Raw genomic sequence first — 50238 nt, forward strand, 5'->3', positions numbered from 1 at the left:
CTAGACATAGAGTTCTCCTGTTTTCTTTAGTGTAGAACACTTTATAAATTCTGTCTAGTTTAGTGTAACCGATTCACGTTAACCGTTTGACTTTCAATGTAAGTGTTGGTTACAGCGTTAGTTATTCCAAGATAGTTTCCTTGAACTGAGTTTATTTGCCTAAAAGATCCTCTTTTGTAGAGTTCAACTTGTATATCAAGCTGTAAAGTTGTTCTAGCTACTGTAAATGTTCGGCGTAGAGTGTGTGAGAATTTGTCTCTAGTGGCGTTTCTAAAGGGGCTTCTTGGTAGAATATTAGGTATAAGTTCGATTGTTTCCACGACTTCGCCTGTGTCTAAATCAGTCACGGTAGCAACCTCAATGTTTCCGTTATTGGAGTAGGAAACATCAATATTATCGTGCATATAGTCGTTAACTGTAAATTCTAATTTTTCAAATGACACAACTAGTTCTTCGCCAGTATTAGCACTAGCGACAGTTTGTAAATTAAACAGGGTTAAAAGAGCGACTATCGAAAGTATCAATTTTTTCATTTGAGCTATTCCTTTCTCACGTGAAGCAACTTTTGAGGTCATCATCTTTGAAAAAACGGATTAATGATACCCTTAAAATTAGTGCTGTAGCCACTTTTCTTTCTCCTCCTTTCCAGAGAAAAGTGGCAACAAACAACAGGAAAACGTTTTCTTCGTCTTTGTTCTATCACTTTATAAAATGATTGTCAAAGATTTATGTGCTGTTTTAAAAGATATGAAAAATAATTCTGTGTTATACTTAAAACAAGACTTCCCCATCCTCAACCAGCTGGTCAACGATGAGCCACTGGTCTATCTGGACAGTGCGGCGACCAGCCAGAAGCCGCGGCAGGTCATCGAAGCCGTTCAAGCTTACTACGAAGCAGATAATGCCAATGTCCACCGAGGTGTGCATACGCTGGGCAATCGAGCCACGACTGCCTATGAGGCAGCGCGTGAGACTGTTGCCCGCTTTCTCAATGCGAGCTCTAGCCGAGACATTATCTTTACCAAGGGAACGACAGATAGTCTCAACCTAGTGGCTGGGCTGGCTGGTCAGGTTTTGACCGCAGATGATGAGGTCATTATTTCCATTATGGAGCACCATGCCAACCTCATTCCGTGGCAGCAGGTTTGCCAGCGGACAGGAGCAAAGCTGGTTTATGTGGGGCTGGCAGATGGTGGCTTAGACATGGCGGACTTGCGGGCAAAATTATCGCCTAAGACCAAGTTTGTCAGTCTCTGCCATGTGTCAAATGTGCTAGGGGTGATCAATCCTATCGCAGAGATCGCTCAGTTGGTGCACGACGTGGGGGCTTACTTGGTGGTGGACGCTGCCCAGTCTGCTCCCCATCTGCCCCTTGATGTGCAGGCGCTGGGCTGTGACTTCCTCGCTTTTTCGGGGCATAAGATGTTGGCTCCTATGGGGATTGGTGTTCTGTATGGTAAGGCAGATTTGCTCAACCAATTTGAACCCACGACCTTTGGTGGGGAGATGATTGATTTTGTTTATGAGCAGAGCGCAACTTGGAAAGAAAGCCCTTGGCGGTTTGAGGCAGGAACGCCCAATGTGGCTGGGGCTATCGGCCTTGCGGCGGCTATCGACTATCTGACTCAGCTAGGGGGAGATGCGGTGCACCGCCATTGCCAAGAGCTTCTCGACTATACGCTAGCGGGGCTAAAGAGCATGGACGGTGTGACCATCTATGGGCGGCCGCAGTCTGGACTGGTGTCCTTTAACCTAGAGGGGCTCCACCCCCATGATGTGGCGACGGCGCTGGATTATGAGGGGGTAGCCGTGCGTGCGGGTCACCACTGTGCCCAGCCCCTCAATCGTTACCTAGGCGTGAGCGCAACGGTGCGTGCCAGCTTTTATCTTTATAACACGCTGGCGGACTGTGACAAACTGCTGTTAGCCCTGCAAGCAACCAAGGAGTATTTTGATGGCACTTTCTAAGCTAGACAGCCTCTACAAGGCGGTGGTCACAGATCACACAAAAACCCCTCACCACCGAGGGCTTCTCCCTGAACAGGCTCCCCACACCCTCCACAACCCAACCTGTGGCGACGTCCTTTCTCTCAGCCTTGAGCTGGTGGATGACCGTATCGCTGCGATTGGCTGGGATGGAGATGGCTGTAGCATTTCGCTAGCGTCTGCCTCCATGATGGCGGATAGTGTGTTGGGGCTCAGCGTCACAGACGCTCTCGCCATGGCAGAGCTCTTCTCCCAGATGGTACAGGGAGCCAGTGACCCCAGACAAAAAGAGCTGGGAGATGCCCAGTTCCTCTCAGGGGTGTCTAAGTTCCCCCAACGGATCAAGTGTGCAACCTTAGCGTGGAAGGGGTTGGAAAAGGCGTTGAGCGATATAGAAGACAGATAGTATAGAAGTTACCGTAGGAAAAAGAAAGGACACTTATGTCAGAAACAACGGAAATCATTGAGCCCACACCGATTGACTTGGGCGAGTACAAGTTTGGCTTTCATGATGAGGGCATCGATTTGGTGGCTTCGACCGGCAAGGGGCTGAGTGAGGTGGTCATTCGTGAGCTGTCGCAGGTCAAGGGGGAGCCAGATTGGATGCTGGACTACCGCCTCAAAGCCTATCAAGCCTTTCAAAAGATACCCATGCAGGACTGGGGGGCAGATTTGTCGGAGCTGGATTTTGATGACATCGTTTATTATCAGAAGGCTTCGGACAAACCAGCGCGTTCTTGGGACGATGTGCCAGACAAGATTAAGGAGACCTTCGAGCGGATTGGGATTCCAGAAGCTGAGCGAGCCTATTTGGCTGGTGCGGCTGCCCAGTACGAGTCCGAGGTGGTCTACCACAACATGAAAGAGGAGTTTGAAAAGTTAGGGATCGTCTTCACCGATACCGATACCGCTCTTAAAGAGTACCCTGACCTTTTCAAAAGATATTTTGGCAAGCTCGTTCCGCCAACAGACAATAAGCTAGCTGCCCTTAATGCGGCAGTTTGGTCAGGAGGCACCTTTATCTATGTCCCTAAAGGGGTCAAGTGTGATATTCCCTTGCAGACCTATTTTCGGATTAACAATGAAGGGACAGGGCAGTTTGAGCGGACGCTAATCATCGTTGATGAGGGAGCCAGTGTTCACTATGTGGAGGGCTGTACGGCTCCGACCTATTCGACCAATAGTCTCCATGCTGCCATCGTGGAAATTATCGCCCACGAGGGAGCCTACATGCGCTACACCACCATCCAAAACTGGTCAGACAATGTCTATAATCTGGTGACCAAGCGGGCACGTGCCGAAAAAAATGCCACGGTGGAGTGGATTGATGGCAATCTGGGCGCTAAGACGACCATGAAGTACCCGTCTGTCTACCTTGAGGGTGAGGGAGCGCGTGGCACCATGCTGTCCATTGCCTTTGCCAATAAGGGGCAGGTGCAAGATACGGGGGCCAAGATGATTCACAATGCCCCTCATACTAGCTCGTCGATCGTTTCCAAATCCATCGCCAAAGGCGGCGGTGCAGTCAACTACCGCGGTCAGGTGATCTTTAATAAGAATTCCAAAAAATCGGTTAGCCACATCGAGTGTGATACCATTATCATGGATGATTTGTCCAAATCGGACACCATTCCCTTCAATGAAATCCACAACTCCCAAGTTGCTTTGGAGCACGAAGCCAAGGTGTCTAAGATTTCCGAAGAGCAGCTCTATTATCTCATGAGCCGAGGCCTGTCTGAACAAGAAGCCACCGAGATGATTGTCATGGGCTTTGTCGAACCCTTCACCAAGGAACTACCGATGGAATACGCCGTTGAACTCAACAGACTGATTGCATATGAGATGGAGGGCTCGGTTGGTTAGTGGTCTCAGCGGCTGAATAGCCTAATGGCTACTCAGCTCGAGACCACTCCAACCGAGGTGGCAGATGAGGAAAGCCGTTAGGCTTTCTACTGTGCTCGCTGAAACTCGAAGAGTTTCAGGTGTTTCAATAAGGAATGTCATAGAAACTCTCATAATAGACCATGATGCCCTGGGCTACACGAGCCATAGGGCTCGTTTACACCGAAAGTCTTCCGACAGAAGTGAGTAGTTACTGGTGACCAGTTGAGGCTGGGACAAAAGTCCTAACCTCTCAAGTGATTTTTAATTTTCAAGCAAGGCGCATTGGGTGAGTGGGCTCTAATTCGCTGATTTTATCAGCTTTCACAGCCCTACTCAACTGTGAGGAGGTGGGGCGACTCATCGGATTCTGACGAATGACCGATTTTTGCCCCACTCTCAACACCACCGTTCTGTCGACTGAGGTGATAGGTAGGGATAAGCGAGATTAGGTATAGATTGTTAAAGAAATTGAGCCTACGATTGCTTATTGTTGGTTTTAGACCGTTTATGAGGCGGTAGAAGGGTTTGTTTTATAACTCATGCTAAAACTTTTCAACCTTGTGTAAAAAATAGGGCAATAATCTCTAAAGCTCTGCTATTGTCCAAAAAACGAACCTGCTCCAGTTGATCGGGGTTTGTGATATAATAAGGTTAAGTGAGGTGACTATGGATTTAGGACGTTTAGCGGTTGAGATGCGAGAGATTATAGAGGAGATTATTGAGCGAAGTGGCATTAAGCGAGGGCAGGTTTTTGTCCTTGGTTTGTCGTCTAGCGAGGTGAATGGTGGGGTTATCGGCAAAAATTCCAGTCAGGAGATTGGCGAGGTTATTGTCAAAACAGTGTTAGAGAGCTTGACTCGTCGTGGGGTTTATTTGGCAGTTCAGGGCTGTGAGCATTTGAACCGTGCCTTGGTTGTTGAGCGTGAGTTGTCCGAAAAGCTAGGTCTTGATGAGGTGTCGGTCTTGCCGACCTTGCAGGCTGGTGGCTCAGGGCAGGTGGCAGCGTTCAAGTACATGACTGATCCAGTTGTGGTTGAGTTTATTAAGGCCTTTGCGGGTCTGGATATCGGTGACACGGCGATTGGGATGCATGTTAAACACGTGCAAGTGCCCCTGCGCCCCAGTCGGCGTGAGCTAGGTGGTGCTCATGTGACGGCTCTTGCAAGTCGTCCTAAGCTAATCGGCGGTGCTCGAGCTAGTTATGCGACGGATGCGATGAGAAAGGCGTGAGTGATGTATCAACTAATTGCTTTTGACATGGATGGTACCTTATTGCGGAGTGACCATACGATTGATCCGGAAACAGTTGCAGCGCTTGGTCGGGCGGATGAGGCTGGCAAAACAGTGGTCCTTGCGACAGGACGGTCGGCATCAGAGTTACAGGATTATTTGCCAGTTCTGCCGATGGTTCGTTATGGTGTACTTGCTAGCGGTGGTTTGATTTATGATTTTTCTACGGAGACAGTTTTGGAAAAAAAATCCTTATCAACTGAGGTTGTTGCGACGGTCTGTGATTTATTGGATAGGGAAGATGTTTTTGTCGTGGTGATGGCTGACGGGCAAGGTTATGTGCAGTCCAGTCAATTTAATCGGATAGAGGCCTTTTATATGGAGCAGTTTAGACAGCTCTATCTGGATACGGCAGTCTTTGTATCTGATTTAAACCAACTCTTAGCAGAGAAAGCCTGTGAGAAAATCAACATCTACTTTAAAACACCCGAGTTGAGAGAAGCCTATGCGGATCAGTTGGCTAGCTCGGCTATTACCCTTGTAAAAGCCGAACGAACAGGTCTTGAGTTGACCGCCCAAGGCGCAGATAAGGGGGCAGGCTTACAGCTGCTCTGTCAGCGATTGGGTTTTGGGATGGCGGAGGTTATCGGTGTTGGCGATAGTGATAATGACCGTACCATGTTGCAAGAAGCAGGTATGGGGCTGGCGATGGGCAACGCCAAACCCAGTATCAAGGCTCTGGCTAACCATGTTGTGCCAACAAACGATGAGGGTGGCTGCGTGGAAGCTATTGAGCGTTACTTGCTAAGATCGTGATGCTCGATTGAAAAACAGAAAAATAAGAATCGGTAGCCTGGGTGAGCTACCGATTGTTTTAGTTTTCTAACGTTTTGCTGTGATGCCAGCCTCTTGCAAGGTTTTTTGAAATAGTTGATAGAAGGTGTAGTAGACACTTTCTTGCTTGCCATTTTCAACCAGCAGTTCCACACGGTAAATGGTCGACTGGTCTAGGGCTTTTCGAGCGCCTAGATAGGTGGGGCTGTCCAGAACATGTGGGTGGTTAGCAGCGGCTTGATTGCCGACCTCTGTTAACAAGCTGTTAACGTGATCAAAATTAGTATCAAAAGGCAGTGGCAGGTCAATCTGGACACGGCGATTGCCCCGTGAGTAGTTTGAAACGTAGGTAATGTGACGGTTTGGGATGATATGAATGGTACCGTCACTGCTTTTGAGCTGAGTGGTTCGGATGCCTAGGTTAGTGACTTTACCTGCGATATTTTGGATAACCACCTGATCGCCCACATCGTATTGGCGTTCAATTAAGATAAAGGCACCATTGATTAAATCTGTTAAAAAGCCCTGTGCCCCCAGTCCAATGGCTAAACCAGCGATACCAGCGCCAGCAATAAGGCTGGACACAGGTACACCGATAACAGCCAGAATCCCATAGCCTGTTAAAAAGAAAATGGTGTAGTCAGAAAGGCTCAAAAAGAGCTTGACCAAGGTTTGCTGACGGGCAAGGTCTTGGGCAGTGAAGGGTGGGGTTTTAGAGCTCAGCCATTTGACCAGAAAATGGGCGAGGCGCCTAGCGAGCCAAGACAGTAGGAGAATCAGAAGAGTGTAGGCCGTTTTTGCACCGAGTGAGGTCAAGAGTTGGTCCCAGTCAAGGGTCAGCACATCGTTAATCAGAGTTTTCATAGCCCTAGTCTAGCAAAAAAAGGCTGACTTGTCACCTGTTGGGAGATGACCAAGAAAATTGTCGAGGTTGGCTATAACTTGTTTAGAATGGTTCTTATTTGAGGATACCTGTTATACTTAGTATAACAGGTATTGATTTAACAATCAATACCTTAACCCCAATGGTCAAACAAGAAGGAGGAGACCGTGATTCTATTACAAGATATTTTACAGTTTTCAGAGGAAGAATTGCCACGGGTACGAGTGAAGTTCAATAATTGGACAGGTGAAAATCCCTTGCAGAATTATTTAGCCGATCCTGAAACAGTTGATAATTTTAATCTTTTTTGGAGAAATAAAAATCGGAATTATTCTGTTGGCGATATTGCAGTAAATCTCGTCCAAATGGGGCATGATAAATGGTTGTTGACGACCATCAAGCGGGTAACGAAAGAGCTAGGCGTTACTTTTGGACAAAATTATGAGGGTCAGGTAGTGGAGAAGTATTTACCTTATTTTGCTAGGGTTATTCTACATTGCAAACGTCCGGGTCGAGCTCCTGTCTTTGGGTTTCAGACAGTAGCTGACTCTTTAGAGGTTTATGAGATTTTACCAGAGATTTATGGAGGTGAAGCCTTTCCGGGGTATGACAACCTTTGTCTTTCTTATCAACAGTTAGAACTGATTTTACGCTTGGGTAAAAAAGATTGGCTTACCGCTTTGACCAATCAAAAAGCTGTTTACCTCATTACGGACCGTCACACTGGAAAGCTCTATGTTGGCTCGGCAACGAGTGACGCGGGCATGCTCTTGCAACGCTGGCAGTCCTATATTGCCAATGGACATGGTGGTAACAAGGGATTGAAAAAGGTCATTGACAGTGAAGGATTCGACTATGTTAAGGAACATTTTCAATACAGTCTACTAGAAAATTACAATGCTAAGGTTGATGATACCTATATATTAAAACGTGAAAGTTATTGGAAAGAAGTTCTGCAAAGTAGAGCATTCGGCTATAATGAGAATTAGGAGGGAATATGAAAATCGTTGAGGTGAAGCACCAGTCGTCCGAACGCCATGCTGCACAAGGGAAATTACGTGATATCTTAAGAGAAGCCAAGCCGAGAGGTTATTCAGTTACAGAGTTGGGAGGTGGACATGGGAACTGGCTAGTTTACCGTAAAGCAGCTCTATTGGTTGTTGTAGAAGAAGATGGGGAGCATATTGAAATGAATGTGACTTCTCATGTCAAAAAACTATATGGCCGACAAAAGCTAACAAAGAAATTAGTAGAAACCTTTCGTTCAGATATAGCTACAGGAAAAATTGGTGTGGATGACTTGTAACCTGACAGGAAAGGAGGTGAGTGCGATGCAAAAATGGTTGGTTGTAGACCAATTTGGAAACAAATTGGGCGAATTTTATGATAAGTTTTCCGCAGAACAATATGCGCAAAACATCCCAGGAGCCAGCGTTATCCCTGGCTAAAGGGAGATAGAAAGGGAGAAGAGAATTATCTCTCCCTTTTTTAATCGCCTGTTTTATGCTAAAATAGGGGTATGCAACACACAGATATAGTCTACGGCGTACATGCCGTGATGGAAAGTTTACAAGCTAACACTGGCAACAAGCTCTATATTCAGGATGACCTGCGAGGCAAGAATGTCGACAAGGTCAAGGCACTTGCGGCGGAGAAAAAGGTCTCTATTTCATGGACGCCGAAAAAGACCCTGTCAGAGATGGCGGACGGAGCGGTGCATCAGGGTTTTGTCCTGCGCGTGTCGGAATTTGCGTATACGGACTTGTCGGTCATTTTGGACATGGCAGAGCAGGTAGATAATCCCCTTATCCTCATCCTTGATGGGCTCAATGACCCGCATAACTTTGGCTCAATCCTGCGGACAGCTGACGCTACAAATGTGACAGGGATTATTATCCCCAAACACCGTGCAGTTGGTGTGACGCCTGTTGTCGCTAAAACCTCAACAGGGGCAGTTGAGCATGTTCCTATCGCTCGCGTGACCAACCTCAGCCAAACCTTGGATAAGCTCAAAGCGGCTGGTTTTTGGATTTTTGGGACAGACATGGACGGGACACCATCTACCAAATGGAACACCGCAGGCAAGGTTGCCCTTATCATCGGCAATGAAGGCAAAGGCATTTCAGCTAATATTAAAAAACAAGTCGATGAGATGGTGACCATTCCCATGAGTGGGCATGTCCAAAGCCTCAATGCCAGTGTCGCGGCAGCCGTACTCATGTACGAAGTCTATCGGAATCGATTGAGTTAATGAGACAGACAATCTATAGCATTATTTCTGTTGAGGGACGGGCAAGCATCTGGGCAAAATGTTATGATGGCATGATGATTGGGGTCATTTTGCTTAGTTTGTTGCCCCTGATGAGCAAGGGAACAAGCCCCATCATGACAGGTATCGAGCAAATTGTTGCCATTATTTTTGCCTTTGACTACTTACTCAGGCTAGCGACCGCTGATTTCTACCTCAAAAAAGGCTCCTTGTCCTTTTGGCTCTACCCCCTAACCTTTCTAGCCCTTATTGATGCCATTAGCTTTTTGGCTGCTTTGCCCTTGGTTAACAATAGTTTCCGCCTGCTCAAGGTCTTTCGTCTCATTCAATCACTCAGGGTCTTCAAAATTTTTCGTTATTCTAAAAATATTCAACTTATTGTAACGGTCCTTAGAAAGCAAAGCGAGTCATTGTTGTTGGTGGCTGTCTTTGCTTTAGCTTATATCTTTATTTCCGCTCTGGTCATGTTTAATCTTGAACCCCGTCAGTTTCATCAATTTTTAGACGCTCTTTATTGGGCAACAGTGACGTTGACTACTATTGGCTATGGTGATCTTGTTCCACAGACAGATTGGGGCAAATTGCTGACCATCTTCAGCTCTATTATTGGCATTGGTGTGGTTGCCTTGCCTGCAGGGATTATCACAGCGGGATATTTGGAGGAAATAACAGCACGTGAAAAATAAAAAAACAGCGTTTTCAATCGCTGTTTTTTAGTGTATAATAGACCTATAATATACAAGGAGAATCTAATGAAACGTTTAATTTCTTGCTATGCGAGCGACATCGAGAACATCACCAAAGATGAACTCAAACAGGCTATTTTGACCAGTGAAGGTCGGACGATTTTGGGGGAGACTGTGGTGACAGCTGCTCCCCTGATTGAAGGGGTTACTAACGCAGAGATGATGGCGACGTTTGGTTGTGACCTCTTGGTGCTTAATGAGTTTGACGTGTTTGACAAGAGCATCGTCGGCTTTTACACTTGTGACAATCCTATCGCTGAAATCAAGCGCCTGACAGGTCGTCCCATTGGAATCAACTTAGAACCTGTCGACAAGACCCAAACCGTCCTTGATGAGCAGGTACACATTTCCCTCGGTCGTCAGGTCAATGAGCAGAGCCTCAGAGCAGCTCGTGAGTCGGGTGTTGATTTCATCATGCTGACAGGGAACCCATCAACTGGAGTGTCTCTGGCTGCCATCAAAGAAGCTATCATTTTGGCTAAAGAACACTTTGGTGGCCTCATTTTCGCAGGGAAAATGCATGGGGCAGGGCTGGGAGAACCGGTGGTCAACCCTGAAGCCCTCAGAGACTTTATTGCACTTGGTGCTGATGGGGTTCTCGTACCAGCTGTAGGGACAGTACCTGGCGTACGTGAGGAGGGGCTTGCTGATATCGTTGCTGACCTCAAAGCCCAAGGTGCCTTAGTCATGTCGACTATCGGCACTAGTCAGGAAAGTGCAGACCTCCAAACCATCAGAGACTTTGGTCTCAGCAATAAACGTGTTGGCACAGATATTCACCACATTGGTGATGGGGGTTATGGACGCATGCCTGACCCAGAGAACATCATGGCATTAAGTATTGCTGTTCGAGGCAAGCGGCATACCTATTTCCGCATGGGACAATCTGTCCGCCGTTAAATCAAGCAAAGGAGATTAGATGACCTGTATTTTTTGTGACCTCATCACCCCAGAGCAAATTCTTTTAGAAAGTGATCAGTTCAAGCTTGTTTTTGATATTGATCCTATTCAAACAGGTCATTTGCTATTGATCAGCAAGCGTCATGTCTTGAGCATGGCAGACCTCTCGTTATCAGAGCGTCATGAGTTGGTTGACTTAGAAGCTAGGCTAATCGCCCTGTTGGAAGCCCATCTACCGATTGATGGGGTCACTCTGGCAAGCAACGACAAGGGGTTGATTGACGAAGGAACGCATTTTCATGTTCATCTGATTCCGCGATGCACTGGAGATGGTTTTTGGGATAAGATTGACCTTGAAACTTGTCAGTGGGAGTTGGAGACATTTTTGAAAGCCCTCTAAGTTGACAGGATAAGCAGAGGACAAGACAGTGTGGTCGCATTCCTATCCTGACCTTTAGGTATAATCAATTGGAGTGTGGGACAAAAAGCGGTCATTCGTCAGAATTCGATGAGTCGTTAGCTCACTCAACCACTGCGCCTTGCTTGAAAATTAAACATCACTTGAGAGGTTAGGACTTTTGTCCCGGCCTCCTTTTTTAGTCATAAAACAAGTAAAAAGTTAATAATAAAAATCTTTTTGTAAAATATACTTGACAAAATTCATCTAAAGGAGTAGACTGAAGGTAACTTAAACATACAGGAGGGTTGCGATGTTTTCCAAACAAGACCTTGTTAAGAACCAGTGGTTAGCCATTGCTCTGACCAGCGCCGTAGATGGGCTAGCCTTACTGGTTGCGTTGACAGCTGAGGATAACTTTCTCATCAAGCTAGCATGGGCGGTAGTCGTTTTGACAACACTTTTTTTGCTGGGACTAGTCATGGGGTTAAGGACGGCTAAACTGCTCCAGCATAAGATTGATACAGGCGATTTGTCTGATTCTCGCTTGCGCCGACTCAACACTAGACCTGTCTATGACGAACGGCAGCAGAGTTTCCTACTTAGGAGCTATGCTGTTGGTTTTTGGTATGCCATGGCGGTGTTTGTTTTGTCCATCTTCGTCGGTCGGTTTTGGTCTGATGTCATCTCACTTGACTTCATGGTGGCGCTAGGGCTCTATGGCGGCGTGGGATTGACCATGACCTTGGCCAATCTCAAGGGCGTCTCCCCCTTCGTTGACGACCGTTTCGGCAGACAGGGTCAGCTGATGGGCTGGGTTGCCACGCTTTTTGGGCTGCTCATCACCCTATCCTCTCTTTTAGGGACAATAGCAGAGCAGGAGATGTTAAGCACCTTCTTTATCAGAGGGGGGTCAGGTTCGCTCTTCGTTTTAGGGCTTTGCCTCTTTAGCATGGGGGCTAGCATCCTCTATCGCCGTTATCAGGACAAGAAAGAGGAGGACGAGTAGATGGTGATGTTACTGCTGGTGTTGGTGTATGTGGTCTTTCTAGTTAAGCTAAATCAGTCTAAGAGACTAACTACCAAGCAGGGAGCGGCTTTCTTATGGCTTTATCTGGTGGCTAACCTTATGTGGTCAACCTCTCAAAAGCCTTTGAACTGGGGAGCTGGCCTAGTGGTCTTAGGGGTCGCCTTGCTTGCTCAGATTTTGAGCAGTTGGTTCAAGCAAGGAAAGTAGGTGAGAGATGAAAAATCTTCGTTTAAAGGCTGCTCGGGCTGGGAAAGATCTCTCCCAGCAAGCCTTAGCAGAGCTGGTTGGTGTCTCGCGCCAGACTATTTCTGCCATCGAAAAAGGAGACTATAACCCAACCATCAACCTCTGTATCGCGATTTGCAAGGTTTTAGATAGGACCTTGGATGACCTGTTTTGGGAAGGATGAGTATAGGAAATGCAGGCAGAAACGTCTGTTGACCATCTGTGTTCGTTTAGTCATCAGATTTTTACCAAGAAATGGTAGTAGCACTTTACTGATGGAGTGCATCATTCGTCAAGCATTCCCATTATGGCTAAAGAGTTTTGGTAAGGGAGGACTACAATCGGTTGTTCGGTGGCAGTCGATATTCCTTGATCTGTCAACTATCTAGGGGCGGCTTCAACATTTAGGGGAGTGACTGTTGAAGGGCGAGCCTTGAGACAAGAAAGCGAGCAGCAGTCAGGGAAAAGCTTTTTTTGGGGTTGATCGAGGAGACGATTTCGAGCGTCAATCCTATCTTTCAGACGGTTTTTAAGACCTTCTTAAAGAATAAAGACAAGATTGTCAACGCCTTGGAACTGCCTTACTCAAACGCTAAACTAGAGGCGACAAACAACCTTATCAAGGTCATTAAACGGAATGCCTTTGGGTTTCCGAAATTTTGAANAGGCGACAAACAACCTTATCAAGGTCATTAAACGGAATGCCTTTGGGTTTCCGAAATTTTGAAAACTTCAAAACTCGCATTTTCATTGCACTGAGCATAAAACGAGAGAAGACAAACTTTGTCCTCTCTCGGTGTTAAATTGGTCAACCCACTACAGTTGACAAAGAGCCAAGAAAACCCGCATCTGGTCAATTGACCAGATGCGGGTTAACAGAGTGTGATTAGTCCTCACGTTTTCTCAGGCTAGTCAATCCTAGAGCCGCAACAAGGGCTGCACCGTCAAGAAGAGCTAGGCTAGAGCTTGCCTCACCGGTATTTGGCAAGGTTGGTTTGCTAGCAGCAGGTGCACTGCCAGCTGGGGTTGGCGCTGAGCCAGTCGGCTGCGTTACTGGTACATCAGTTGATGTTCCAGGGATTGACACTACTGTAGCTGGTTTGTAAACAATACCATACTCACTGAAATGCTCTGCCGTGAAAATCACGACTTTCTGAGTTTGACCAGAAACAGTTGTCACCTCAGCAGTGCGGAATGGCAGGCTGTCTGCCTTGTCACTGTTTGGCAGGTAAACCACTGTGGCGACTTCCTTACCCGCATCCACAGGCAGGATAACTTCGGCACGACCAGCCATCTTGATGATCTTACCATGCTTGTCAACCAATTCGATGTCAAAGAGGTCGTAGTCCGCACCCTTCAGAACTGATGGGGTCGCCACATGACCAGTTTCCTTAGCCACAATCCGAAGAGCAACAATATTAGCATCCTCTCCCTCAGACAAGAGCACCTGAATACCTGTCGCCTTATCTTCCAAGATACGGGCTGGTGTCACAGCTGGTTGAGTTGGATCAGCTGGTGGGGTCACAAGCTTAGTACCAACCCTCTCACGCTTAGGCTTAGCAGGCTTAACAGGGATGGTCTCCACAACCTCTGTACCAGATTCCGTCAACTCATCATCAACATAAGTATCTAGATAAACATGAATTTCCTCACCTGCTTCCCCATCTTCAATTAGGATTCGACCTTGTTCTAAGCTGTCATCATTGACGCGAACTGTATCGACTGGGATAGGGATAACCACTGATACACGGCGTTCTTTCTGGCTAACTACCTTGCGTTCCAATCCTGCGATGGCTGCTTTAAGCGCTGTATTGGCTGCATCAATAGCCTCCTGATTATCAGCCGCAGTGTAGGCTGCAATGGCATCACGAACGGCTTGATCGAAGGCAGCAAGTCCAGCTGCTCTATACTCGTCGCGAGCAATCTCTCCTGCTTGATAGAGGGTATTGCGCAAGTAAGACAGGGTAACTGGAACTTCTGTCGATGGGGTTACCGTTACCACAGGGGTCAATTCTGCTACCGCAACAACCTTGTTCACACGTGCAGGACTCCAGTGATGGGTTTCAAGGGCTGTGAAGCGGAAGAATTTGGCTGTCACAGGCGTGAAGTCCATCGGAGTTGACGCAATACCGTCAACCATGTTAATGGTGTTGTCCGCATTGCCATTGGTAAAGGTCACGCGGTTAAAGGTCTGACCGTCTGTGCTGTATTCCAGGAAGGCTTTTTTAACATTACCAACCGCATTGGCAATCTGACGTGGAGTATAAAGGACACGACCGACTTCCTGAGCTTCAGCTAATTCAATGGTCAAGCGCTGTGGTTCAACCGTGTTGTCCTTATTGGGGTTGCTTGCCCAGTAAGTTGTTGGGTTCTTATCTGTGGCAGAGCCTGCTGGACGTTCACCACCATCGTTGGGGTCAAAGCTGGTTGCTGTTGGCGCACCCAATTCGGTTGCAACTTCATGCGGACGAGGGGATACTTGATCAAAGAGTGCTGGGGCTGACTGGAAGTCTCTAGCCTTGTCTTCTAAGATAAAGCGGCTGATGCTGCCATCAAAGTCTGGCGATGCCACACGGAGAGTTGATTTTTCCAGAAAGTCATTGACCTTGGTCTTATCATGAGCAGTATTATGAAGCTGACCATCAATAAAGAGCTTGAGACTACCATTTTTCTCACGGACAGCGGTGATAACGGCTTCCTGACCTGGTTGAATGAGGACATCCGCGGTACCACGGTCAGCTGCTTTGAGGGTGCTAAATGGTGCCGAAGTCACCTGCAAGCCCTTGACATCAAAGATGACACGACCAGCCTCGTCAACAGACAGGCGCCATTGACCATCTTGTTCAGCGATGGTTTGGTTGAGGCTGTTGAGGGTGACTTTTGCTGTCACAGAGAAGGGACCACGACCCTCGATGCCCTCTTTGAGCAGAGGCGTCGCCTTGTCCACAGCTGTGATGTCTTCAATCACGCCCTGATTGTAGGCTGTCACGAACAAGGTGCCTGTCGCCTTGTTTGGTCTTGGGGCATTGTCTGCGACATCGGTGTAGGTCACTTCTGCCACTTGGCGATCGTTCAGAGGGGTGCCCAGGGTCAGAACAGCTGTTCTCAGGTCTTTGTTGTAGGTAACTGCTGTCACCGTATTTCCTGCGACAGCAAAGCTGGCTCCTGTCGGCAAGATCCGCTCATCAAACTCAATGCTGATGATGTTATCAGCGATAGCTTTTGCCACCAAAACCTCAGGCGCCTTGGTGTCCGCCGTTTTCGAAAACTGGAAGATGACGGTTTCATAAGGTTTGAGGGTCAGGCTGATTTGGTCGCCATAGTTGGTCAAAGCGGTGCTATCATGGCGCTTGTCGCCGTGAACAGTGGTTCGGTGCATGCCAGTCATGCCCTCACGCACCCCGACCAGGCGATCCAGGGTAATGGTGTAGGTCTGCTCGCTGTTAATCGGGTTCCGAATGGAGAGGATACCAGTCTCCTCATCCCAGGCAGAGTAGCCGTAAACCTCACCGTGACCTGGCTTGCCGCCGTGAAACTTGGCGTGTTTTAGGGTCTCGTAGTTGGCTTCAATCCAGTTGACCACCTCACCGTTGACCTGCCACTTCTCATCATCCATCATGTTGTAGCTGTAGTAGAACTCCCAGAAGCCTGTGCCACGGGTTCCCAGCATGAAGAGATAGGTTCTCAGGTCTTCAGCAGAGAAGTTGATTTTTGGTCGTTGACCTTGGGCGTTTGGCTCCAACTTCTTACCAGAATTGGCGGTATTTCCGTAAACTGGATCATGGTTGTAGATGTTAGCAAATGGCAACTGCCACTTGCGGAGGTTGACCAGTTCCTCGTAACGGTCGTCACGATAGGTAATGGCTTCCGCAGCATCATTACCGAAGTCCAGATGGGCGTATTGATCCTTCTTAACATGGTCTTGGTAGTCCACGTCAGCCGCATTTTGCATCCAGATGGAGTTGACCCATTGCAGGAACCATGGTGATGGTGGAATGTAAGAGGTCAGGTTAATCCACATCTTATCAGGGTCAGTTGACTCCCGACGAATGGTTTCATAGAGACCAATCCAGCGTTCATGAGCCTCGGTCATGGAGTACATGTTTCGGTGACCACCACCGATGAAGTTGTCGTTTGGATCGGTATCGGAGCGTGGATTGAGCAGGAGACCATCTAGCTTCCAATAGTTGATGTCAAATTCCTTGTCGTAGTTGGCAAAGAGATTGTCCATGCCCTCAACATAACGTTTGTCACCAATGTAAACCACACCAGCATGCTTAGACGCCTTGCCTTGGCGAACCAGGTTGTCCGCCAGTCGACCAGGCTCAGAATAACCGCCCTGAGGGCCGACCCAAAGACCGAAGTCTGAGCCGAAACGTTTAACCTGCTTACTGGAATCGTAGAGCTTATTAGGGAATTTCTGGTTGAAATCCCATAGAGTCGTCATGTCTTGCCAGCCATCATCCACAACGTAGGAATGAAGTGGCGATACTCCGCCATTGACAAAGCCACGCTCAATCTCATTGAAGCTGGACTGGATGTTGTCAGCCGTGATATTGAGCATGTGGTCGAACCAAGAGTTGTACTGCTTACGGAAATAGGTATCCTGACCAATTTTGGAAATGTAATCGTAGAAATCCTGCTGGATAACCTGATAGTCATCTGAACGGGCGACACCGACAACCGTGTTCCAGGTTCGAGTGTTGCCTGACGCATCCACTCCCAGTTGAGCCAAGGTTTTACCAGAATAGTAGCGAGAAATCATCTGGTTCTTGCCAGCCTCAACGGTATTGAGGGCAACAGGGAATTCTGAACCCGTGTAGAAGCTCTTGATGTAGACTGGCTGACCAAGACCCGCATAGAAGCCGTTAAAGCCTGCCATCTCAGCAATGGCTGCCTGGTTTGAGAAATCATGGACACGATCCGTCGCCTTAATCTTAAAGGACTGAAGGTCGATAGTGTCAATGGTTAAACGTTCACGATTAGCCTCAGGCACTGATAAAAGCAAATGAGCCTGACTAAACTTGCTGTCCTTGGCTAAATCAACCACGTATTTAACGGTAACGGGAACGTTTTGGTAAACATGCGGTTTGAAAGTGAAGGTCAGTTTTTCCCCTTCGTTTGAACGCTCACGCTGAATGCCATTTTCAGCCAGAATCAGCTTGTCTAGGCTGATTTGGTATTGATCAAGGTGAGCTTCCATACGGGCAGTGTAGTCAGCGACTTTTTGAGCCTGCTCTGCGATGAGCGTAGTTGCTGAACGGTCAGAGACGTCGAATTCAGCCGCTGCTGCAAATGGTTGACCATTTTGGGCTGACAGGGCTTCAAACTTAATGGTTTTGACATTGGTCAAGCGACGTCCCAGGTCAATAAACTGAATCTGACTTGGGTTGTCAGTGATGGTGCCAGCTTTAATTTCTTCATAATCGACAGCACCATCTGCCTTGGCATAAATCTTGTAATCCTTAATCAGACCATTCTGCCCACCATCTTGACGAGGCACATAGATAAAGGTTTCAAGGTCTCTAGGGGTTGGTAAGGTGATTTCAACATGGGCAGGCAGGGTGTTTGGGGTGCCGATACCATTGTTGTAGTTGCTGTGCCAAATGGTGCCCAAATTATTGTCCTGAGCTAGGGCAACAGCACCCTCACGCGCCCCTGCATTGGCGGCCGAGTTGGTCGTCACCGTCCAACTGGCCTTATCCTGGGCATAAGGTTCGTAGCTCGGCGGGGTTGGACGGGTGCTTGGATCAGTCTCTTTGAACCGGATCACAAACTCCTTAGACCCCTCTTGGAATTCCAAACGATCGCTACCATCGGCTAATTTATTTTCAATGCTGGTGGTGCGAAGCTTGCCATCCTGAACCTCAAAATGCCTAGCGATAGCCTCATTTTCCAAGGTAATGCTTTGGTTGGTCACCGCAATCGTGGTCACTTCTGGGGCTGGACTATTGGCGACGAGATTGGCTTCTTCCGCTGTTGAAACCCCTGTCTCAGCTGTCGGGGTTGCTCCCTGACCAGTTGGGGCTGGGCTTGTACCTTCAGTATCAGCCTTAACCTCCACGCCTGATAAAAAGCTCATCCCAATGATGACCGAGCAGATGCCGACGGTCAATTTACGGATGCTAAACTGACTTTTCTTGGTGAACAAGTGCTTGTTCATAGAAATCCCTCCTTTTTGTAATCGTTTACTAACTCTTTGATTATAGTATAACTAGCCTAGAAAATCAAGTGTTTTTGTGCGAACTTGTTTTATTTTTGAAAAATATAAACAATTGATAACAAAGGAAAACGTGGCAACTAGAGCAAACAAGCTACCAGCTCTGCTATTTTCCCAAAAATGTGCTATAATAAAAAGGACATCAATTTTTTGGAGAAAGACGTGAGTATAGAAGACTATATACCGACCTTTGTGGTCGAAGCGGTTTATGATTTGCGACCTGATGCCTTGCGTGCGCAAGGGATTAAGGCTGTTTTGGTGGATTTGGACAATACCCTGATTGCCTGGAATAATCCTGATGGGACGCCGGAATTGCGGGGCTGGTTGGATGAGATGACAGAGGCTGGTCTGCCTGTGGTGGTCGTGTCCAACAACAAGCAGTCGCGGGTAGAGCGTGCGGTGGAGCGGTTCGGTGTTGATTTTGTTAGCCGTGCCATGAAACCTTTTGCTTACGGTATTAACAAGGCGATTGCCCGTTATGGCTTTGGCCGCGATGAGGTAGTTATGGTCGGCGATCAGCTGATGACCGACATTCGAGCAGCTCATCGGGCGGGTATCCGCTCCATTCTGGTTCGTCCCTTGGTGACCACCGATGCTTGGAACACCAAAATCAACCGCTTTAGAGAGCGTCGGGTCTTGCAGAAAATCGAAGACAAGTATGGTCAGCTCACCTATCAACGGCAATTATCGGAGGTAACTTATGACGTTTCTCGTGAAATTACTGATTAGTCTAGTGGCTTTTGTCATCAGTTTTGGTGTGATTTTTGGCCTCTTTCGTCTATCCTATACTTTTTTGCCCTATCTCAGTGCGATTTTTCTCGGCACCTTGCTGGCAAATCTGGGTAGACGGCTTTATACACATCACTTAGAAAGTAAAAAGAAATGAACGACACCTTACACTGTATCGGCTGTGGCGTTGCCATTCAGACAACCGATAAGGCTGGTTTGGGCTTTACGCCTCAGTCAGCACTCGATAAGGGCTTAGAAACAGGAGAGCTCTACTGTCAGCGTTGTTTCAGGCTCCGCCATTACAACGACATCACGGATGTCTCGAATTCTGATGATGAGTTTTTGAGACTGCTCCACGAGGTTGGCGACAGCGACGCCTTGGTGGTTAATGTGGTGGACATCTTTGACTTCAATGGTTCCATTATCCCGGGGCTCCCGCGCTTTGTGTCAGGCAATGATGTCCTCTTGGTCGGCAATAAAAAAGACATTTTGCCCAAGTCTGTCAAGGATGGCAAGGTGACCCAGTGGCTGACCGAGCGATCGCATGAAGAGGGCATTCGTCCTGTTGATGTCCTATTGACTTCTGCTCAAAACAACTATGCCATTAAAGAGTTGATCGCAAAGATTGACCACTACCGCAAGGGCAGGGATGTCTATGTGGTTGGCGTGACTAATGTCGGTAAGTCCACCCTGATCAATACCATCATTCAGGAAATCACGGGCGACAAGGACGTGATCACGACCTCTCGCTTTCCTGGGACGACCTTGGACAAGATTGAGATTCCCTTGGACGATGGCAGCTATATCTATGATACACCGGGTATTATCCATCGCCATCAGATGGCGCATTACCTGTCCGACAAGGCCCTCAAACTAGTCACTCCTAAAAAGGAAATCAAGCCCAAAACCTACCAGCTCAATCCTGGACAGACCCTTTTTCTCGGCGGTCTGGCACGGTTTGACTATCTTTCTGGGGAAAAGCAGGGCTTTACAGCTTATTTGGACAATAACCTGCAGCTCCATCGTACCAAGCTAGCTGGGGCAGATGCCTTCTATGACAAGCATGTCGGAGGTCTCTTGACCCCGCCTGCTAGCAAGGAAGCGGCTGAGTTTCCAAAGTTGGTCAAGCATGACTTTACCATCAATGAAAAGAGCGACATCGTTTTTTCAGGACTGGGCTGGATTCGGGTTGGCAGTGCTGGCAAGGTCTCCGCTTGGGCACCAGAAGGTGTCGCTGTGCTCAAGAGAAAGGCGATTATCTGATGAAGAAAGTTGTGATAGTGCTACTTGGTTTGTTGCTGGCTGGGCTTGTCTATTGGCAGGGGCCTGGGTCAGCACCTAGCTTACCAGAAGCAGGAGAGATGAGTGCGATTACGCTTTCGACAGAAAAAGACACAGCGTTTTGGTCTCACCTGATACGCCTCTTCGGATAGAAGACGAGGAGACAATCGCGTCTTTTCTTGAGACCCTTTCTCAGTCCCACAAGACCCGTCAAAAATCGGTCAATGATGTCCCTTATGCTGAGCGTTATGCCAGAGTTGAAATGATATTCAAGCCCGGGCAGAATTATGCCATTGCTTATCTCTATCCAGAGGGAAGGACGACCTATTTAGAACGGTCTTATACCGGCATCTACAAACTCAACATACCTATCGACAAGTGGCTCGAGACGGTCAACTAGACTGCTCTGCCATTTTCCTAAAAAAGAAAGAAGAAATCATGACATTAACTTCAAAACAGCGGGCTTTTCTCAATAGCCAAGCCCACAGCCTCAAGCCGATTGTGCAGATTGGTAAAAACGGTTTGACTGATGAAATCAAGACCTCTATCCGTCGGGCTTTGGACGCTCGTGAGCTGATTAAAGTCACCCTCTTGCAGAACACGGACGAAAACATCCACGAGGTGGCAGAAATCCTCGAAGACGAAATCGGTCTGGATACCGTTCAAAAAATCGGTCGGATTTTGATTTTGTTTAAGCCATCTGCTAAGAAAGAAAACCGTAAATTATCTATAGAAGTACGAGAGATTTAGGAGGAAGGCCTATGCCGATTGAACTCTTAACCCCCTTTACCAAGGTTGAGTTAGAAACAACAGAAAAAACGACCAACCGCCGTCAGGTTGGGATTTTGGGTGGCAATTTTAACCCTGTACATAACGCCCATCTGGTTGTGGCGGATCAGGTTCGCCAGCAACTGGGTCTGGATGCGGTCTATCTCATGCCTGAGTATAAACCGCCCCATGTTGATAAAAAAGAGACTATTGATGAAAACCATCGGCTAGAGATGCTCAAGCGCGCCATTGCTGGCGTTGAAGGGCTAGGTATCGAAACCATTGAGCTGGAGCGTCAGGGCATTTCCTATACCTACGACACCATGAAACTCTTAACCGAGAAAAACCCTGAAACCGATTATTACTTTATCATTGGTGGCGACATGGTCGAGTACCTGCCCAAGTGGCACCGCATTGATGAACTGGTCAATCTCGTTCAGTTTGTCGGCGTTCAGCGTCCTCGCTACAAGGCAGGAACGTCCTATCCTGTCATTTGGGTCGATGTTCCTCTCATGGACATCTCCTCCAGTATGGTGCGTGACTTCATCAAAAAGGGGCGCACGCCCAACTACCTCCTTCCCCACGAGGTGCTGGATTATATTGAGGAAGAGGGGCTCTACCGATGATCTACGAACCCTACATTTCCCTCTCACGCGAGGCGCTTTTAAGGGTCATAGCAGAGCAGATGAGTGAGAAACGTTTCCGCCATGTCTTAGGCGTGGAGAGGATTGCCTTGGAGCTCGCCGATCGCTACGCTTGCGACCCTGTTAAGGCCAGTCTTGCGGCACTCCTGCATGACTACGCCAAGGAGCAACCAGATAGCGTTTTTCTTGACCTCATTGACCGTTACCAGTTGAACCCAACCCTCAAAACTTGGGGCAATAACGTCTGGCACGGTCTGGTCGGACGTTACCTCATTACAGAGCAGTTTGGGCTGACAGATGAGGAGATCTTGACCGCCATCGCCCGTCACACCGTAGGGGCAAGTGACATGACACTCCTTGACAAGGTTATCTACGTCGCTGACTATATCGAACCAGGCAGAGATTTTCCAGGTGTGGAGACTGCTCGCCAGCTGGCAGCAGAAGACCTTGATAAAGCCGTTGCCTACGAAACAGCAAGAACTATTGAACACTTGACTTACAAGGGACTGCCGATTTATCCCCAGACCCTGGAGACCTATAATGCTTATGTGAGGTATCTATGATTGCCTTGAAACCTGTTGATGAGACCAGCTTTTATCAGGTCTTACAACTAACGGTGCGTGAGGAGCAAAGACACTGGGTCGCCGATAATGCGACGTCTCTTGCTGAGTGCTGGATCTATCGTGACAATGGCGATGTCTTTCCTAATGCTGTCTGGGCAGGAGATGAGGTGGTCGGTGGTCGGATTTGTCCTGCTGGATATTGATGCAGAAGAGAATCAGTACATGATTTGGCGGCTGATGATTGACCAAACGCATCAAGGCAAAGGCTACGGTCGTGCGGCAGTGGAAGCGGTCATTGCGCTCGCAACAGCTGACCCCGTCTGTGACCATGTACGGGCGGATTATGTCAAGGGGAATGTTCAGATGGCTGGCTTGCTCACTCGCTTGGGCTTTGAAGTCTTTGACCAAGACGAGCGTGAATTTTATACAAAACGAAAAATAAGGAAAACCAATGACGAAAGAAAGATTAGTAGAAGTGATTGTGAAAGCCGCTGATGAAAAGCGAGCAGAGGATATTGTGGTGTTGGACTTGGCAGGTTTGACCAGCATGACGGACTATTTTGTCATTATGACAGCGACCAATTCTCGCCAGCTGGAAGCCCTAGCGGATAATATTCGTGAAAAAGTCAAGGAAGCTGGACATGATGCCAGCCACATCGAAGGCGACAGCAAGGGGGGCTGGGTGCTCCTAGACCTCAATGACGTCATCGTCCACATCTTTAGCGATGATGACCGTGCCCACTATAACCTCGAAAAACTCTGGCATGAAGCCCCAATGGTCGATGTGGCAGAATTTATTGCATAGCAATGAACCCTTGTCAGCTGGCAAGGGTTTTGTGCCCTTGTCCCTAGTCCTTGAAAAAGCATCACACATGTGATACAATGTGTAAAGCGATGATGAAAGCAGAAAGGAAATAACGATGGGACAAGTAGCAGAGAAAACAAAAATTGTGAACTTTCGGGTAGAGCCATCTCTAGTTGAGGAGGCGAGAGCGGTTGTCGAAGGACAAGGCAGCAGTTTGGGCAAAGTCTTAAAGTTGTTTTTGAAAAATATCGCTGTCACAGGTCAGGTGGACTTGCTCTCTGAAGAAGAGTTGGAAAGGGAACGCTTGTTTAGAGAATTGCAGGAAGAAGTACAGAAAAATGTAGCTGACATGTCAGCTGGCAACTACCTGACCTTGGATGAACTAGAGGAGCAGCTTTTTGGATAACTATCAGGTTCAAGTGCCCAATCAAATTTATAAGCAGCTAAGAGAAATCAGACAATACATCAGTCATAGCTTATCCAATCCATCGGCTGGAGAGAAACTTGTACGAGAGCTGATTAGGGGCTTAAGAAGTTTAGAAATTTTTCCAGAGCGAGGGTTTAATGCTGATGAACGATTTGGAAAGGCTTTGACCCCTGGTCATGTGACTAGAGGGCTCCCCTTGAAAAAGGGATATATCGTCTTGTATGATGTTGATACGGATGAGAAAATTGTTCAGGTGCGGTATCTGCTATCCACAAAGAGTGACTATTTTAAGCTGTTTAAGTAAGCTGTTGTGATGATGTGGCAAAGTCAGTAACTGTAAATGAGAAGGGAAGGAGCAGTGAGCGAAAGTGAGCTGTATAAGATGACTCTCGCTCTAGCACTAGTGAACGAAAGAAAACTCTTCGTTCATGACGGAAGTCTCGAGGTTGTGGCTCAAAACTTAGGTATGGGACGCCCTTAGGCGATTACTACTGTCTGTGTTACCTCAGAAATTAGATAGAAAAGAAGTGTATGACTAAAAATTACGAAACATTCGCATCGGTCTATGATGCTATCATGGACGATTCGCTGTATGACCTTTGGACGGACTTTTCGCTCCGCCATTTTCCTAAAAAACCAAAGGGAGCCAAACTGCTGGAGCTGGCCTGTGGGACGGGCATCCAGTCGGTGCGGTTCGCACAAGCGGGCTTTGAGGTGACGGGCTTAGATTTGAGTGAGGAGATGCTGGAGGTCGCAAAACGGCGGGCGTCCTCTGCCAAGGTTGCCGTTGACTTTGTGGCGGGCAATATGCTGGACTTGAGCGGTGTGGGGCGGTTTGATCTAGTGACCTGCTACTCTGATTCGCTCTGCTATCTGGCGGACGAGGTGGAGATGGGGGATGTCTTTGCTGGCGTTTGCGCTCATCTCAATGATGGTGGTACTTTTATTTTTGACGTTCACTCGACCTATCAGACGGATGAGGTTTTCCCGGGCTATTCTCATCATGAAAATGCAGAGGATTTTGCCATGGTTTGGGACACCTATGAAGATGAGGCGCCGCACTCGGTTGTCCATGAGCTGACCTTTTTCATCAAGGACGAGGATGGACGCTTTACCCGCTACGATGAGATTCACGAAGAACGTACCTACGAACTCCTGACCTATGACGTCTTGCTGGAACAGGTCGGCTTCACCGATGTCAAGGTCTATGCGGACTTTGAAGACAAGGAACCAACAGAAAAAAGCAGACGATGGTTTTTTGTGGGGAGGAAGTAAGGCGTGACTAGCCACAGAGAGCTCCGTATTTTTGCCATTGAGTGTGTTGATTTATTCTCTATCCTTCCGCTAATGGCAACCTATTGTTCCGCTGAGGCTTATATCCTTCCTAAGTTTGTTTTACAAATCGTGAAAAAGCCCTAAACCAAGGGCTTTTTATGGTATAATAAAGCTAGTATACTGATGAAAGGGGCTTAGTGTGACCGAACAACTGATTAAGTCAAAACAGCGTGTTCAGCAACACGGAGAAGTTTTTACCCCCAGATGGATGGTAGAGATGATGCTGGATATTCCAGAGATAAAGTCGGCTTGTGAGCAGATTCATGCGACTTTTTTAGAACCTGCTGCTGGTGATGGGAATTTTTTGTTGGCGATTTTGGAGAGAAAATTACAGGCTTTGACGCAACAATACGATAAGAAGAATTGGAAGACGAAATCTCTTTTTGCCCTCGCTAGTATCTACGGTATTGAGTTTTTAGCGGATAATCTAGAAGTGGCACGTGATCGGCTCTTTATCTATTATTTAGACTGGTATGAGACCCAGTTTGGTGAACGATTGGGTAGCAAGACCGATCTCTATCGCTCGGCACATTTTCTCATTCATCGCAATATTGTCCGAGGGAACACCTTGACCAAACGACATCCTGATACCAATGAACTCATTGTTTTTTGGGAGTGGCAAGCGATCAAAGGCAATCCTAGTAAGGTGAGTTGTAAACAGGTTATTTTTGCCGATATGCTGGGAGAAAAATCAGCAGAAGCTACTGTTGTCGAGGGACAGTTGAGCTTGTTTGAGTTTGACGATGATGACCAAACGCAAGAAACCATTTTACCAATACAGAAAGTGTATCAATTGAGAGGTTAGAGGATGTTAACCAGTAATTTTGATTTTTTGAAACTTGATGAAGACTTGGGTGAATTAGTTGCCACAGCAAATATTGCGGAGGAGAGCTTTACATACCAACATTTTGAAAATGTTCTTTTTAATACCAGAAAACTGGCTGAACACTTAGCGAAATTAGTCGCCGATCGGTGCTATCTTGATGCGGAACGATTGACCTTTCATAATACCTTAAAATTGATTGATGAGCAGATTGAAGACCCATCAGGTGAGGTCATGATGGCCTTTCGTCGCTTGAAAGGGCGAGGGAACGATGCGGTTCATGTCCTCAATTCAGAACAAGCCACTAAGGAGAATGCCGAAAAATCTCTGGCAAGCATTCATTTTCTGCTGGTTTGGTTTATGAAAACCTATGTGGATGACCAGCTGATGATCAGGGACTTTTTTATCCCTCAAGCTCAACAACGCTATCAGACGGCGGAACGCAAGTTCATCTATATCCAAACGGTGGATAATAGCAACGGTGGTTTTTCGGCTTACGATGGAACGCAAAAAATCGGTGAAGGAACGATTGCTGAAGATGACATGGAAGCTGATTGGACTGCTAACAGTGACTTTCTACGTCAGGTTGCCCCAAAGCGGATTAAACAGTACATGACAACCGCAGGACTGACCTATCAGTTGGGTTGGGTAGAGTTAGCTTGGCAAAAAGCTCAGAAAAAATGGTTTCACGACCATGATGTGCATGAGGTCTTGAAGCGTTCAGGCATTAAACAAGCCGAAAAACTCCAAGGAAATGAATGGTTTGAAGTTGACCTTGAAACCGCTAAGGCAGCCATTAAAGCGGTCAAAGAAGGTCGCTATGCTCTCAATTTGCCAGCAACTGCTGATGAAGCAGTCCTTTTTCTACGCCCCAATCAGCAAGACGCTGTCAACCAGACGAAGGCTATCTTCAAAAAGAAAGACAGGATGCTCTGGAATGCCAAGATGCGTTTTGGTAAGACCTTGGCAAGTCTCCAACTCATCAAGGATATGGTGTTTAAAAAGGTACTGCTCATGACCCATCGTCCTGTGGTTAAAAATTCTTGGTTTGATGACTTTGGCAAGATGAAGATGGCAGAAGCAGGCTACCGTTATGGTGCCAAAGATCGAGGGGAAAAACTCGATGTTCTAAAAATGGGAGCAACACCTTTCATCTATTTTGCCTCGATTCAGTTGCTTAGATATGGCGGTGGTGAAGTCAATCTGGCGGACTATGCTGATGTGGACTGGGATTTGATCATCATCGATGAGGCGCATGAGGGGACTCAGACCGAGCTCAATCAGACGGTTATGACCGCCCTTGTGAAGGAAAAAACGAAAATCCTTGAGCTCTCAGGCACTCCTTTTAACCTGCTGGATCAGTACGACGAGGAGCAGGTTTATACTTGGGACTATACCATGAAGCAGGAGGCGAAACTCCGCTGGGAGCTAACCCATCCTGGTAAGCCGAACCCTTACGGGGAATTGCCACGGGTTGAGATGTACACTTTTGAGATGGCAAACAAAGAGAAGTTTGCTGACGAGAGCAAGTCCTTTAACTTCCGTGAGTTCTTCAAGGTTGATGATAAAGAGGAGCTGGTCTACAAGCAGGAGGTTCAAGCCTTTTTAGACCAGATTAGTCAGGAAAACCCTAAAACAGACTACCCTTTCTCCACGGCTAGTTATCGTGAAACGCTGCGTCACACCCTTTGGCTCTTGCCTGGGGTCAAGGAAGCGGCAGCCTTTGAGCAAGCGCTTCTCGCCCACCCTGTCTTTGGAAAAGATTACACCATCGTCAATGTGGTGAAAGATGGTGACAATAGCGGTGAGGCAACGGCTGATGACCTTGAAAAGGTACAGCGGGCGATTGGAGACGATCCAAGTCTGACCAAGACCATCACCCTAACGGTGCGCAAGCTGACCACTGGGGTCAATGTTCCAGAGTGGACGGGCGTGGTCTTTTTGAACAATACGACAAGCCCAATGAACTATCTGCAAGCGGCCTTTCGTGCGCAGACGCCATTTTCTCATGAAACATTAGGCAAAAAAGAAGTCTGCTATGTCTTTGACTTTGCTCCTGATCGTGCTCTGACTGTCATGGCAGAGTCAGCTCGGATTAACTCTGGTGTCGGTAAGAAAAACAGTAAGGCACAAACAAGTGCCATGACGAAACTCCTTAATTTTATGCCCATTTTGAGTAATGATGGTAATGGCATGAAAACTTACAACGTCGATCGTATGCTGACCCAGCTCAAGAAAGTCTATGCGGAAAAAGCGGTGCGGTCAGGCTTTGAGGACGATAGCCTCTACAATGATCAGCTCTTAACCCTGACAGCAGATGATGCCAGTCTGTTTAACGATGTCAAGGCTATCGTTGGCACGACCAATAAAGAACGCCAGACCAAGATTATCATCAATGACAATGGCATGAGCGAGGAAGAGCATGAACAGGCGGAAGTAGTCCAGAAGAAACCGAAAAAGCAGCGAACCAAAGAAGAAGAGGAGTTACTTGCCAAGCTCAAGGAAGCTAAAAACCAGCGTAAGGCTATGATTTCCATCCTACGTGGAGTCTCTATCCGTATTCCTATGATGATTTACGGGATGATGGTTGACCTTGATGAGGACATCAGTATCGATCGTTTCATCAGTGCAGTAGATGACGCTTCCTGGCAGGAGTTTATGCCAAAGGGCTTTACTAAAGGGATGTTCCGCAAGATTGTCCGCTTCTACGATCCTGAGGTCTTTATCGAGGCGGGGCGCATTATCCGTTGTCGGGCTAAATCCTTTGACCGACTAGGGGTCATCGAGCGGGCTGAGAAAATTGCGGAGCTCTTTAGCACCTTTAAGAATCCTGACAAGGAAACGGTCTTAACCCCTTGGCGGGTGGTCAATCTGCAAGTGACCAAGACCATCGGAGGGCTTAACTTTTTTGATGATAGCTTTACCAGTATGACCATAGATGGCAAATCAGTCCTGCACTGGGTAGAGCGTGAGGATAGCTCTGCTATTTACCAAAAAGGTAAGACCTTCCTTGATATCAACGCCAAAACAGGGCTTTATCCACTACATGCGGCCATTAGTCTCTTCCACAAGGCTGTGGAGACTAATGAGGATAGTCATTTTGACGAGTTGGCGGTTTATGGCGAGATTTTGCAGGAGCAGATTTATGCTGTCGCTAAAACCCCGATGGCCAAGACCATCACTGAGCGGACACTGGCTGGCTACCGCAACCTGCCTGTCAATGTCGCTTATATCGATGGGCTCAGCCAAAGCCTCAAAACCGACCTCTCAAGCGGTCAAGACAAGATAAAGGAGGTCTTCAAAGACGTGAAATTTGATGTTGTGATTGGTAACCCGCCATATCAGGAGGAGACGGATAATAATCGAGATACTCCAATTTACCACTATTTCATGGAATTATCGTATCGGTTAGCTGACAGAGTAGTGTTAATCACTCCTGGTCGTTTTCTGTTTAAAGCTGGTCAGACTCCTAATATATGGAATGAAAAAATGTTGTCTGATCCACATCTTGAAGTGATTTATTACTCCCAAGATAGTGCAAAAGTTTTTCCTAACACTGATATTAAAGGTGGTGTGGTGGTAACTTATAGAAATACTAATCATAAAAAAGGACCTCTTGGAACATTTTCAAATTTTGAGGAGATTAATACTATTCTTCAAAAAGTTGTAAAAGGTGAATTTATTTCTTTCAACAAATTATTAGTTGGCAACAGCACCCATAAGCTAACAGAAAAAGTTTATGAAGACTTTCCTCAATTTGAGAAGAGGGTTAAAAAATCGGAACGAAAGTCTGTTGGTTCAAATATATTTGACAGATTTAGTGAGATGTTTAGCGATGAGCCAAAAAATAGGAGTGACATTCAAATATACGGGAGATTGAATGGCCGCCGGGTACTTAAATGGACAAATAGGGAATACATTCAAGATCATGTAAATCTTGACAAATGGAAAGTATTTGTGCCTGGTGCTAATGGCAGTGGGGCGATAGGCGAAGTTCTATCGACCCCACTCGTGGGTTATACACAAACATTTATTTCTTTTGGAGCTTTTGAAACTCAAGAAGAAGCAGAACGGTGCTTGAAGTATATTAAAACAAAATTTGCTCGTTTGATGTTAGGGACATTAAAAATAACTCAAAATAATAAAACAAAAGAAACTTGGGCTAATGTACCGATACAAGATTTTACAGCGGATTCAGATGTACCTTGGCATCTGTCTATTGCTGAGATTGACCAATATTTCTATCGGAAATATGGTCTATCAGAGGAAGAAATTGCCTTTATTGAGGAGAAGGTTAGGGAGATGGAGTAGGAGATAACCCCACCGTCCACTTAGGTGACGGATCGCCTAAGTGGACGGTGGGGAGTTGAATTTGTTTGAGGATAGGAGGAATATATGAATAAGTACTTGAGATTATTTCATTTTTCTAAGAATGAAGCAGATGTAGCGGTAGAATCGGGAATTATCTTTGATAATCAATATGAAAATTTTTCTGATATCTCCAGAGATATTGATAATCGTGTTTTATCATGTAGAGATGACCGTAATGTAAAAAACTTTCGGTTTAAAAGACCTACTCTGGAACTGGTTACAAATGTTTCAGAAATTTTTGATAGTCAAGAGACATTCGAGACGCGTTCACAATTCATAGCTGAAAAGTTTAAAGAAGCAATACAAAGAAGATTTCATAAAGATTTTTATCTTGTTGTCTTTGCTACTCGAATAGCTGATGAAGACTTACTTTTTATTGCAAAAATGGAAACCAATACTGCTTTACAGGTGACAGACCAAAATACATTGAAAACTCTTAGAGATGTCTTACCTGATAGTAAATCAAGATTACATAAGGCAGTTGTAATTTATAAGGAATCAACAGTTCGGTATAAAGAAGGAAGGGAGGAGGAAGGTCAAGAACGCAGTAATATCCATTCAAAAGTTTTGGATAGATCTGATGATAATATTTCAGAGTATTTTTTAGGTAAATTTTTAGAAAGTGACCCCATTATTGACAATCCAGAAGCAGCAGCCCAGATAGCATTTGAGAATATTGCTCTTGTTACAAAGCCATATATAAAAACTGATAGAGAGCCTGATAGTGTTGAGAAGAAATTAAAATATTTTCTTTCAGAAGAACGACAGACATCGTTTGAGGGACTAATTCATGAAGTACAAGATTTACTTGATTTTGCGAATGCAGATAGACCAACAGATGCTGAAGCTTTGGCAAAACAAGCTTATAATAATGCCAAATCTAAGAATAATACTGTTGTACAAGAATTTAGAGCGAAGTTAAAACGTCCACCAAAGAAAACATTTATTTCATCTGATGATTATGGAGATAGGAAATTTAAGGTATCGTATTATGAAAGTTTAGAAGAAGCTGATATTATTATTTGGGAGGAAATTGAGGAATATAAAATTTTAAAAATTCACAAAGACTTACTCCCAATAGAAGAAAAAGGTCATTCAAATGCTGAGTGAATTATTTGAATTATTATCACATAATTCATCATCCTTAGATTCTATTACGACTAATATCATGGAATTTCGAGATGATGGAACGTTTAAATATCAAATTCAACTTCTTTCAATAAATAAAGAAGAAACATTATTATTACAGAACTCTTTAGGGCCTTTTGATAGTCAGGGCAATATGACTATTCATATTAATGATTTTCATATTAAAGATGAACCTGAAATTTCAGAGAAAAATAAGATTGCACTAACAATTTCTCAAAAGTATTTACCAGATGAAACAATCTATTTATTTTTAGAAAAAGATTTTCCTCTGTTTGAGAGAAAATTTTTAGAAAAATGTTGTTTTAAAGATTTGGTTGATTATCAAAATAAAATAACAATTGAATTTCCTGAAAATAATATAGATATTTGTTCACCTATTTTTTCCACTCTAAAGAATGATAGTATTCAAATTCCTAAGATTTTTCTTGAGAATAAAAATTTTCAACAAATAAGTCTTTTTGCAACTCCATACTTAGTCAACTCAAATAATATTTCTAAGTATGCTAGTCATGCAATTGACGGGATACTTGATATTTTATCAGAGAGAAGAATATCAGATGATGAGATTATTATTAGTTTTAATAGAAATTCGATACTGGATAGAAGAAAGATTATTTTAAATCAATCTACGTTTGATAACTTATACTATATTTTGAATTTTATATTCTCTGAGAGAGAAAAATATTATGATAGATTAGTAATTTTTAAAGATTTATTTTCAGTTCTTGCGAATGAAAATGACGAGCTATCAGATAAAGAATTTGAGAAATTATCAAAGAAACTTGAGTCTAATTATACACTTTTTATTACTGATAAAATGAAAAGTTATATGGATGATAAAAATAAGTTAACGGAAGAATACGCTAAAATTCATAGTGAAACCATCGCTGGTATTCGCACTGTTATTAATGATTTAACGCAACAAATTATAGTGCTATCAGGTACAATTCTAGCTTTTCTGTTATTTGATGGTATAGAAAATATAACTAAAATATTGATTTCATCAATTGTAGCAATGCTGTATTTAGTTATTATAAATTTTGTTAACCATCAAAAGGGTTGGTATTTTGAATCAGAAGCTATTCTAAAAAATAAACAACATGTAAAGAGTATGTATCAAGTATTGAGCAGTGTTGAGCAAGAGTTCATTCAATCATTGGATAGTGACTTTGATAAAGACTTGGATAAGCTGAAAAGAATTGAAAAGTTTAATAAATATTTTTGTCTGATTTTACTATTTGTTAGTTTCCTAGTATTGTTATGGGCATGATTAAATATATAATCATTGTTATTAGATATTTTTATCATGCTCCCCACCTACAAAAAAATCAATCATCCACTTTTTTCTTGACAGGCTATCAAAAATGATATAGAAGTAGCTTAATGGGAGATGAGAAGGATGAAAGAATACAAGACATTTAACCAACAGATGACGATTCTAAGAAGCCGTGGTATGATTGTGCCGACGGATGGCAAGTCCAAGCGTTTTTTAGAGCAAGAAAATTATTACAATGTGAACAGCGGTTACAAGGACTTGTTTTTAGAAAAGATATTTACCACTTATCGTGCTTCTTTCCAACCCGTCTTGTAGCTGAAGAAACCTATTCGCAAAGGTAAAGAAGTAGCTAGTGATTCCCTGTTTGTCGGTGATGGGGCTTCCTACGTTAATTATAGTCGAAAACAAGTGTAACATTCTTTCATTCATTGTTGTGCCTTGAGTGAAACGAAAGGAATGAACAATCATTATGGTATTAGAAAACAAGTTAGGCTTAACCACGTCCAGCGACTTGGCAAGGGAAGAGGAAAAAATCAGTAAAAAAAAGGCATTGGAGCTTTTTGAACAAGATTTGCTTAGAGACAAACCTCCAGGCCTGTTTAGTGCCCTCGCCTTTATTCACACCCACCTTTTTGAGGACATTTATCCTTTTGCAGGAGAGATTCGTACGGTCAACCTCGCCAAAGGGAATTTCCGTTTTGCTCCGACCATGTACCTTCGAGCTGCTCTTGAGCATATCGACACCATGCCCCAAACGACCTTTGATGCTATTATCGACAAGTATGTTGAGATGAACGTCGCTCATCCCTTTCGTGAGGGCAATGGCAGAGCAGGGAGACTGTGGCTTGACCACCTTCTAAAACATCAGTTGGGACAAGTTGTTGACTGGTCAAAAATTGATAAAGAAGATTATCTTCTTGCCATGGAACGTAGCCCCATCCGAAGCATTGAAATTAAATACCTTATCCAGCATGCCTTGACAACAGCTGTAGATAACCGGCAGATTTATATAAAAGGGCTGGACGCCAGCTACCATTACGAAGGTTATTTTACCTATAAAACGGAAGAATTATAGCTATTCTGCCTTAGACAACAGCTCATGAAAAATAGCCTATTTAACCCCTTTCTCACCAACTAAAACTTGGGAAGGGATAAACCAATTAACAGAAGCTTACATAGAGTATATTGTTGGTCGGTATAGCAGAGGAAGCACTCATAAAGCTACGGTTTACCTTTTCAGGATGTGTTATAATGAGGAGGAGAATCTGAATACAGTATTCTTGAGTATCTTCACTCAAGGCAATGTTCGGTTGATTATCGTACTACAGAAAGGCCCCACCCATGACCACAACAGGCATTATCGCAGAGTTTAATCCCTTTCACAATGGGCACAAGTACCTGCTTGACCAAGTGGAAGGTTTGAAAATCGTTGCCATGAGTGGCAATTTTATGCAGCGGGGTGAGCCTGCCATCGTGGATAAGTGGACGCGGGCGCAGATGGCGCTTGACAATGGAGCAGACGTCGTGGTCGAGATGCCTTTTCTGGTGTCTGTTCAGTCGGCGGACTACTTTGCCAAAGGCGCTGTGGACATCCTGCGGCAGCTAGGGATTAACCAGCTGGCCTTTGGGACAGAGGCGGTCATGGACTACCAGCTGATTGCGGACACCTACGCCAAGCAGGCAGAGGAGATGGAAGAGTTTCTCTCTCGCTTGCCCGACCACCTGTCTTACCCTGAAAAGGCGCAGGCCATGTGGCAGACCTTTACGGGGCTGACCTTCACGGGCGACACCCCCAACCACATTTTGGCGCTGGCCTATACCAAGGCGGCAGCTGGGACAGGGATTGCCCTTTGCCCTATCGCTCGGCAGGGAGCAGGCTTTCACTCGGAGGAAATGGCAGAGCAGTATGCGTCAGCGACAGCCATCCGCAAGCACATAGCAGATGGCGACTTTGTCCGCAAGGTCAGCCCAGCGGCTGACCTCCTGCTCTCCTCACCGCAGGTCTCCTGGGAAGATTATTTTCCTCTGCTTCGCTATCAGATTCTGACCCATCCAAACCTGACAGCTATCTATCAGGTCAATGCAGAGCTGGCTAGTCGTATCCGCTCTGCTATTGGCGATAGCCAGACCATTGACGAATTCATCGCACATGTTGCGACCAAGCGCTACACTAAGGCGCGGGTGCGACGGGTGCTGGCCTATATCCTTGTCAATGCGACAGAAGCTTACTTGCCGTCTGCGGTGCGAGTCTTGGGCTTTAGCCCCGCTGGGCAAGCCCACCTGTCTAGCATCAAAGGTCAGGTAGAGCTTGTCACACGCATTGGCAAAAAGCCATGGGACGCCCTTACCCAGCAGGCGGATCGTGTCTATCAGCTGGGACACCCTGCCCTCAAGGAGCAAAACTGGGGGCGAAAAGTCATCCGATCGGCTAACGTAGACTAGTATTTTCTGAGAGTTTGGAGTATAATAAGGTCATGAAAAAGAAAAAATTTGCCATAGTGACAGGGTTTGTGAGCGCCCTAGGCGTTCTTGCTCTTATTGGTCACAAAAAGCAGGTCAAAGAGCAACAAAAAGATAGCGAACTGTTAGCGGAGATTCGCGCCTTTTTCGCACCGATGGGAGAGATTGAGGTGGTTTATTTGACAGAGGTCAATAGCAGAGCTGGTCAAGCCTTTGGCGGTGTGGTTTTTGATGATGGTGTGGTGTTTGATTTTCGCTACCACAAGGGTGACATCGACTACAAAGAGCATGATATGGAGAGAAATGATGAAGAAAGCTAGTTCAATAAATGAGATCAGTCAGTTGGTCAACAGTGACCAGAAAGTTGTGTTTTTGTTTACCGCAGATTGGTGTGGGGATTGTCAATTTATCTATCCTGTCTTAGATGAGTTGGTGGCGGATTTTCCACAACTGACCTTTTTGCAGGTTGACCGTGATCAGTTTATGGACTTGGCTAAGGAATGGGATGTGTTCGGTATCCCAAGCCTTGTTGTCACTCAAGGTGGTCAAGAAATCGGTCGCCTCGTTAACCGCCTCCGAAAAACAAAGCAAGAGATTAGCCATTTTTTACAAACGATCTAAGGAGAAAACATGATTTTTATCTATAACAAACATGTGGGTGATGTGCTCATGGTCATTGTCGCTGACGACCAGAAGCAAGCTGTTGAAGTTGACAAGCGAGAGACTGTTGCCCGCATTGTCCGCAAGGCTGATGGTCAAACGGTGGCTTGGAACATTTTCCAAGTGTCAGAACTGTTTCCAATTGAGGGGAATGGGCAGGTTTTTCTGTCAGCAGAGGAGTTGCAGACACTCAATCAGCGCTTGACTGAACTTGGTTTTGATGAGGAGCTTGTGGGTGATGACCAGCCTAAATTTGTCGTGGGTGAGATTGTTGAGTTGACTGCTCATCCAGATAGTGACCACCTGAACATTTGCCAAGTCAAAGTATCAGCTGATGAGACGGTTCAGATTGTGGCCGGAGCTTCAAATGTCGCGTTAGGATTGAAAACAATTGTTGCCTTGCCAGGTGCCATGATGCCGAGTGGTCTGTTGATTTTTCCAGGGCAGTTACGCGGTGTTGACAGTTACGGTATGATGTGTTCCCCAAGGGAGCTGGCTCTACCGAATGCTCCTCAAAAACGGGGCATCATTGAATTAGCAGCTGATACTCCCGTTGGTCAAATATTTTCACCAGATAAACACTGGCGTCTTTAGTAAGAACTCTCCTGTTTTCAGGAGAGTTTTTCCTTAAATGAAAGCCGTTTAACCTTAAAATATAGCTTTAGCCCATCAGTTCTAATCTTTTTGTCATAAATGTCATGCCTTTGTGATGTGATTGTTACAAATCTATCGTATGCTAGACAGGCAGTTTAATGATAGAAAGGAATTCAAATAATGTTAAAATTAAGAAAATCATTGTTCCAGATGGCCTTATTAGGGGCTTTGATGGCTGGACAATTATCACTATTATCAACTGTTCAAGCGAGCGGTCTTGATCGGACAGAACAGGAGCTTGTGACTGTTTTGAAAGCTCGCCAGCGAGAGTTAAAACTTGCCCAAGAAAAAGCAGCCGCAGAAGCCAAGGCTGCAGCAGATGCTAAGGCAGCGGCAGAGGCCAAAGCGGCGGCAGAAGCTAAAGCTGCTGCTGAAGCCAAAGCAGCAGAGGAAGCCGCTAATCCTTATCGAAGCCGTAGCGAGCTGGCGATTGCAAATGCACAAGCCAACCTGACTTCTGGCAACTTCTACCCCGTTGGACAGTGTACCTGGGGTGTCAAGGAATTGGCACCGTGGGCATATACTTATTGGGGCAATGGCGGAGACTGGGCGGCGAGTGCAGCGGCAGATGGCTTTACGATAGGTACTGTACCTGTCGAAGGTGCGATTGCTGTATGGACCGATCCTTATGGTGGCTATGGTCACGTGGCTTATGTGACTGATGTGCAGAGTGAATTTAGTATTCAGGTCTTGGAAGCTAATATTGGTGGTAATCCCAATATTGCCAACTATCGTGGTTTCTTTGATCCAACTCAAACTTCTGAAGGGGTTGTGAGTTACATTTACCCGATTTCCCCACAACGATAACAAAACATGACCCTCCTAGATATGTTGTTCTAGGAGGGTTTTGACGATGAAAGGATTGGAAATCTCGTGCGAGCCAGATATTTCCAAGTCTTATGATGGTGCCTAATTGGGAATTCTTGATGATTAGGTTGGCTATTTAGTTAGAAGGGTTGCCGACTGATTGGCTTAAGGAGGTCAGTTGTAAGATTTTTTCGTTGATGCGGTCAATGTGGCTACCGAAACGATAGTTCCAATCCTCTCTTAAAATTTTGAGAACTTGTTTGTAAGCTTTGATAGCAGCCTCATGGTCGCCCAGTCTGATGTGACATTGAGCGATAGATTCGTAAAAGTCGGTGTAGCGCGGTTTAACCTGCGCCTAAAAGGCCGCCTCCCAAATGGGGATAGCTTCCTTGTAATAGGCATTTTGAGAAAAGGCATTAGTGACAGCAAAGAGGACTCGCCAGTCTTTTGAAAACTGTTGGTTAAGGTCAGATAGTCTGTTTTAACTATTTTGAAACCTCTAGCTTTTTCTTTGATGAAAATCTTGTAAAAAGCATTTAACGGATCTGGGTTATTGATTTCTGATGCTGTCAAGATCTGACGAGCCTCTGTTAGACGATCATCATCGATGAGGTTATCTAAAAGGTAAAAGTAGAGGCGTTGGTTTTCAGGGGCGACCAGCAAGGTTTTCCGGTAATAATCGATAAGTTCCTGACGATTTCGGACATCCCAGTCATAGATGATGCCACCAGAGGCAGCATTGATGATGCTAATATCTCGCTTACCGTTAGGGCGCAGCTCAAGAGCTTTTTTACAATAGAAACTAGCTTTCTTGCGCAGCTGATCTGCTTGACTAAGATAGAGCCAGCCCAGTGTTGAGTTGGCGTCGTACTTGTCTCGTGTCATCGTGAGCTGATTCAGTAAACAGTTCTCAAATTGTTGGAAGTCTTTGTTGGATAGGAGCTGCCGTATTCTAGGCTGTTTTGGATTTTTTCATAGTAGTTTTCCGCTGTGTAATCAAACAACTCATCAATACTAACGCCACTAACGCCGAAAAGAGTAGCCAGTTCAGGTAAGAGGCTGATATCTGGTTGAGAAAAATCGGTCTCCCATTTGGATACTGCTTGATTAGATAACCCTAATTGTTCAGCCAGTTGAATCTGACTGAGTCCTGCTTTGAGCCGTAGTTGTTTCATTTTTTTACCAATGGTTTGCATAGGAACCTCCGTAGTGTGATATTAAGAGCTCTTATCCTTATTATACGCTAGAGGGATCAAATAACAAGAGGACATTTGTTGGATAAACTGTAAAAATAGTTGAATATCAGTCAGATGCCATCGGAAATCTAAGAATCTTGATGGCATCTGACTCATTTACTGTTTTGGCGTTGACAGCTTAAACCTTTTGAGGCGAGTTGCTCCTTTGGTAGTGATAAAGCTTATAAGGCTTATCTCAGCGTCAGGTTAATTGAGCCATTCAGCTTATCTTTTGTCATGACGTTATTTGACAGTCAGCAAGATGGTGTTAAAAATAACTGTGGTAGTTGACGGCACTGGACTTTCCTGAGTGCTTTTTCATTAACCGTGAGAAAGGTCCGAAGGCAGAGAAAAAAGGACTTGCAAACGGCAGCTCAATTGTTAGCATTGTTCCATCTAACGGCTGAGGTTGTCCATTTGAAGTCCTAGTTTATTTTAGTTATTAGGTGTTAAAACCATAGGGATAATAATGGGCTCGCGCTCGGTTTTCTCGTAGAGGAAAGGCTTGAGCGCATTGATAATTGCGCCGTTGACAGACTGGATATTAGCATCCTTGTTCTTTAAGGCAACGCGAATGGTGTTAAAGAGTAGGCGCTGACTTTCACGAATTAAATCACCGGACTCGCGCATGTAAATGAAGCCACGGCTGAGAATATCTGGTCCCGCTAAAACCATCTTGGTCTTGAAATCAACAGTTGCTACTGCAAGCACGACCCCATCTTCTGACAGGTCACGGCGGTCACGCAGGACAGCAACACCAATTTCACCAATACGATTACCATCAACGTAGACATCTTGGGCATTAAACTTGCCAGCCAGTCGCGCTGAGTCCTTAGTTACGGCGAGGACATCACCGTTTTCCATAATAAACGTGTTTTCCTTTGGCACACCGCAGTCCACTGCCAAACCAGCATGAACTTTTTGCATGCGGTATTCCCCATGGACCGGCATGAAGAACTTGGGCTTCATGAGGCGAATCATCAGTTTTTGTTCTTGTTGACCACCGTGTCCAGAAGTGTGGATGTTGTTAATCTTGCCGTGAATGACCTCAACCCCAGCTTCCTGGATGGTGTTAATCAACTTGTTAACGCTGGTGGTGTTTCCAGGAATTGGACTTGATGAGAACATCACTGTATCGCCAGGTTGTAGCACCACATGACGGTGCATGCCGTTAGCAATCCGAGATAGCGCCGCCATCGACTCACCTTGACTTCCTGTACACATGATGAGGATTTCACTGGCGTGGTAGTTTTTAATCTCGTTTGGCTCGATGATGGTGCCCTTTGGCACCTTGATGTAGCCGAGCTCGATACCGTTGACAATAGCTTTTTCCATGGAACGCCCAAAGACAACAATTTTCCGACCGGTCTTAACCGCCGCTTCTGCAGCTTGTTGCAAACGGAAGATGTTGGAAGCAAAGGAGGCAAAGATAATCCGTCCCTGAATGTTTTCAATGATGTTGAGAATTGATTTTCCAACAACTTGCTCGGATTCTGTGAATGTTGGCACTGTTGCGTTTGTGGAGTCAGACAACAGCAGTAGCACCCCGTCTTCACCCAGCGCTGCCATGCGGTGGAGGTCAGCAGGTTCTCCAACAGGGGTAAAGTCAAACTTGAAGTCTCCCGTGCAGACCACCTTACCCTGAGGGGTATGGATGACAATTCCCAAAGGCTCTGGAATAGAGTGGGTGGTGCGGAAAAAAGTCACCTTCAAGTGTTTGAAGACCAGTTCGCTGTTGTGGTTAATCTCATGTAGTTTGGCTTGACGGAGCAGACCGTGTTCTTCCAGTTTGCCACGAATCAGGGCTAGCGCCAATGGCCCAGCATAAACGGGGATATTGGCCTGTTTAAGCAGGAAGGGAATGCCACCGATATGATCCTCATGCCCGTGGGTGATGACCAAGGCCTTGACGCGGTCGATGTTGTCAACGATGTAGGAATAATCAGGGATAACATAGTCAATCCCTAGCAAATCATCTTCTGGAAATTTAATCCCAGCATCAACGATGATGATCTCGTTTTGGTACTCAATGCCGTAGGTGTTCTTACCGATTTCGCCAAGACCTCCGATGGCAAAGACCCCAACTTCGTGTGGTTTTAAGTTCACTTTTACCATCTTAGAACTCCGTTAATTCAAAAACGCCAGACTCTTTTTCATGGGCTAAATGCTTATCTGATAAGTACTGAATGAGTTCGATGTTATAAGCGGTGTTTTCCTCAACGAGTTGACGAACCTTGATGCGCCCTTCTAGTTCTGTTTTGGCATCCACCTCGATATAGCTGATCTTGGTTGTTTCCCGACGTGGGCTACGGTCTTTTGTTTCTTGGAAAAATACTTTGTAAATCATGATAATCCTTTCTGTATGGCTTCTCAGTCAGTCTGTCAACATCACCAAAACAATCCCCAATTGTGGGGTGCTTGGCTAATTAAATTTCAGAGTAATCAGCACCTGTTTAACCGCTCAGTCATAAGCGATAAAGATACAGGTGTTAAATTTGACCGTGATGCGTTGCAATTATTTTAATTATAGCATAAAATAGGAGGTATAAGCAAGCCGAGACTTTGCAGGTTGACGCATAATGCCTTGATAAAAACCAGATATTAATCAGATAAAAAGGACAAGCATGAAGATTTTAGCCTTTGATAGCTCCAACCAAGCTTTAAGCATCGCTCTTCTAGAGGACGACCGTTTGTTGGCGGATTTGACCCTCACCATCAAGAAAAACCACAGCATCAGCCTCATGCCCAGCATCGATTTTCTCATGGCACAAGCAGGGCTGACCCCTCAAGACCTTGACCGCATCGCTGTCGCTCAGGGACCAGGCTCCTATACAGGATTACGGATGGCGGTAGCAACAGCCAAGACTTTAGCCTATACCCTTGCTATTGACTTGGTCGGCATCTCTAGCCTCTACGCCCTAACGCCTGAGGCTCAAGGGGTGATTATCCCTCTGATCGACGCTCGCCGCAACACGGTTTATGCTGGTTTTTATGAGAATGGCAGAGCAATTGCACCAGATACCAACTGTGCCTTTAACGATTTACTGGATCGCCTATCTGATCAGAGAGACCTGACCTTTGTCGGTGAGGTGGGCAATTTCCGTCAGCAGATTGAGGAGCGCTATCCAGACGCCCATATCTTGCCAACCTTGCCGTCTGCTTATCGTATCGGGTGCGCAGCTATAACTGCTGTTCCTGTTGATCCTCACGCCTTTGTACCGACCTACCTCAAACGGGTTGAAGCCGAGGAAAATTGGTTGAAGAACCATGAAGCAGGCGATAACAACACTTACATCCAGAGGGTCTAAGATGGCGACAGCACAAGCTATTTACGACATCTTAACGGATGTTTATGGGCAGTCACCTTGGTCGCTTGAGCAGATTAGTGCAGACCTAGATAAGCCAGAAAGCCAGTATTTTTATCGTTATGAAGGGCAAGAATTAGTTGGGTTCTTGGCGGTTCAACTCTTAGTTGGCGAGCTTGAAATCACCAATATCGCTGTCAAGAGAGCCTACCAAGGCAGGGGCTTGGCTGACCAGCTCATGCAAGCCTTGGCTAAGGAGCGCCAGCCCATTTTCCTAGAAGTGAGAAGCAGCAATCAGGCTGCCCAAGCCCTCTATCTCAAGCATGGCTTTTCTGCTGTAGGTCGGCGAAAGAACTACTACCATCAGCCGACTGAAGACGCCATCATCATGACGCGTCACCAGTGACGCTCAGCTATTTTCCAAATAGAAAGAAATCAGATGACAGATAGATACATCCTAGCCATCGAAAGCTCTTGTGATGAGACCAGTGTGGCTATTGTCAAAAATGATAAGGAGCTCTTAACCAACATTATCGCTAGTCAGGTGGAGAGCCACAAGCGCTTTGGTGGAGTGGTGCCTGAGGTGGCCAGCCGCCACCATGTGGAAATCATCACGACCTGTATTGCCGATGCTCTGAGCGAGGCTGGCTTGGTTGCTAGCGACCTGACGGCTGTGGCGGTGACTGAAGGGCCTGGACTTGTTGGTGCCCTTTTGGTGGGTATGGCAGCTGCTAAGGCTTTTGCTTGGGCGCATGGACTTCCGCTTATCCCTGTCAACCACATGGCAGGGCATCTGATGGCGGCAAAAGAGCAGAGCGATTTAACTTATCCTCTTATGGCGCTTTTAGTATCAGGTGGGCATACGGAATTGGTCTATGTACCTGAGGCAGGGGATTACCGCATCATTGGTGAGACGCGAGATGATGCGGTAGGAGAGGCCTATGACAAGGTCGGTCGGGTCATGGGCTTGACCTATCCAGCTGGTCGTGAGATTGACCAGCTCGCCCATCAAGGACAGGATACCTACAATCTCCCTCGTGCCATGATCAAGGAAGACCATCTGGATTTTTCTTTTTCAGGGCTCAAGTCAGCCTTTATCAACCTGCATCACAATGCCCAGCAAAAGGGCGAGGACTTAGTCTTGACAGACCTTTGTGCGTCCTTCCAGGCGGCGGTACTGGATGTGCTGATGGCAAAAACCAAGAAGGCCCTCGTCCAGTACCCTGTCAAGCAGCTGGTTGTCGCAGGCGGTGTCGCAGCGAATCAGGGCTTACGTGAGCGTCTGGCGGTGGACATCACCGAAGTTGAGGTGATCGTGCCACCTCTGCGCCTTTGTGGCGATAATGCCGGCATGATTGCCTTTGCTGCGGTTGTTGAATACGAGAAAGGCAATCTTGCGGACCTCTCGCTTAATGCCAAACCTAGTTTGGTCTTTAAGGGTATTGAGGACTAAAAGGCGTTTTCTTGCTTGGCTAGTAACCAGCTAATAACTGACTTTAGATGTCACGGTGGACGATATGGTTGGCTCTGACAGTTGCCAGAACAGAATTGATAGCTGGTCAGTTTTGTGCGCTGAAGAGCAGTTTAGAAATTAGGTTACTTTAAGAAGACGACGAATTAACTTGCTATAGCTATTCTGACAGGCAAAGTATATTGCGTGCATAAATGCTAATCAACCAGACAAAGCAACCTAGCCTTTTCCGAGTCGGCAGAGAACTGTCGTTTTGACCTGAAAATGATTGTTCAAGCTAACTCTTACTGCTGACTTTCTTTTAATCATTCTTATCTGATAACTTTGACCCGTCTGCCTTTGTGGTAGGTGGGTTTTGTGCTATGATAGGACAGTTGAAAATAAGTGAAACTGATTGAAAGGATAACAACAAATGTCGGAATTTAGACGTGGCATGGCTGCTGCAACAGGAACCGTTCTTGGCTATGCTAGCATTGGTTTAGCTTGTGGGATTTTGGCGACCCAATCAGGTCTGTCTCCCGCAGAGACGGCTCTGATGAGTTTGATAGTGTATTCTGGTTCGGCTCAATTTGCCTTGTGTGGTATGGTTGCTGCCCAGACCGACCCTGTGAGTGCGACCCTGACGATAGGCTTACTCAATCTGCGCAATCTCCTGCTGAATCTTCATACGACCAAGGTGTTTGAAAGCTATCGTTTGCCTCAACAGTTATTAGCTGCTAGCATGATGACTGATGAGAGCTACGGTGTCTTGCTGACTCATCAGCTTGAGGTTGAGCGGGTAGAACCGTTATGGATGTTTGGCAATAATGGTGCGGGCTACCTCTCTTGGTTTGTTTTTAGTGTGCTAGGTGCTATGTTAGGGGGCTTGTTACCAAATCCTGAGCGTTTGGGGATTGACTATGCCTTGATGGTGATGTTTCTTGCTATTTTTGCCAGTCAGCTGGATGTCTTGAGCAAGCGAGTGGCAACTTCTAGGATAGGTGTGATGCTAATTAGCGTTGGAGGGACTTACTTGCTCTCTTCAGTCTTGGTGCAAGGGTCGGTAGCTGTTTTACTAGCGACTTTGATGGGTTGTCTCGTGGGGGTGTTAACAGATGTGGACTAAATCAACAGTCGTACTAATCTTGCTCGCCAGTTTAGCCAATTGGCTGCCTAAAATCTTTCCATATTTTTTAGTGAAATTTGCCAAACTACCCGAGAAAGTTGTTGCCTTTCTATCTTATCTTCCTGTCAGCATCATGTTTACGCTTATCCTGTCCAGCGTGTTTCAGGTTGGTGTTGGGCAATTGCCGAGCTTAAAGCTGATTGAAGCGCTGGCTTTAGTACCAACCTATGTGACCTTTAAAAAGACTAATAACATTATCCTTACGGTCCTTGTCGGAGTGGGGTGTGTGGCTGGTTTGAGATTGCTTTGAGGGAATTAAAGGTATTTTGTGGTATAATGTTCCTAACAAATGCTAAAGTTTAGGGAGATGCAAGGTGATAAGGTTTGAGAATTTTTCCTTCCAATATGATGCCCAATCAGAACCTACCCTGAAAAAAATAGACCTGACCATTGAAGAAGGGGAAAAGGTGCTGATTATCGGGGCATCTGGTTCTGGAAAATCAACCTTGGGGCAATGCTTAAATGGCATTATCCCCAATATCCACAGGGGAAAACAAACAGGGCGATTGCTGGTGAGAGGACAGGAGATTAGTCAACTGTCAATTTACGACCGTTCTCAGCTGATCAGCACGGTGTTACAAGACACTGATGGTCAGTTTATCGGTCTATCTGTCGGTGAAGATCTGGCCTTTGCCTTGGAAAATGATGCTTGCCCCAAAGATCAGATGGTCAGTCGTGTCCATTATTGGGCTGACCAGTTGGCGTTGAGGGAATTATTGGAGCACCGCCCTCAGGACTTATCGGGCGGGCAGAAGCAACGTGTTAGCCTGGGTGGTGTCTTGATTGATGAGAGCCCTATTTTGCTTTTTGATGAGCCATTAGCTAATCTTGACCCTCGGTCTGGTCAGGAGACCATTGAGCTGATTGATCGACTGCACCAAGAGACTGGGGCGACCACGCTTATCATTGAGCATAGGTTAGAAGATGTTCTGCACAGACCGGTGGACAGGATTGTTCTGCTCCATGACGGGGAGTTGGTCTTCAACGGTCATCCCGATGAGCTACTGGCTTCTGAGTTGCTGGGGCAATATGGTATTCGTGAACCACTTTATATCAGTGTTTTGCGTGGTCTGGGTATTGATTTAACAGGTTTGGACAATCTTAGTCGGCTCGATGAGCTGAGCTTGCCAGACTTAGTGTTGCCTGAGGGGAGCTCTGCTATTCGTCCTAAGGAGATGGAAGCCTTGTTAGAGTTATCTGATTGGACCTTTGCCTACCAACCAGAGCGTCCTATTTTACGAGGGCTTAACCTGACCCTGCGACGGGGGGAGCGTTTGGCAATCGTCGGAAAAAATGGAGCCGGTAAGTCTACTCTGGCAAAGAGCCTCTGTCAGTTTGTGACAGTGAATGGGACAATCCGTTATCTGGGGCAGGACATCTCCACAGATACTGTTAAGGAGCGCTCTGAGCGGATTGGTTATGTTTTGCAGAATCCCAATCAGATGATTAGCCAGACCCAAATTAGTGATGAGGTGGCTTTAGGGCTTCGTCTGCGTGGTGTTGATGAAGAAACCATCGCTAGCCGAGTTGATAAGGCCTTGACGGTTTGTGGCTTATACCCTTTTCGCCATTGGCCGATTTCAGCCTTGTCTTATGGGCAAAAGAAACGTGTGACCATCGCTTCTATCTTGGTGCTCAATCCCGAGATTATCTTGCTTGACGAGCCGACTGCCGGTCAGGATCAGCGGACCTATCGTGAGATGATGATGTTCCTAGATGAGCTCAATGCACTGGGTCGTACCATTGTGATGATTACCCATGATATGCAGCTCATGCTAGAGTATGCCGACCGCTGTGTGGTGATCAGTGATGGTCAAGTTTTGGCTGATGACAGCCCTCAGGCTATCCTCAATCAGCCAGATATTCTGGCGGCAGCCAATCTCAAGCAAACGTCCTTGTTTGAGTTAGCAAGACTAATGAAAGCCACGCCAGAAGCAGTGACAGCCTATTATAAGATGCTACAAGGAGGTCAACATGGCTAAACAAACATTGATTGGTTATAAGGAAGGGTCAGGCTTTCTCTACAGCCTGTCTGGTGTAGCTAAACTCATCTTTTTTGTTTTGGTATCAGTTGCTGCCATGACAACCTATGATACACGTTTGATTGCTTTTATTGCCGTTGGGTCTTTGTTGCTTTTTCGGTTAGCAGGAATTAAATTACGGGAAATTTCATTTGTCTTGACCATTGTGATTGTTTTTGCCCTTCTGAACTTAATCATGGTCTACTTGTTTGCGCCAGCTTATGGGGTAGAGATTTATAATAGTCAGACCGTTCTGCTGGAGGGTTGGGGGCGATTTAACCTGACCGCCGAGCAACTCTTTTACCTCCTTAACCTCTTGCTAAAATATTTTTGCACGGTGCCTCTGGCTATTTTGTTTCTGATGACCACTCATCCCAGCCAGTTTGCGGCCAGTCTCCATCAAGCTGGAGTGTCTTATAAAATCGCTTATGCTGTCAGCTTAACGCTCCGCTATATTCCTGATATTCAAGAAGAATTCCAGATGATTAAGCTCTCGCAGGAAGCTAGAGGGTTGGAACTGTCCAAAAAAGCGCCTTTAGTCAAGCGTATCAAGAGTAATGTTCAAATTCTTGTGCCACTGATTTTTAGTTCGTTGGAGCGGATTGATACGGTTTCGACCGCCATGGAGTTGCGCCGTTTTGGTCAACAAAAAAATAGAACCTGGTATAAGTCACAAAAGCTTAACTCTGGTGATTATACGGTGATTGGGCTAGCTGTTGCTGTCGTTTTGGTGACCCTTGCTCTCTTTTGGATCAATGGTGGTCGGTTCTACAATCCTTTTATCGGCTAAGCCTGGGTCAGACGCTTCAAAATTAGCAGGGCATGAGAATACCGCATTTTCTCTGACAGTGTCAGATGTTCCGCATTGGAGGACACTATCTCCTAATAATTGCATTTTCAAAAATTTTTCTAAAAGACTTGCAACCTCACCTTTGTTGCAAGTTTTTTCCTTAGGAGCATATTGGACCATTTAGCAGTTTTTTCTTGACACCGTTTTCTTTTTGGAGTACAATGATTTTAGGACAAAAATCCTAAAAATAAACAAAAGTCCAAAAGGAGGTGCTATGCTAACGACAAATGAGCAACGCATACTCGCTCTTCTGGAACAAGATCCTTTTCTCTCACAGCAGGAAATTGCAGATCATCTAGGCCTCAATCGTTCAACGGTGGCTGGTTTAATTTCTAACTTAATGACCAAGAAATACCTGCTTGGACGAGCTTATGTGCTCAACCACGCTACAGAGGTCATCTGCATCGGTGGCATGAACATGGATCGCAAGTATGTTCTTGGTGATAACTGGCAGCCTAAGACCAGTAATCCTGTGATGGCCAGCATGAGTGTTGGTGGGGTTGCCCGCAACATCGCTGAAAATCTGGGGCGACTGGGGCAAGCCGTCAGCTTGCTCTCTGTGGCGGGTCGAGACCATGATTACGATTGGATTCGGACGCAGACCGAAAGCTATGTCAATCTCCAGCAGGTCACCCAAATCGAAGGGCAGACGACCTCGTCTTACACAGCGATTCTAGATAGTCAGGGTGACATGCAGTTGGGGCTAGCTGATATGGCCATTTGTGACCAGATGACACCAGACTGGTTGTATCGTCACCGAAGTTGGTTGGCACAGGCCCGGCTCTTGGTGGTAGACCTTAATCTACCGCTTGAGACGGTGACAGCAACCATTGAACTAGCTAAACAACAAGAGCAGGAGCTGGTCGTCATTCCCGTCAGCAGTCCCAAGATGACCCATCTGCCTCAAGACCTGACTGGGGTCACTTGGCTGGTGGTCAACCAGGACGAGAGTGAGGCCTACTTTGGCTGTCAGGTGGCATCTGAGGAGGATGTTACAGCTTTGGCGGAAAAATGGCTGAGCAGGGGTCTTGAGCATGTCTTGATGACCCGAGGTAGTCAGGCGTCTTACTACGCCAATCAGTCCGGGGAGCGACAGTATATCCAGCCGCCAAGGGTCGAAAAAGTCGTTGATGTGACAGGAGCTGGGGATTCTTTCTCAGCAGGTCTGATTCACGGTCTCTTGGAGGGGAAATCGGCTATAGAAGCGATCGCCTACGGTCTGACCAATGCGTATCATACAATCCAGACAGATGCGACTGTCCGAGTCGACCTATCCGCTCAGCTATTGGAACAAAACTATCAACAACTCAAGGAAAAAGGAGAAATCTAAGATGAAACACTTACTCTCTATCAGCAAGGAAGTCCAAGCAGCTTTGGACGCTAAAAAACCAGTCGTAGCGCTGGAGTCCACCATCATTTCTCACGGGATGCCTTATCCGCAGAACGTGGAGATGGCGAAAACCGTGGAGCAAATTATTCGTAATCACGGAGCGGTCCCTGCTACCATCGCCATTATGGATGGTCAGTTCAAAATTGGTTTGGAAGAAGAAGACCTAGAGCGCTTGGCCAAGGAAAAACCAGTCGCTAAGGTGTCACGTCGTGACCTGCCAGAGGTCTTTGCTAAAAAATTGTTAGGAGCAACGACTGTTGCAACGACCATGATCGGAGCACACTTGGCGGGCATCAAGGTCTTTGTGACAGGTGGTATCGGGGGAGTCCACCGTGGGGTCGAAGAAACCATGGACATCTCAGCGGACTTGGACGAATTGGGACAAACCCCTGTGACGGTCGTTTGTGCGGGAGCTAAGGCAATCCTTGACCTGCCTCGTACCTTGGAATACCTGGAAACCAAGGGTGTACCAGTGGTTGGCTACCAGACTGACTATTTGCCGGCCTTCTATACTAGGACATCTGAGTATAAGCTCAATACCCGTGTGGAAAGCACGGAAGAAATCGCCAGCATGATGCACTATTCCGATGCTTTAGGTCTCAAAGCAGGTATCCTTGTCACTAATCCAATCCCTGCAGAGCATGAAATCCCGCATGAAAAAATCGATGCCATTATCGCCCAAGCAGTGGCAGAAGCAGATGAAAAAGGTGTGCGTGGCAAGGACAGCACCCCGTTCCTTCTAGCGAAAATTGTCGAGTTGACGGGTGGTGATAGCCTCAAGACCAACATCCAACTGGTCTACAACAATGCTAAAATCGGTGCCCAGATTGCGGCAGATTACGCTAAACAAGTGCAATAGATTCGAGCTAAATAGTAGTGCACGGAGAACGATGCAAAACGACGGCCTGTAGCTTCATCAAAGGTAGTTTACCTCATAGAAATTAGACTCAAAACAGCTGACAATTCAGCTGTTTTAGTTTACAATAGAAAGTGATGAAAGAAAAATTGATTGAATGGATAGCTTGCTCAACCCTCAAACTAGAACGGAACCCTCGTTGTTGTCAAACGAGGGTTTTGTTCGTCGTAACAATATTTCTGCCTAACAGTTGAAGCAGCTGGTAGTAAACAGCAAGCCTGATAGGCTCTATCCGCTTGTCAGATAGGCATCTGGCTAAAGCCGATACTAGAATAGCGCTTGTTTTGTTATAGGTTTTGGGGACTGAGTGGCTGTTGGTGTTGCTGCATGGTTTGTTGTGCTGGCAGGAGGATGAGTATGGTTTCCCTTTTGAAAAAGAAACGGTAACAAAAATGCTCTTGTGATTGCCAGATAGAGAAGCTTTTTGCTATAATAGACCTGATAGTAACCACTTTCTAACAAGGAGAATGCCATGAAATACATCGTCAATACGTCCAATGACCCTGCCTACAACATCGCTCTGGAGAGC

At 46.0% G+C, this 50238-nt stretch carries 55 protein-coding genes and 2 pseudogenes; 49 read left to right on the forward strand and 8 right to left on the reverse strand.

From position 1 onward, the window contains the following. Window positions 1-59: 59 nt before the first annotated feature. A complete protein-coding gene (locus tag ACERC8_RS05475) occupies window positions 60-533 on the reverse strand; it encodes a hypothetical protein (protein ID WP_373658885.1) in 474 nt (157 codons plus the stop codon). Window positions 534-747: 214 nt separating this feature from the next. Here ACERC8_RS05475 and ACERC8_RS05480 point away from each other — a divergent pair, with 214 nt between their 5' ends. The 5 genes from ACERC8_RS05480 (at window position 748) to ACERC8_RS05500 (ending at window position 5916) form a co-directional block, all read left to right on the forward strand. Beyond that, a complete protein-coding gene (locus ACERC8_RS05480; RefSeq protein ID WP_373658886.1) occupies window positions 748-1968 on the forward strand; it encodes an aminotransferase class V-fold PLP-dependent enzyme in 1221 nt (406 codons plus the stop codon). After that, complete coding sequence (gene sufU, locus ACERC8_RS05485) at window positions 1955-2392, forward strand: Fe-S cluster assembly sulfur transfer protein SufU (protein WP_373658887.1); 438 nt, start codon at window positions 1955-1957, stop codon at window positions 2390-2392. The genes ACERC8_RS05480 and sufU overlap by 14 nt, the downstream gene beginning before the upstream one ends. 35 nt (window positions 2393-2427) lie before the next feature. Next, window positions 2428-3849, forward strand: a complete 1422-nt coding sequence (sufB, locus tag ACERC8_RS05490; RefSeq protein WP_373658888.1) for a Fe-S cluster assembly protein SufB — start codon at window positions 2428-2430, stop codon at window positions 3847-3849. A gap of 687 nt (window positions 3850-4536) precedes the next feature. Beyond that, window positions 4537-5100, forward strand: coding sequence for a TIGR01440 family protein (locus ACERC8_RS05495; protein WP_373658890.1), 564 nt, complete (start codon window positions 4537-4539; stop codon window positions 5098-5100). Window positions 5101-5103: 3 nt separating this feature from the next. Beyond that, on the forward strand, window positions 5104-5916 hold the full coding sequence (locus ACERC8_RS05500; RefSeq protein WP_373658891.1) for a Cof-type HAD-IIB family hydrolase: 813 nt from the start codon (window positions 5104-5106) through the stop codon (window positions 5914-5916). Window positions 5917-5982: 66 nt separating this feature from the next. Here the strand turns inward: ACERC8_RS05500 and ACERC8_RS05505 are convergent, their stop codons facing one another. Next, complete coding sequence (locus ACERC8_RS05505) at window positions 5983-6798, reverse strand: mechanosensitive ion channel family protein (protein WP_373658892.1); 816 nt, start codon at window positions 6796-6798, stop codon at window positions 5983-5985. 186 nt (window positions 6799-6984) lie between these two features. Here ACERC8_RS05505 and ACERC8_RS05510 point away from each other — a divergent pair, with 186 nt between their 5' ends. The 10 genes and pseudogenes from ACERC8_RS05510 to ACERC8_RS05555 form a co-directional block, all read left to right on the forward strand. After that, window positions 6985-7806 (forward strand): GIY-YIG nuclease family protein, encoded by an 822-nt coding sequence (locus ACERC8_RS05510; RefSeq protein WP_373658893.1) that lies wholly within the window; start codon window positions 6985-6987, stop codon window positions 7804-7806. An 8-nt stretch (window positions 7807-7814) separates the two neighbouring features. Next, entirely contained in the window at window positions 7815-8123 is a 309-nt protein-coding gene (locus ACERC8_RS05515) for a hypothetical protein (RefSeq protein WP_373658894.1), read from the forward strand. A 213-nt stretch (window positions 8124-8336) separates the two neighbouring features. Further along, a complete protein-coding gene (gene rlmB / locus ACERC8_RS05520) occupies window positions 8337-9068 on the forward strand; it encodes a 23S rRNA (guanosine(2251)-2'-O)-methyltransferase RlmB (RefSeq protein ID WP_373658895.1) in 732 nt (243 codons plus the stop codon). Beyond that, the gene (locus ACERC8_RS05525) at window positions 9068-9772 is read left to right on the forward strand and encodes an ion transporter (protein WP_373658896.1); all 705 of its coding nucleotides are present in this window, start codon (window positions 9068-9070) and stop codon (window positions 9770-9772) included. The genes rlmB and ACERC8_RS05525 overlap by 1 nt, the downstream gene beginning before the upstream one ends. 66 nt (window positions 9773-9838) lie before the next feature. After that, window positions 9839-10732, forward strand: coding sequence for a haloacid dehalogenase-like hydrolase (locus ACERC8_RS05530; protein WP_373658897.1), 894 nt, complete (start codon window positions 9839-9841; stop codon window positions 10730-10732). Window positions 10733-10751: 19 nt separating this feature from the next. Further along, window positions 10752-11132, forward strand: coding sequence for an HIT family protein (locus ACERC8_RS05535; RefSeq protein WP_373658898.1), 381 nt, complete (start codon window positions 10752-10754; stop codon window positions 11130-11132). 310 nt (window positions 11133-11442) lie between these two features. Continuing rightward, window positions 11443-12138 carry a hypothetical protein gene (locus ACERC8_RS05540; protein WP_373658899.1) on the forward strand — a complete coding sequence of 232 codons (696 nt, stop codon included), beginning with the start codon at window positions 11443-11445 and terminating at the stop codon, window positions 12136-12138. Next, window positions 12139-12366 carry a hypothetical protein gene (locus ACERC8_RS05545; RefSeq protein WP_373658900.1) on the forward strand — a complete coding sequence of 76 codons (228 nt, stop codon included), beginning with the start codon at window positions 12139-12141 and terminating at the stop codon, window positions 12364-12366. It abuts the gene before it with no gap. A 7-nt stretch (window positions 12367-12373) separates the two neighbouring features. Then, on the forward strand, window positions 12374-12568 hold the full coding sequence (locus tag ACERC8_RS05550; RefSeq protein WP_018367605.1) for a helix-turn-helix transcriptional regulator: 195 nt from the start codon (window positions 12374-12376) through the stop codon (window positions 12566-12568). A 287-nt stretch (window positions 12569-12855) separates the two neighbouring features. Next, window positions 12856-13187, forward strand: a pseudogene (locus ACERC8_RS05555) (transposase); the annotation flags it as partial. An 83-nt stretch (window positions 13188-13270) separates the two neighbouring features. Here the strand turns inward: ACERC8_RS05555 and ACERC8_RS05560 are convergent. Continuing rightward, complete coding sequence (locus ACERC8_RS05560) at window positions 13271-18547, reverse strand: discoidin domain-containing protein (protein ID WP_373658901.1); 5277 nt, start codon at window positions 18545-18547, stop codon at window positions 13271-13273. Window positions 18548-18766: 219 nt separating this feature from the next. Here ACERC8_RS05560 and ACERC8_RS05565 point away from each other — a divergent pair, with 219 nt between their 5' ends. From ACERC8_RS05565 to ACERC8_RS05685, 25 genes and pseudogenes are all read left to right on the forward strand, one after another. Then, window positions 18767-19333: a YqeG family HAD IIIA-type phosphatase gene (locus ACERC8_RS05565; RefSeq protein ID WP_373658902.1), complete on the forward strand. Its 567-nt coding sequence runs from the start codon at window positions 18767-18769 to the stop codon at window positions 19331-19333. Then, window positions 19305-19490, forward strand: a complete 186-nt coding sequence (locus tag ACERC8_RS05570) for a hypothetical protein (RefSeq protein ID WP_373658903.1) — start codon at window positions 19305-19307, stop codon at window positions 19488-19490. Before ACERC8_RS05565 ends, ACERC8_RS05570 begins: the two co-directional genes overlap by 29 nt. Then, window positions 19487-20596 (forward strand): ribosome biogenesis GTPase YqeH, encoded by a 1110-nt coding sequence (yqeH, locus tag ACERC8_RS05575; RefSeq protein ID WP_373658905.1) that lies wholly within the window; start codon window positions 19487-19489, stop codon window positions 20594-20596. Before ACERC8_RS05570 ends, yqeH begins: the two co-directional genes overlap by 4 nt. After that, window positions 20596-20766: a hypothetical protein gene (locus ACERC8_RS05580; RefSeq protein WP_373658906.1), complete on the forward strand. Its 171-nt coding sequence runs from the start codon at window positions 20596-20598 to the stop codon at window positions 20764-20766. The genes yqeH and ACERC8_RS05580 overlap by 1 nt, the downstream gene beginning before the upstream one ends. Further along, a complete protein-coding gene (locus tag ACERC8_RS05585) occupies window positions 20736-21014 on the forward strand; it encodes a DUF5301 domain-containing protein (protein WP_373658907.1) in 279 nt (92 codons plus the stop codon). The genes ACERC8_RS05580 and ACERC8_RS05585 overlap by 31 nt, the downstream gene beginning before the upstream one ends. Before the next feature lie 38 nt (window positions 21015-21052). Continuing rightward, window positions 21053-21364, forward strand: a complete 312-nt coding sequence (gene yhbY, locus ACERC8_RS05590; protein ID WP_373658908.1) for a ribosome assembly RNA-binding protein YhbY — start codon at window positions 21053-21055, stop codon at window positions 21362-21364. 11 nt (window positions 21365-21375) lie between these two features. After that, a complete protein-coding gene (locus tag ACERC8_RS05595) occupies window positions 21376-22008 on the forward strand; it encodes a nicotinate-nucleotide adenylyltransferase (RefSeq protein ID WP_373658909.1) in 633 nt (210 codons plus the stop codon). After that, window positions 22005-22589, forward strand: a complete 585-nt coding sequence (yqeK, locus tag ACERC8_RS05600) for a bis(5'-nucleosyl)-tetraphosphatase (symmetrical) YqeK (protein ID WP_373658910.1) — start codon at window positions 22005-22007, stop codon at window positions 22587-22589. The genes ACERC8_RS05595 and yqeK overlap by 4 nt, the downstream gene beginning before the upstream one ends. After that, the gene (locus tag ACERC8_RS05605; protein WP_373658911.1) at window positions 22586-22792 is read left to right on the forward strand and encodes a hypothetical protein; all 207 of its coding nucleotides are present in this window, start codon (window positions 22586-22588) and stop codon (window positions 22790-22792) included. Before yqeK ends, ACERC8_RS05605 begins: the two co-directional genes overlap by 4 nt. Next, entirely contained in the window at window positions 22764-23084 is a 321-nt protein-coding gene (locus ACERC8_RS05610) for a GNAT family N-acetyltransferase (protein ID WP_373658913.1), read from the forward strand. Before ACERC8_RS05605 ends, ACERC8_RS05610 begins: the two co-directional genes overlap by 29 nt. Continuing rightward, window positions 23041-23394, forward strand: a complete 354-nt coding sequence (gene rsfS / locus ACERC8_RS05615; RefSeq protein WP_373658915.1) for a ribosome silencing factor — start codon at window positions 23041-23043, stop codon at window positions 23392-23394. The genes ACERC8_RS05610 and rsfS overlap by 44 nt, the downstream gene beginning before the upstream one ends. A 115-nt stretch (window positions 23395-23509) precedes the next feature. Beyond that, window positions 23510-23800, forward strand: coding sequence for a hypothetical protein (locus ACERC8_RS05620; protein WP_373658916.1), 291 nt, complete (start codon window positions 23510-23512; stop codon window positions 23798-23800). Continuing rightward, window positions 23793-24125, forward strand: a complete 333-nt coding sequence (locus tag ACERC8_RS05625) for a type II toxin-antitoxin system RelE/ParE family toxin (protein ID WP_373658917.1) — start codon at window positions 23793-23795, stop codon at window positions 24123-24125. Before ACERC8_RS05620 ends, ACERC8_RS05625 begins: the two co-directional genes overlap by 8 nt. Before the next feature lie 227 nt (window positions 24126-24352). Continuing rightward, entirely contained in the window at window positions 24353-25096 is a 744-nt protein-coding gene (locus ACERC8_RS05630) for a class I SAM-dependent methyltransferase (protein ID WP_373658918.1), read from the forward strand. 199 nt (window positions 25097-25295) lie between these two features. After that, window positions 25296-25961 (forward strand): methylase, encoded by a 666-nt coding sequence (locus ACERC8_RS05635; RefSeq protein ID WP_373658919.1) that lies wholly within the window; start codon window positions 25296-25298, stop codon window positions 25959-25961. Window positions 25962-25964: 3 nt separating this feature from the next. Continuing rightward, window positions 25965-30290 carry an Eco57I restriction-modification methylase domain-containing protein gene (locus tag ACERC8_RS05640; protein WP_373658921.1) on the forward strand — a complete coding sequence of 1442 codons (4326 nt, stop codon included), beginning with the start codon at window positions 25965-25967 and terminating at the stop codon, window positions 30288-30290. 84 nt (window positions 30291-30374) lie between these two features. After that, entirely contained in the window at window positions 30375-31460 is a 1086-nt protein-coding gene (locus tag ACERC8_RS05645) for a hypothetical protein (RefSeq protein ID WP_373658923.1), read from the forward strand. Then, window positions 31450-32769, forward strand: coding sequence for a hypothetical protein (locus ACERC8_RS05650; RefSeq protein WP_373658925.1), 1320 nt, complete (start codon window positions 31450-31452; stop codon window positions 32767-32769). Before ACERC8_RS05645 ends, ACERC8_RS05650 begins: the two co-directional genes overlap by 11 nt. 129 nt (window positions 32770-32898) lie before the next feature. Further along, window positions 32899-33048: pseudogene (locus ACERC8_RS05655) on the forward strand (Abi family protein); the annotation flags it as partial. 196 nt (window positions 33049-33244) lie between these two features. After that, entirely contained in the window at window positions 33245-33850 is a 606-nt protein-coding gene (gene fic, locus ACERC8_RS05660; protein WP_373658926.1) for a protein adenylyltransferase Fic, read from the forward strand. A 266-nt stretch (window positions 33851-34116) separates the two neighbouring features. Further along, on the forward strand, window positions 34117-35217 hold the full coding sequence (locus ACERC8_RS05665; protein WP_373658927.1) for a nucleotidyltransferase: 1101 nt from the start codon (window positions 34117-34119) through the stop codon (window positions 35215-35217). A 32-nt stretch (window positions 35218-35249) separates the two neighbouring features. After that, the gene (locus ACERC8_RS05670; protein ID WP_373658928.1) at window positions 35250-35555 is read left to right on the forward strand and encodes a DUF4651 domain-containing protein; all 306 of its coding nucleotides are present in this window, start codon (window positions 35250-35252) and stop codon (window positions 35553-35555) included. Next, window positions 35542-35856, forward strand: a complete 315-nt coding sequence (locus ACERC8_RS05675) for a thioredoxin family protein (RefSeq protein ID WP_373658929.1) — start codon at window positions 35542-35544, stop codon at window positions 35854-35856. The genes ACERC8_RS05670 and ACERC8_RS05675 overlap by 14 nt, the downstream gene beginning before the upstream one ends. A gap of 9 nt (window positions 35857-35865) precedes the next feature. Then, window positions 35866-36489 (forward strand): YtpR family tRNA-binding protein, encoded by a 624-nt coding sequence (gene ytpR / locus ACERC8_RS05680; protein ID WP_373658930.1) that lies wholly within the window; start codon window positions 35866-35868, stop codon window positions 36487-36489. Window positions 36490-36669: 180 nt separating this feature from the next. Beyond that, window positions 36670-37356, forward strand: coding sequence for a CHAP domain-containing protein (locus tag ACERC8_RS05685; protein WP_373658931.1), 687 nt, complete (start codon window positions 36670-36672; stop codon window positions 37354-37356). A 136-nt stretch (window positions 37357-37492) separates the two neighbouring features. Here ACERC8_RS05685 and ACERC8_RS05690 read toward each other — a convergent pair whose 3' ends face one another. The 5 genes from ACERC8_RS05690 to ACERC8_RS05710 all read right to left on the reverse strand — a co-directional run bounded on the left by ACERC8_RS05690 (window position 37493) and on the right by ACERC8_RS05710 (window position 40938). Beyond that, the gene (locus ACERC8_RS05690) at window positions 37493-37672 is read right to left on the reverse strand and encodes a tetratricopeptide repeat protein (protein ID WP_373658947.1); all 180 of its coding nucleotides are present in this window, start codon (window positions 37670-37672) and stop codon (window positions 37493-37495) included. Continuing rightward, window positions 37597-38241, reverse strand: coding sequence for a hypothetical protein (locus ACERC8_RS05695; protein WP_373658933.1), 645 nt, complete (start codon window positions 38239-38241; stop codon window positions 37597-37599). Before ACERC8_RS05695 ends, ACERC8_RS05690 begins: the two co-directional genes overlap by 76 nt. A gap of 11 nt (window positions 38242-38252) precedes the next feature. Continuing rightward, on the reverse strand, window positions 38253-38531 hold the full coding sequence (locus ACERC8_RS05700) for a helix-turn-helix domain-containing protein (protein WP_373658934.1): 279 nt from the start codon (window positions 38529-38531) through the stop codon (window positions 38253-38255). Between the two features lie 495 nt (window positions 38532-39026). Then, window positions 39027-40706, reverse strand: a complete 1680-nt coding sequence (rnjA, locus tag ACERC8_RS05705) for a ribonuclease J1 (protein ID WP_373658935.1) — start codon at window positions 40704-40706, stop codon at window positions 39027-39029. Window position 40707: 1 nt separating this feature from the next. After that, complete coding sequence (locus ACERC8_RS05710; RefSeq protein ID WP_373658936.1) at window positions 40708-40938, reverse strand: DNA-dependent RNA polymerase subunit epsilon; 231 nt, start codon at window positions 40936-40938, stop codon at window positions 40708-40710. 277 nt (window positions 40939-41215) lie between these two features. Between ACERC8_RS05710 and tsaB the strand changes: the two genes are divergently transcribed. The 9 genes from tsaB (at window position 41216) to ACERC8_RS05755 (ending at window position 49652) form a co-directional block, all read left to right on the forward strand. Continuing rightward, window positions 41216-41899, forward strand: a complete 684-nt coding sequence (gene tsaB / locus ACERC8_RS05715; protein WP_373658937.1) for a tRNA (adenosine(37)-N6)-threonylcarbamoyltransferase complex dimerization subunit type 1 TsaB — start codon at window positions 41216-41218, stop codon at window positions 41897-41899. A gap of 1 nt (window position 41900) precedes the next feature. Beyond that, entirely contained in the window at window positions 41901-42302 is a 402-nt protein-coding gene (gene rimI / locus ACERC8_RS05720) for a ribosomal protein S18-alanine N-acetyltransferase (RefSeq protein ID WP_373658938.1), read from the forward strand. A gap of 33 nt (window positions 42303-42335) precedes the next feature. Further along, the gene (gene tsaD, locus ACERC8_RS05725; RefSeq protein WP_373658939.1) at window positions 42336-43349 is read left to right on the forward strand and encodes a tRNA (adenosine(37)-N6)-threonylcarbamoyltransferase complex transferase subunit TsaD; all 1014 of its coding nucleotides are present in this window, start codon (window positions 42336-42338) and stop codon (window positions 43347-43349) included. A 430-nt stretch (window positions 43350-43779) separates the two neighbouring features. Next, window positions 43780-44472, forward strand: a complete 693-nt coding sequence (locus ACERC8_RS05730) for an AzlC family ABC transporter permease (RefSeq protein ID WP_373658940.1) — start codon at window positions 43780-43782, stop codon at window positions 44470-44472. Then, on the forward strand, window positions 44462-44782 hold the full coding sequence (locus ACERC8_RS05735; RefSeq protein ID WP_373658941.1) for an AzlD domain-containing protein: 321 nt from the start codon (window positions 44462-44464) through the stop codon (window positions 44780-44782). The genes ACERC8_RS05730 and ACERC8_RS05735 overlap by 11 nt, the downstream gene beginning before the upstream one ends. A 64-nt stretch (window positions 44783-44846) precedes the next feature. Further along, complete coding sequence (locus ACERC8_RS05740) at window positions 44847-46514, forward strand: ABC transporter ATP-binding protein (RefSeq protein WP_373658943.1); 1668 nt, start codon at window positions 44847-44849, stop codon at window positions 46512-46514. Further along, window positions 46507-47343, forward strand: coding sequence for an energy-coupling factor transporter transmembrane protein EcfT (locus ACERC8_RS05745; protein WP_373658944.1), 837 nt, complete (start codon window positions 46507-46509; stop codon window positions 47341-47343). The genes ACERC8_RS05740 and ACERC8_RS05745 overlap by 8 nt, the downstream gene beginning before the upstream one ends. A gap of 274 nt (window positions 47344-47617) precedes the next feature. Continuing rightward, window positions 47618-48733, forward strand: coding sequence for a carbohydrate kinase (locus tag ACERC8_RS05750; RefSeq protein WP_373658945.1), 1116 nt, complete (start codon window positions 47618-47620; stop codon window positions 48731-48733). Window position 48734: 1 nt separating this feature from the next. Further along, window positions 48735-49652 carry a pseudouridine-5'-phosphate glycosidase gene (locus ACERC8_RS05755; RefSeq protein ID WP_373658946.1) on the forward strand — a complete coding sequence of 306 codons (918 nt, stop codon included), beginning with the start codon at window positions 48735-48737 and terminating at the stop codon, window positions 49650-49652. Window positions 49653-50238: the final 586 nt, after the last annotated feature.

The sequence above is a fragment of the Streptococcus sp. E29BA genome (assembly GCF_041807805.1).
Taxonomy (GTDB): domain Bacteria; phylum Bacillota; class Bacilli; order Lactobacillales; family Streptococcaceae; genus Streptococcus; species Streptococcus entericus.

What these genes read in the sequence shown, in the direction of transcription:
- ACERC8_RS05730 (WP_373658940.1), top strand. Translation starts at nt 43,780, where the DNA reads ATGTCGGAATTTAGACGTGGCATGGCTGCTGCAACAGGAACCGTTCTT.
- ACERC8_RS05665 (WP_373658927.1), top strand. Translation starts at nt 34,117, where the DNA reads ATGACCACAACAGGCATTATCGCAGAGTTTAATCCCTTTCACAATGGG.
- ACERC8_RS05755 (WP_373658946.1), top strand. Translation starts at nt 48,735, where the DNA reads ATGAAACACTTACTCTCTATCAGCAAGGAAGTCCAAGCAGCTTTGGAC.
- ACERC8_RS05475 (WP_373658885.1), bottom strand. Translation starts at nt 533, where the DNA reads ATGAAAAAATTGATACTTTCGATAGTCGCTCTTTTAACCCTGTTTAAT.
- tsaD (WP_373658939.1), top strand. Translation starts at nt 42,336, where the DNA reads ATGACAGATAGATACATCCTAGCCATCGAAAGCTCTTGTGATGAGACC.
- sufB (WP_373658888.1), top strand. Translation starts at nt 2,428, where the DNA reads ATGTCAGAAACAACGGAAATCATTGAGCCCACACCGATTGACTTGGGC.
- rsfS (WP_373658915.1), top strand. Translation starts at nt 23,041, where the DNA reads ATGACGAAAGAAAGATTAGTAGAAGTGATTGTGAAAGCCGCTGATGAA.
- yqeH (WP_373658905.1), top strand. Translation starts at nt 19,487, where the DNA reads ATGAACGACACCTTACACTGTATCGGCTGTGGCGTTGCCATTCAGACA.
- fic (WP_373658926.1), top strand. Translation starts at nt 33,245, where the DNA reads ATGGTATTAGAAAACAAGTTAGGCTTAACCACGTCCAGCGACTTGGCA.
- rnjA (WP_373658935.1), bottom strand. Translation starts at nt 40,706, where the DNA reads ATGGTAAAAGTGAACTTAAAACCACACGAAGTTGGGGTCTTTGCCATC.
- ytpR (WP_373658930.1), top strand. Translation starts at nt 35,866, where the DNA reads ATGATTTTTATCTATAACAAACATGTGGGTGATGTGCTCATGGTCATT.
- ACERC8_RS05500 (WP_373658891.1), top strand. Translation starts at nt 5,104, where the DNA reads ATGTATCAACTAATTGCTTTTGACATGGATGGTACCTTATTGCGGAGT.
- sufU (WP_373658887.1), top strand. Translation starts at nt 1,955, where the DNA reads ATGGCACTTTCTAAGCTAGACAGCCTCTACAAGGCGGTGGTCACAGAT.
- ACERC8_RS05695 (WP_373658933.1), bottom strand. Translation starts at nt 38,241, where the DNA reads ATGACACGAGACAAGTACGACGCCAACTCAACACTGGGCTGGCTCTAT.
- ACERC8_RS05700 (WP_373658934.1), bottom strand. Translation starts at nt 38,531, where the DNA reads ATGAAACAACTACGGCTCAAAGCAGGACTCAGTCAGATTCAACTGGCT.
- ACERC8_RS05535 (WP_373658898.1), top strand. Translation starts at nt 10,752, where the DNA reads ATGACCTGTATTTTTTGTGACCTCATCACCCCAGAGCAAATTCTTTTA.
- ACERC8_RS05670 (WP_373658928.1), top strand. Translation starts at nt 35,250, where the DNA reads ATGAAAAAGAAAAAATTTGCCATAGTGACAGGGTTTGTGAGCGCCCTA.
- ACERC8_RS05560 (WP_373658901.1), bottom strand. Translation starts at nt 18,547, where the DNA reads ATGAACAAGCACTTGTTCACCAAGAAAAGTCAGTTTAGCATCCGTAAA.
- yqeK (WP_373658910.1), top strand. Translation starts at nt 22,005, where the DNA reads ATGATCTACGAACCCTACATTTCCCTCTCACGCGAGGCGCTTTTAAGG.
- ACERC8_RS05650 (WP_373658925.1), top strand. Translation starts at nt 31,450, where the DNA reads ATGCTGAGTGAATTATTTGAATTATTATCACATAATTCATCATCCTTA.
- ACERC8_RS05525 (WP_373658896.1), top strand. Translation starts at nt 9,068, where the DNA reads ATGAGACAGACAATCTATAGCATTATTTCTGTTGAGGGACGGGCAAGC.
- ACERC8_RS05710 (WP_373658936.1), bottom strand. Translation starts at nt 40,938, where the DNA reads ATGATTTACAAAGTATTTTTCCAAGAAACAAAAGACCGTAGCCCACGT.
- ACERC8_RS05605 (WP_373658911.1), top strand. Translation starts at nt 22,586, where the DNA reads ATGATTGCCTTGAAACCTGTTGATGAGACCAGCTTTTATCAGGTCTTA.
- ACERC8_RS05675 (WP_373658929.1), top strand. Translation starts at nt 35,542, where the DNA reads ATGAAGAAAGCTAGTTCAATAAATGAGATCAGTCAGTTGGTCAACAGT.
- yhbY (WP_373658908.1), top strand. Translation starts at nt 21,053, where the DNA reads ATGACATTAACTTCAAAACAGCGGGCTTTTCTCAATAGCCAAGCCCAC.
- ACERC8_RS05620 (WP_373658916.1), top strand. Translation starts at nt 23,510, where the DNA reads ATGGGACAAGTAGCAGAGAAAACAAAAATTGTGAACTTTCGGGTAGAG.
- rlmB (WP_373658895.1), top strand. Translation starts at nt 8,337, where the DNA reads ATGCAACACACAGATATAGTCTACGGCGTACATGCCGTGATGGAAAGT.
- ACERC8_RS05495 (WP_373658890.1), top strand. Translation starts at nt 4,537, where the DNA reads ATGGATTTAGGACGTTTAGCGGTTGAGATGCGAGAGATTATAGAGGAG.
- ACERC8_RS05580 (WP_373658906.1), top strand. Translation starts at nt 20,596, where the DNA reads ATGAAGAAAGTTGTGATAGTGCTACTTGGTTTGTTGCTGGCTGGGCTT.
- ACERC8_RS05515 (WP_373658894.1), top strand. Translation starts at nt 7,815, where the DNA reads ATGAAAATCGTTGAGGTGAAGCACCAGTCGTCCGAACGCCATGCTGCA.
- ACERC8_RS05745 (WP_373658944.1), top strand. Translation starts at nt 46,507, where the DNA reads ATGGCTAAACAAACATTGATTGGTTATAAGGAAGGGTCAGGCTTTCTC.
- ACERC8_RS05630 (WP_373658918.1), top strand. Translation starts at nt 24,353, where the DNA reads ATGACTAAAAATTACGAAACATTCGCATCGGTCTATGATGCTATCATG.
- ACERC8_RS05530 (WP_373658897.1), top strand. Translation starts at nt 9,839, where the DNA reads ATGAAACGTTTAATTTCTTGCTATGCGAGCGACATCGAGAACATCACC.
- ACERC8_RS05545 (WP_373658900.1), top strand. Translation starts at nt 12,139, where the DNA reads ATGGTGATGTTACTGCTGGTGTTGGTGTATGTGGTCTTTCTAGTTAAG.
- ACERC8_RS05550 (WP_018367605.1), top strand. Translation starts at nt 12,374, where the DNA reads ATGAAAAATCTTCGTTTAAAGGCTGCTCGGGCTGGGAAAGATCTCTCC.
- ACERC8_RS05480 (WP_373658886.1), top strand. Translation starts at nt 748, where the DNA reads ATGAAAAATAATTCTGTGTTATACTTAAAACAAGACTTCCCCATCCTC.
- ACERC8_RS05540 (WP_373658899.1), top strand. Translation starts at nt 11,443, where the DNA reads ATGTTTTCCAAACAAGACCTTGTTAAGAACCAGTGGTTAGCCATTGCT.
- ACERC8_RS05750 (WP_373658945.1), top strand. Translation starts at nt 47,618, where the DNA reads ATGCTAACGACAAATGAGCAACGCATACTCGCTCTTCTGGAACAAGAT.
- tsaB (WP_373658937.1), top strand. Translation starts at nt 41,216, where the DNA reads ATGAAGATTTTAGCCTTTGATAGCTCCAACCAAGCTTTAAGCATCGCT.
- ACERC8_RS05505 (WP_373658892.1), bottom strand. Translation starts at nt 6,798, where the DNA reads ATGAAAACTCTGATTAACGATGTGCTGACCCTTGACTGGGACCAACTC.
- ACERC8_RS05570 (WP_373658903.1), top strand. Translation starts at nt 19,305, where the DNA reads ATGACGTTTCTCGTGAAATTACTGATTAGTCTAGTGGCTTTTGTCATC.
- ACERC8_RS05640 (WP_373658921.1), top strand. Translation starts at nt 25,965, where the DNA reads ATGTTAACCAGTAATTTTGATTTTTTGAAACTTGATGAAGACTTGGGT.
- ACERC8_RS05685 (WP_373658931.1), top strand. Translation starts at nt 36,670, where the DNA reads ATGTTAAAATTAAGAAAATCATTGTTCCAGATGGCCTTATTAGGGGCT.
- rimI (WP_373658938.1), top strand. Translation starts at nt 41,901, where the DNA reads ATGGCGACAGCACAAGCTATTTACGACATCTTAACGGATGTTTATGGG.
- ACERC8_RS05645 (WP_373658923.1), top strand. Translation starts at nt 30,375, where the DNA reads ATGAATAAGTACTTGAGATTATTTCATTTTTCTAAGAATGAAGCAGAT.
- ACERC8_RS05735 (WP_373658941.1), top strand. Translation starts at nt 44,462, where the DNA reads ATGTGGACTAAATCAACAGTCGTACTAATCTTGCTCGCCAGTTTAGCC.
- ACERC8_RS05595 (WP_373658909.1), top strand. Translation starts at nt 21,376, where the DNA reads ATGCCGATTGAACTCTTAACCCCCTTTACCAAGGTTGAGTTAGAAACA.